The following is a 56,695-nucleotide window of genomic DNA, read 5'->3' on the forward strand; positions in this document are numbered from 1 at the left end:
GGGTCAGCAGCAGCGATACGAACCCGACCACGCAGGCAGCAGCGATCTTGCCGCTGACGATCGCGCTGCGCGAGCCGGGCGTGGCCAGCAGCGGTTCCAGTGACTGCCGCTCGCGCTCGCCGGCGGTGGCATCCATCACCAGATAGGCGCCGCCGATGAACGAGGTCAGCGTGAGCAGCACCGGCAGCAGCATCGACAGGATCATGCCGCGCTTGGCCTCGGCACTGGCCAGGTCCTGGCGCGCCACATCCAGCGGCCGCGCCACCTGTGCGTCGATGCCGCGCGCCATCAATCGCAGTGCCCCCACCTGGCCGTTGTAGGTGGCCAGTGCCGCCTCCAGACGTGCGCTGGGCACTTCGGCGGCACGACGGGTACTGTCCTTGATCACCTCCACCAGCGCCGGCTTGCCATCGGCCCAGTCCTTGCCGAAGTCATCGCTGATGCGCAGCGCCACGTCGATCTCCTGGCTGCGGATGGCCTCGGCCAGGTCCTTCGGTGCAGGTGCGGTGTTCAGCCCCTGCGCGGCGAGGAAACGCACCAGGTTGGGGGCGTTCTCCGCACCGATGGTCGGAATCTGCAGCGGCTGCTCGATCTGGGTGCGTACCCGGCTCTCGGCCAGCTTGCCCATGCCCAGCAGCAGCACCGGGTACAGCAGCGGCCCGAACAGCAGGGTCAGCAGCAGCGTGCGGCGATCACGGGAAAGGTCGCGCAGTTCCTTGCGCATCACCGTCATCAGGGTCGACATCATGCTCATGCGTGCAGGCCCTCTTCGCTGCCGATCAGTTTCACGAACGCGTCTTCCAGGTTGGATTCGCCGGCTTGCGCACGCAGTTCATCGGCGCTGCCGGCAGCCATCACCGTGCCCTTGGCGATGATCACGATGTGATCGCACAGCGCGGCCACCTCCTGCATGATGTGGCTGGACAGGATCACGCAGCGGCCCTCTTCGCGCAGGCCCAGCAGGAAGCGGCGCAGTGCGCGCGTGGTCATCACGTCCAGGCCGTTGGTCGGCTCATCCAGAATGACGTTGCGCGGGTCGTGCACCAGCGCGCGGGCGATCGCGGTCTTGGTGCGCTGGCCCTGCGAGAAGCCATCGGTCTGGCGGTCGAGGATGTCACCCATGTCCAGGGCATGCGACAGCACTTCGATGCGTTCGCGGATGCGCTCGGCCGACAGGCCATGCAGCTCGCCGAAGTAGGCGATGTTCTCGCGCGCGGTCAGGCGCTTGTAGACGCCACGCGCATCGGGCAGCACGCCAAGGTGGCGGCGTACTTCCACCGGATTGCGTGCGGCATCGACACCATCGACGCTGATGCTGCCCTGGTCCGGGGTCATCAGCGTGTACAGCATGCGCATGGTGGTGGTCTTGCCGGCACCATTGGGGCCCAGCAGGCCGGTGATGCGGCCGTCCTCGGCGCGGAAGCCGACATTGGAGACCGCCTGGATGCGGCCGGTGCGGGTGTCGAAAGCCTTGTGCAGGTTGTCGGCGACGATCATGGTTCCCATCCGTTGAACGAGGTGAACGCCGGCACGTAGCTCAGCGTGTCCAGGCAGCCGGCATCCAGCGCCTTGGCATCGGTCTTGTCGATGAACTGGCCGAGCAGGCGCGGCATGCAGCCGGCACTCAGCGTGCCGTGGCCCTGGCCGCGGGCGACCAGCGCGCGGCCATTCGGCAGGCCCTTGAGGACCTGTTCGGCATAGCGTGGTGGCGTCACCGGGTCGAGTTCACCGGACAGCAGCAGCGCCGGTACGTCGCTGCGCAGCGGCACGGCATTGGCCGCTGGCGCCGGCTGGTGCGGCCATACCGGGCAGGCCGCGAAGAAGGCACTGGCCACGTCGTTGCCGAACAGTCGCTCCGGGTCCTCGGCCGGCGCCTTGTAACGCGGCGCATCCTCGCTGCAGATCACCGACCACTGCATGCCTCGGTTGATCTGGAAATCCATGCTGCGGTTCGCACCGCGTGCCAGCGACGCCAGCGGTGCATAGCGGCCATGCGCGGCTTCATCGAGCACCAGCGGCAGCAGCGAGGAATACTGCGGCACATAGGAGAAGGCGAACGCCAGGCCGATCACGCTGTCCGGACTCAGCACATCCTGCCGGGTCTGGTTGGTGCCGGGGTCGCGATACTCCACCGAGACCGGCGCACGGCGCAGGGTCTCGACCACGCTGCGCAGCTGCGCGCGGGTGTCGGTCGGGAAGCGTTTGCTGCAGGCGGCATCCTTGCGGCACTGCGCCGACTGCAGGGCGATCGCATCCTCGAACGTCGTGGCGAAGTCGCCGCCCACCACCAGTTCATTGGGCACTACGCCATCGATGACGATGCTGCGGGTGTGCTGCGGATAGGCACCGGCATAGCGCTGGGCCACGCGGGTACCGTAGGAGCCGCCGACCAGGTTGATCCGGTCCACGCCCAAGGCCTGGCGTACCGCATCCAGGTCGGCGATGGCTTCGGTGGTGGTGTAGAAGCGGGCATCGGCACGCCCCTGCAGCGAGGCCGCGCAGCGCTGCGCGTAGTCGCGCAGCGACGCCTCGGTGGGAGCGGCGTCCTCCTCCATGGCCAGTTCCTTGCCATCCGCGCCAAGGCAGCTGAGCGGGCTGGAGCCGCCGGTGCCGCGCTGGTCGATCAGGAACACATCACGCTGCTTGCGCACCTGGCGCAGCGCGGTATCGACGATGACCGCCACTTCGCTGGCCGCCTGGCCGGGGCCACCGGCCAGGAAGAACACCGGGTCGGGCTGGCTGGAGCCGCTGCTGCCCGATTCCAGCCAGGCAATGCGCAGGCCGATACGTCGGCCATCGGGCTGGGCCCGGTCCTCCGGCACCTGCAGGGTGGCGCACTGCGCTTCCACGTTGGCGCTGGCGCCTTCGGTGGACAACGTGCAGGGCTGGAAGTCGATCGTGCCGAAATGGCGGCTGGGTGCATCGCTGGCGCCTTCGGCGCCGGGTGATGGTGACTGGCTGCAACCGGCAAGTATCAGGCTGGCCAACGCTGCGGCCAACGCGAGGTGGTGTCTGTGCATCGTGCTCGTTTCCCCTGGAGGACGTTCCTGGCAACCACGACGGGCTGCCGCGGAAGATGTGACTCAACTTACACGGGCACGGCGTCGTCGGCGATGGGCAGACGCGAAATCTCCGCCGGCGTGGCGCAGACCAGGCGATCGCGGCCCGCGGCCTTGGCCCGGTACAACGCGGCATCAGCCGCTGCCAGCAACGTCGACAGGTCACCCTGGCCCTCGTCCATGGCCAGGCCGATGCTGGCGGTGACGCTCACCGGCCCACTGGCCAGCAATGCAGGGTACTGCTGCAGAGCGGTACGGATCGCGGCGGCCCACGCCATCGCTTCACCCTGTGTGCTGCCGGCCAGCACCAGCACGAACTCCTCGCCACCGTAGCGGCCCAGCAGCGTGTCGTGGCCCTGCAAACCATGCTGCAGCAGCGCAGCGAAGTGACGCAGTACCTGGTCACCGGCCAGGTGGCCCCAGCGGTCGTTGATCTGCTTGAAGTGATCGACGTCGACCAGCAACAGGGCCAGCGGCCGGCCCTGCCGACGCAGCCGCTGCAACTGCGCCTGGCCATCGGCCAGCACCGCGCTGCGGTTGAGCAGCCCGGTCAGGCCATCGGTGCGTGCCGCACGCCGCAGATCGACCAGCATGCGCTCGACCAGCAGCAGCACCATCGCGAAACATCGCGCCAGCTCCAGCATCACCCCGGCAATGTAGGTGACGAACATCGGCGTGCCGGTGCGCATGATGTCCTCACCGGCATCGGGCGCCACCGGCAGGAACAGGCGCACCGCGTACAGTGCCGCCTCGGCCAGGAACACCGCCGCCGCCAGACGGCAGCTGGTGCGCTGCTGCACGGGGGCATGCCGCAGCAGCAGCCATGCGATCCAGCCATCGACCAGCAGCGTGAACACACTGAACACCTGCAGGCGCACGCCCAGGTCCGGCCAGAGCACCAGGAAGGCGAAGATGCAGGCCATGAACGCGGCTGCCATCAACAACGGCCGCCACAGTGGCAGCGGCTGTTCCAGATGCAGCGCCACGCCGCGCAGCATCAGCACCGCACAGCCGGCCATCGCCGCATTCCCGGCCAGTATGGCCGGCGCCAACGGCAGGTAGGGTCGCAGCGCCAGCAGGGTCACGCCCAGGGTCAGCAGCCACAGGCTGGCGGTCCACTGGCGCAGCACCGGTTGCCCGCGCAGCACCACCAGCAGCAATGAGAACCCCACCGCAATGCCGATGCAGAGCAGGAAGCCAAGCACGGTGATGGTGGGGAAATCCAGGGACATGCGGCGCTCATCGGCCGGGGCGGCGCGCGCATCTTAGCGCCTTGCGGTGCGATCCCCGTGGCACTGCCTGGCCCGATGGCGATGCCGGGTCTGAAAACGGCGAGCATGACGGCCGGTGCGTGCGCAGAATCCGGGGAAAACCAAGGAGACGCCCATGCATGCGTGGTACCTCGGTGGCCTCGACCACCGCCCCTTCCAGCACCTGTTCGAGAAGAGTGACACCGCGCTGGCTGCGCTGGGCATCCAGCGTCGCTGGGCCGGCGAAACAGGAGGACACCCCTGCCGGATCGGCCTGAGCGATCCGCCCAGCGGCAGCGAGCTGCTGCTGTTGTCCCATGTGCACCTGCCGCTGCACTCGCCCTATCACGCCTCGGGCCCGATCTTCGTGCAGCGTGGCGTAACGCGCTGCGTGCTGCCGCCGGGCGAGGTACCCGCCTATGTACAACGCCGTACGATCTCGTTGCGCGCCTATGACCACGCTGCATTGATGCTGGCCGCAGAGATCAGCGCGGGCACTGATGTTGCCGCCCGGCTGGACGCGCTGTTTGCCGACCCTGCCGTGGCCTTCGTGCAACTGCACAACGCGGCCCACGGCTGCTTCTCGTGCCAGGCAGATCGGGTGGGTATGCCGGCGACGTAGCACGATCTCCACGACGTGATCGATGCCACGCCGAAGACGTGATGGTCAACGCATCCGTTCAGTCCCGCGTGAAGCCTGCGGGAAGGGCTTCACACCCCCAGTCACGGATCGGCGCTTCGGTGGTTCCGCCCCTTGCATCGCGACTCGATACTCGCTGTGGTGCCGCCGAAAGTCCGCCGTGCAGCGCAGCTCCTGCGGTCACCGTTCTCTTTCGACGACCACAAGGAAGCGCCATGTCATTCCGATCCACACCGCTGTTGCTGGCCACCTCGTTCGCCGCTGCGGGCCTGTGCCTGGCCGGCAACGCATTCGCCCACGGCACCATGACCACGCCGGTCAGCCGCGTCTATGCCTGTTTCCAGGGCAATCCGGAGAACCCGACCAACCCGGCCTGCGCCGCCGCGAAAGCGGTAGGCGGTTCGCAGGCGTTCTACGACTGGAATGGCATCAACCAGGCCAATGCCAACGGCAACCACCAGGCCGTGGTGCCCGACGGCAAGCTGTGCAGCGGCAACAACCCGACCTTCCGCGGGCTGGATGTTAACCGCAGCGACTGGCAGACCACACCGATCCAGCCAGACGCCAGCGGCAAGTTCACCTTCGTGTTCAAGGCGACCGCGCCGCACGCCACGCGTGACTGGCGCTTCTTCGTCACCCGCGACGGCTGGCAACCGGGCAGCCCGCTGCGCTGGGCCGATCTGCAGGAGTTCTGCACGCTGGGCAACACGCCGCTGTCGGCCGATGGCACCTACAAGCTGCAGTGCACGCTGCCACAGCGCAGCGGCCAGCATGTGATCTACAACACCTGGCAGCGCTCGGATTCGACCGAAGCGTTCTACACCTGCATGGACGTGCGCTTTGAAGGAGGCGGTGGCAGCACCCCGCCCGCAGCGCAGTGGCAGGATGCCGGCCCGGTCACCGCGCGCGGCGAGCTGCCGGTCGGCACCACCCTGGCGTTGCGCGTGTTCAACGCCAACGGCAATGATGTCGAACGCGTGGAAGCGACCCTGGCCAGTGGCCAGACTGCGGCCGCGCAGTGGCCGTTGGCGCTGGCCCGCAAGGTCAATACCAGCGCCCTGCACGCACGCGTGGGCGTGCTCAGCAATGGCGTGATCACACCGACGGCCTCGGCCACCGCCAACCGCGTGTACCTGAAGGATGGCAACCGCTTCCAGCTCGATACCCAGGTGCCCGACCCCGGCACGCCATCACCGGGCGGTGATTTTGACCACGTGTATCCCGCCGGTATCGGCAGCTACGTGCCGGGCCAGACCGTGGTGAAGGGCGGCGACGGCAAGCTTTATGCCTGCCGCCCGTTCCCGGAAGGTGCATGGTGCAACGTCAACGCCGAAGCCTACCGGCCGGGCGTGGGTGCAGCATGGCGCGATGCGTGGATCGCGTACTGAGGCAGTGATGCGGGAGGCGGTGCACAGTGCACCGCCTTTCGCCCGGATGGCGGCACAGTGAGCACCGTGTTGCAGATCGAACACAGCCGCCATCGATTTCAAACTTGTCCGATGTTGCCGACGGCCCTGCATGTGAAGACTGCGCGAGGTTTCCCACACTTCGCAAAGGAGTTCCTGCATGCACCTGTCCCACCGGGCAGTCCTCGCTCTGTCCGTCGTTGCCGGCCTGGCCCTGTCCGGCAGCGCCCTCGCCCACGGCACCATGTCCAAGCCGCTCAGCCGCGTGAAGCAGTGCCACGAAGGCAATCCGGAAAACCCGACCAACCCGGCCTGTGCCGCGGCCAAGGCCATCGGCGGCGCGCAGCCGTTCTATGACTGGAGCGCGATCGCCCACGGCAACGCCAATGGCAACCACCGCGACCTGGTGCGCGATGGCGAGCTGTGCAGCGCCAGCATCCCCAAGTACCGCGGCCTCGATCTGAATCGCAGCGACTGGCCGACCACGCCGATGCGCGCCGATTCGCGTGGCCGCTACACCTTCGAATTCCTGGCGCCGGCGCCGCACGCCACCCGCGAGTGGAAGTTCTACGTCACCCGTGACGGTTGGCAGCCGGGCAGCCCGCTGCGCTGGGCCGACCTGCAGGAATTCTGCACCCTGGGCAACGTGCCGCTGTCCGAAGGCGGTGTCTACAAGCTGGACTGCCCGCTGCCCAAGCGCACTGGCCAGCACATCATCTACAACACCTGGCAGCGCTCGGATTCGCAGGAAGCGTTCTACACCTGCATGGACGTGCGCTTCGAAGGTGGCGGTGGCGTGGTTCCGCCGCCGCAGTGGCAGGATGCCGGCGCGGTGACCGCCAATGGCGCACTGGACGTGGACAGCACCGTGACCCTGCGTGTGTTCAATGCCAACGGCAATGATCTGGAGCGCGTGGAAACCAAACTGGCCGCTGGCCAGACCAGCCCGACGCAGTGGCCGCTGGCCCTGGCCCGCAAGGTCAATGCCAGTGCACAGCATGCGCGCGTGGGCGTGATGAAGAACGGCGTGATCACGCCGGTCGCCTCGGCCACCGACAACCGCGTGTACCTGAAGCAGGGCAACCGCTTCCAGCTGGAAACCCAGGTGCCGGGTCCGGGCCCGATCGATCCAGTCGATCCGCCGGGCGGCGACTTCGACTTCGTGTACCCGGCCGGCCTCGGCAGCTACAAGCCGGGCGAGACCGTGGTGAAGGGCACTGACGGCAAGCTGTATGCCTGCCGCCCGTTCCCGGAAGGCGCCTGGTGCAACATCAATGCCGATGCCTATCGTCCGGGCACCGGCTATGCGTGGCGCGACGCCTGGATCGCGTACTGAGGCAGGACACCGGGGGCGGCGTGATGCCGCCCCTGGTTCATGGGCTGCCGGCCAGCGGCCGGCACTACGCAGGCTTACTTGCTGCTGACGTACTTCTCGCGGCGGATCTGCGGGTTGCCCAGCCCCGCGCCCTTCAGCAGTTCGGCACAGGCGTCGACCATGTCCGGGTTGCCGCACAGGTAGGCAATGTCGGTGGCCGGGTCCGGGGTGAAGCCGGCCAGCGCCTGCTGCACGTAGCCGTGCTGCACGTCCGGGTGCGGATCAGCCGGCAGTTCGCGCGACAGGCATGGAACATAACGGAAGTTCGGGTGCTTTTCGGCGAAGCTGTAGAAATCTTCGCTGTACAGCAGCTCACCCGGGCTGCGCGCGCCCTGCAGCAGCACGATCTGCACGCCGCGCTCGGCCATGGCCTTTTCCAGCAGCGGCAGCATCGAGCGGTACGGGGTAACGCCGGTGCCGGTGGCGATCAGCAGGTAGCGGGCATTGTGGTCACCGGGATTCAGGCAGAACCGGCCATAGGGGCCGGACGCACTGATCTGGCCGCCCTGCTCCAGCGCCTCGAACAGGGCCGTGGCGGCGCCACCGGGGACGAAACTGACCGCGATATCCACCGCCTCGCCCGGGCCCAGCGCGTGGTCGTGGATGGTCGCCAGCGAGTAGCTGCGCTTGGTTTCGGTGCCGTCGGCGTAGCTGAAATGGACCTGGATGAACTGGCCGGGCTGGAAATCCAGCGGCTGTCCATCGTCACGCACGAACTGGTAGTGGCCGACGGTCGGGGCCAGCATGCGGCAGCCGACCAGCTTGAGGGGGAATTGAACAGGCACGACTTTTCGGGACAGTGTGTAGCCGGGGCAAGCCCTCGGGGTCTTCTATAATAGCCCCTCCCCGCCCCTCTCCAGCGCCAGCCCATGGGCGCGAAGGCTTCGAGCTTGGCATCCCAGAACGATACGGCGCCCGCCCTGCGCGTGCGCGACCTGCGCAAGACCTATGACAACGGCACCCAGGCCCTGAAGGGGGTTTCCCTGGAAGTGGCCCCGGGCGACTTCTTCGCCCTGCTCGGCCCCAACGGTGCCGGCAAGTCCACCCTGATCGGCATCATCAGCTCCCTGGTCAACCTCAGCGAGGGCCAGGTGGAAGTGTTCGGCAGCGACCTGGTGCGCAACCGCAGCGCCACCATGCGCCTGATCGGGCTGGTGCCGCAGGAGATCAACTTCAACCTGTTCGAAAAGCCCTTCGACATCCTGGTGAACTACGCCGGTTTCTATGGCGTGCCGCGCGAGGAAGCCGAGCAGCGTGCCGAAGAGGAACTGAAGCGGGCGCACCTGTGGGAAAAGGCACAGGTGATGAGCCGTACGCTGTCCGGTGGCATGAAGCGCCGGCTGATGATCGCCCGCGCGATGATGACCCGCCCGCGCCTGCTGATCCTGGACGAGCCGACCGCCGGCGTGGACATCGAGATCCGCCGCGACATGTGGCGCGTGCTGAAGGAGATCAACGCCGCCGGCACCACGATCATCCTCACCACGCACTACCTGGAAGAAGCCGAGTACCTGTGCCGCCACCTGGCGATCATCAATCATGGCCAGATCGTCGAGCAGGGGCCGATGCGCACCCTGCTGGCCAAGCTGGACGTGGAAGGCTTCCTGCTGGACATCGACGGTGACCTGCCTGCGCAGCTGCCGGTGATCGAGGGCGCGACGCTGACCGCACCGGACCCGCACACGCTGGACATCGACATGCCGCGCGCAATGGACCTCAACCGCGTGTTTGCCACGCTCAACGAGTCCGGTATCCGTGTGCGTTCGATGCGTACCAAGAGCAACCGCCTGGAGGAGCTGTTCGTGCGCCTCACCGGCAACCTGGAGAAGCCTGCATGAGCACCACCGAGCTGACCGACGGCCAGCGCAACCGCGTCGCACTGATGACCATCGTGCGCCGCGAAGTCGCCCGCATCATGCGCATCTGGGGCCAGACCCTGGTGCCGCCGGCGATCACCATGACCCTGTACTTCCTGATCTTCGGCAACCTGATCGGGTCGCGCGTGGGGGACATGGGCGGCTACACCTACATGCAGTTCATCGTGCCGGGCCTGGTGATGATGAGCGTGATCCAGAACAGCTACGGCAACATCAGCTCCTCGTTCTTCGGCGCCAAGTTCGGCCGCCACGTGGAAGAGCTGCTGGTCAGCCCGATGCCGAACTGGGTGATCCTGTGGGGCTACGTGGCCGGTGCGGTGCTGCGCGGCCTGATGGTGGGCGTGATCGTGCTGATCATCGCGATGTTCTTCACCCCGGTGCGCATCCCGCACCCGCTGGTGATGCTGACCACGGTGATCCTGGGTGCGACGATCTTCTCGCTGGCCGGTTTCATCAACGCGGTGTATGCGAAGAAGTTCGATGACGTGGCGATCGTGCCGACCTTCATCCTGACCCCGCTGACCTACCTGGGTGGCGTGTTCTATTCGGTGAAGCTGCTGCCGGGCTGGGCCGAGGCCGCCACGCACGCGAATCCGATCTTCTACATGGTCAATGCATTCCGCTATGGCCTGCTGGGCAGCAGCGATGTGCCGCTGCCGGTGGCCTACGGGCTGATGATCGGATTCGTGGTGGTGCTGACGGCGCTGGCGCTGTGGCTGCTGCGCCGTGGCGTGGGCATGCGCAGCTGAGGGTTGCCTGCAGGGCCTGCGGCCCTGCACCCGCCGAATCAACGTCAACGTCAACTTCTACGGCAACGTCAAAAGCTGGCATTCCGTGGGTTGGCGGGGTGGATCCGGTTGCGGGGGACGCTGCAAGTACGTCCATGTAAGCTCGGTCGCCGCTTGCTCGTGTGCGCTGTCCTGCGCACACGGCAAGACCGGGGTTGGGCGTCCTGCCCAACCCGCCCGAGGCATGCCTCGGGCCCATGCGGCTCACGCCCCCGCAACCGGACCCACCCCGCCTTCGACAGGTTTCTGCGATCTGTCGGGACAGCGTTCTCCGCTGCTGCTGGTAGGTGTCGACCTTGGTCGACACGGTAGATCCACGCCATGCGTGGATGAAGCGTTCCTGTAGAGCCAAGCCGATGCTTGGCTCTTTTCGTTTCGGATTACGGCTAGGCTGTGGCGATGAAGATCACTTCCATTCCGTTGGACAAGGCCGTGTCGGATGGTCCGATCGATGCGTTCAGCCACGTCCTGCTGAGCGATTCGCCTACGCTGGATGAGGTGCTCGGTTGCCTGGCCTCGCTGCAGGCGGCTGATCCCCTTCATCGTTATCTATGCACGCTCGACGATGTCGGCCAGTGCCGCTACACCAGCATGCACGCGTCCGATGACGAACGCATCGCGCTGTACGAGGACGAAGACCCGGCGACGCCGGAAGATGCGTTGGCGGCACGCGGGCGGTTGCTGGCGCACGTCGTCGCGCAGCTTGAGCATTCCACGCATCGGCTGCAGTGGACAGCGCTGGCGGGTACGTTGATGTGCAGCGACGAAGACATCGAGGCGCTGGTCGCCGCCAATGCGAAGCCGGATCTCATCATCGATGACGTGGTCTGCGTGCAGCAGGTACCCGTGGCCCGCGATGACCTGCTGATTGCCGCCCTGCCCAACGGCTACTTCAGCGCGGACTGGGACCTCTTCCAGAACCACGCCCTGATCCGGCACCTTCAGCAGCGATACGGCTACCGCCTGTTCGGACTCGGTGCGTCGTGGCTCGGCTTCCAGCGCGACCGCGCACCGTCGCCTGCAGAGGCGAGCGCGTTGGTCGCGGACCTGCAGCGCGTCTACGCGGCCGGAACGCACGACACCTGGTCACAACTGGCTGCAACGCTGGCCACCCGCACCACACTGCTATTGGGCTACACCGAAGACTTCAGCGAACAACTGCCCTGAGCACCGCTCCACACGAGCGAGCGCAGCGAGCGACCCGCTTTCGCTCCTGATCTGTCTTCCGTGGTGGCCGCACCCGGAAACTGTCAGGGGTCGGGCGGTCCGGGTGCGCGGGGGTGTCCGCCGCATGGATGCGGCTGCCAAGCCTTATCTGATCGGAATCTGGCAGCGTAGGCGTCGAGAGCCGGCGTGGGCCGCCGTGCGAGCCTAGATCTCGACGATCCGTAACCAGGATCGCGACGATCGCCATGTAGCTTGGCGCCCACGCCGGAATCTCCCTTGATCCGCCCGAACAGTTGCTGGAGCGACCACTCGAAGCGATAAGACTGGGCAAGCGGGGGAGCTCTCGACCCTTCCAGACTATACGGAGTCAGGTGATGAACGGGATCGGGATTGATGTCAGCAAGCGTCAGCTGGATATCGGTACGACGGACGGAGAAACCCTGCAGGTCAGCAACAACCGCTCCGGGTTTTCTGAACTGGATGTTTGGCTGAAGAAGCGTCCGACCCGCCAGATCGTGCTTGAAGCCACGGGTGGCTATGAGCAGCCGGTGCTGGATTTCCTGCACAAGGCCGGTCATCCGGTGGCCCGTGCCAATGCCTTGCGCGCCCGGAAACTGGCTCAGGGGTTGGGTCAGACTGCCAAAACCGACCGTTTGGATGCCTACGCGTTGGCGCAGATGGCCGCCCTGGTGAAGCTGCCTCCCTATCAGCCGCTGCAGTCTTGGCAGCAGAAGATGCGGGAGTTCGTTCGGGCACGTCGGCAGGCGATAGACGCCCTGACCATCGCGCGGCAACAGCAGGAAATGGTGCTTGATCGTGAACTGCGCCGACTACTGCAGGGCAACATCACCCGCCTACAAACGTTGGTTGAGCGTCTGGGCAAGCAGATCGTCGAGCAGGTTGGTCAGCAGCCTCAACTGAAGATGCTGAAGTCGATGAAGGGCGTAGGGCCTGTGCTGCAGGCAGTTCTAGCCAGCTATCTGCCAGAGCTTGGCAGGATCACTGGCAAGCGCATCGCCAGCCTGGTCGGGGTAGCCCCGATGTCCCACGACAGCGGCACGATGAGAGGAAAACGAAGCATCCACGGTGGAAGAGCCGAAATCCGGCAAGTGCTCTACATGGCGGCAATGTCGGCCATGCGGCATGAACCTCGGCTGCGCGATTTTTACCAGTCGCTACGAGCCCGCGGCAAGGAAGGCAAGGTGGCCATCGTGGCAGTGATGCGGAAGATGCTGGTCATCCTCAACGCCCGTGTGCGCGACGCTGAAAGCGGGCTAGTCCCCGCCTGAGGCGAGCCAGGGCGAAAGACCAAAGGCTGCCGGCCAGCGGCCGGCACTACCGTGCCCGTTTACCTGACGGGCCTGAGACTCTCCAGCAACACAGTTGCTACACGGACGTACTTGCGGCGCCCCCCGCGCACCGGGACCGCCCGACCAGGCACGGCTTGTGCTTCTTCCACCACGAGGGGCTCCGCCGTTGGCCGCAATCTCCGGCACAATCGCACTCCTGATTCCCCAGAAAACGGTGAACGTGCAATGCGCATCCTGATCCTCGGCGCCGGCGGTACCGGCGGTTACTTCGGCGGTCGCCTGGCTCAGGCCGGCGTAGATGTGACCTTCCTCGTGCGCCCCGCACGCGCCGCCCAGCTGGACCGCGACGGCCTGGTCATCCGCAGCCCACTCGGCGATGCCAGCTTCCCGGTGCAGCACGTCACCGCCGATGCGCTACCCGCATTGGCCGCACAGAAGCCGTTCGACCTGGTCATCCTCAGCTGCAAGGCCTACGACCTGGACAGCTCAATCGATGCCATCGCTCCGGCCGTGGGCGCAAACACCACCGTGCTGCCGATCCTCAACGGCCTGCATCACTACAACGCGCTGGACCTGCGCTTCGGCCGCGACGCTGTGCTCGGTGGCCTATGCTTCATCAGCGCCACCAAGGCCCCCGACGGCGCCGTGCTGCACCTGGGCAAGCCGGCCAAGCTCACCTTCGGCGAGCGCGACGGCGGTGCCATCTCAGAACGCATGCGTGCCTTCGCCGCCGCCTGCGCGCAGGCCAACCTCGATCACCTGGCCAGCGAGCACATCGGCCAGGAACAGTGGATCAAGTACACCTTCCTGACCGCGCTGGCCGCCGCGACCTGCCTGCTGCGCGCGGATATCGGCAGCATCGTCGCCACCGATGATGGCGAGGCGATCGTGCGTGGCCTGTACGACGAGTGCCTGGCCGTGGCCGAGGCTGCCGGTGAACCGATTCCTGATGCCGCGCAGGACACCGCACGCGGCACCCTCACCCAGGCGGGCTCTGCGTTGAAGGCATCGATGCTGCGAGACCTGGAAGCCGGCCAGCAGGTGGAAGCCGAGCAGATCGTCGGCGACATGCTGGCGCGCGCGCGCAAGGCCGACCAGGAAGCTTTGCTGCTGCAGGTCGCCTACAGCAGCCTGCAGGCCTACCAGGCGCTGCGCAGCGCGTGAGCGATACGACGCAGGCCAACGCCCTGCCCGCGCGGGTGTTGATCCTCGGCATGGGCTGGAGCGGGTGCGTGCTGGCCACGCATCTGCGGGCGTTGGGCGTACACGTGGCCGGCACGGTGCGCGACCTGGCATCAGCACCGCACGATGGCCTGCTGCGCCATCAGCTACGTGCCGACGACACGCCATCGCCCGCTCTGCTCGGTGAGATCGCGCAGGCCGAGGCCGTGCTGTGCAGCGTGCCGCCCGATGCCGAGGGTGACCCGGCACTGCGTCTGTTGCTGCCGGCACTGCAGGAAAGTCCAGCACTTCACTGGGTGGGCTATCTGTCATCCACGTCGGTCTATGCCGATCGGGCCGGCGGCTGGATCAACGCAACCAGCGTGGCCGATGCCACTGAAACGACCGGCATGCAACGCAGACGCGCCGAGGACCAGTGGCGTGCGCTGGCGGAGCAGCGCGGTATCGCCTCGGCGGTATTCCGCCTGCCCGGCCTGTACGGGCCGGGACGCAATGCGCTGCTGCAGCTGGCACAGGGACGTGCGCGCCACGTAGTGCGTCCAGGGTTGGTGTTCAACCGCCTGCACGTGGATGACCTGGCAACGGTCGTTATCGCATCGATGCAGCGGCCGTGCGTGGATGGGCTGTATCTGCCAGCCGATGACGAGCCGGCACCATCGCAGGAGGTACTGGCCTTCGCCGCGCAGCTGGGCGGCTTTGCGATGCCACCTGCAGTGGCATGGGACGACCCTGCACTCAGCCCGACGCTGCGGCGCTTCTACGAGAGCAACAAGCGCATCGACAGCACCGGTACGCGCGAGGCGCTGGGCTGGGAGCCGCGCTTCCCCAGCTACCGTGAGGGCCTGCGCGACCTGCTCCGGTAGTGCCGGCCGCTGGCCGGCAACCGCGCGATGTTTGCGGCGTTCATGCTGCTGCCGGCCAGCGGCCGGCACTACCTGATCAACCCGCGTCCGGCAGGCGGAAGAACGTACGCGTCGCGGCAGTTGCATTCGCGGCGGTCACCGCCACGTCTTCACCACGGTCGCGCGCCAGCTCTTCCACGATGTGCGAGAGGAACATCGGTTCGTTGCGGCGGTCCTTCGGCATCGGCTTCAGCGTGCGCGGCAGCAGGTACGGCGCGTCGGTCTCGATCATCAAGCGGTTGGCCGGGATGTTCTTCACCAGTTCGCGCAGGTGCGCGCCACGGCGCTCGTCGCACAGCCAGCCGGTGATGCCGATGTACCAGTCCTGGTCCAGGTAATCGAACAGCTCGTCACGCTCACCGGTGAAGCAATGCACCACCGCCGGGCCGACACGGCCTTCGAAGTTCTTCATCTGTGCCATGAAATCGGCATGCGCGTCGCGCTGGTGCAGGAACAGCGGCTTGCCATTGTCTGCGGCCAGCTGCAGCTGGCGCTCGAACGCGCGGTGCTGGGCCGGGCGCGGCGAGAAGTCACGGAAGTAGTCCAGCCCGCACTCGCCCACCGCCACCACTTCCGGGTGGGCATGCAGCGCGCGCATCTCGGCGTCGCATTCCTCGGTGTATTCCACCGCATGGTGCGGGTGCACGCCGGCGGTCGCATACAGGAAACCAGGATGCTGCTGCGCCAGCTGCACGGCCAGCGGCGAGTGCTCGCGGCTGGCGCCGGTAATGACCATCTGCACCACGCCGGCCTGGCGCGCGCGGTCCAGCACGGCATCGCGGTCGCGGTCGAAGGAGTCGTGGGTCAGGTTGGCGCCGATATCGATCAGGTGCATGGTCATCGCGGGGGAAAAGTGCCCGCGCATTGTACCTGCGGCTGCCATGGCCCTTTATCCTTTGCACATGAACGCCCCGCTCTTCCCGATTTCCCCGCTGCTGCCGCAGATCCAGCAGCACCTCGCCGCGCAGCCACGACTGGTGCTGGAGGCACCGCCCGGCGCCGGCAAGACCACCCAGGTGCCGCTGGCGCTGCTCGATGCACCGTGGCTGCAGGGGCGGAAGATCATCCTGCTGGAACCGCGCCGGGTCGCCGCACGCAGCGCCGCGCTGTTCATGGCGCGGCAGCTGGGCGAAGAGGTGGGCGGCACCGTCGGCTACCGCATCCGCTTCGAGAACAAGGTCTCGTCGCGCACCCGCATCGAGGTGGTTACCGAAGGCATCCTGACCCGCATGCTGCAGGACGACCCGATGCTGGAAGAGGTCGGCGCGATCCTGTTCGACGAATTCCACGAACGCCACCTCAGCGGTGATCTCGGCCTGGCACTGGCGCTGGACGTGCAGGCGCAGCTACGCGACGACCTGCGCCTGGTGGTGATGTCGGCCACGCTGGATGGCGAGCGACTTGCCCGCTTCCTTGATGCGCCGCGGCTGAGCAGCGAAGGCCGCAGCTACCCGGTGACGGTCAGCCATTTCCCGGCGCGCCGCGATGAGGCGCTGGAACTGCAGGTTCGCCGCGCGGTGCAGCAGGCATTGGCCGAGCACCCGGGTGACCTGCTGGTATTCCTGCCCGGCCAGCGCGAGATCGCGCGGGTGCAGGCCGGGCTCCAGGAATCGCTGGATGCGGGTGTTGAAGTGCTGGCCCTGCACGGTGAACTGCCGGTGGAGCAGCAGGCGCGGGTCCTGCAGGCGGCCAGTGATGGTCGTCGGCGCGTGGTGCTGGCCACCAACGTGGCCGAGTCCTCGGTGACGCTGCCGGGCGTGCGCGTGGTGATCGACAGCGGCCAGGCGCGCGAACCGCGCTACGACCCCAACAGTGGCTTCACCCGGCTGGACGTGGTGGCCATCGCGCAGGCGTCGGCCGACCAGCGCGCCGGTCGCGCCGGTCGCGTGGCCGAAGGCGTGGCCTGGCGGCTGTGGCCGCAGTCGCAGCGGCTGGAGCCGCAGCGCCGCGCCGAGATCGATCAGGTCGAGCTGGCCGGACTGGCGCTGGAACTGGCCGCCTGGGGCAGCAGCGACCTGCGCTTCCTCGATCCGCCACCGGCCGGCCCGATGGGTGCCGCCCGCGAACTGCTGCAGCGGCTCGGCGCGCTGTCCAGCAGCGGCGCGATCACCGCACTTGGCCGGCGCGTGCTGGCGCTGGGTACGCATCCGCGGATGGCGGCGATGCTGCTGGCGGCGCCCGGTGCACGTGCGCAAGCCCTGGCCGCCGACCTGGCCGCCCTGCTGGAGGCGCGCGATCCGTTGCGCCAGGGCGGTGATGCGCTGGCCGCGCGTTGGCGTGCGCTGGCGGCATTCCGCAATGGCCGCGCACCGGGCGACGCCAACCGCAGCGGCCTGGCCGCGATCGATGCCGCCGCCAAACAATGGCGTCGCCGCCTGCGCTGCGATGCCGCACCGCCGGCCAGCATCGAAGCCCATGAACTCGGTGACCTGCTCGCACACGCCTTCCCCGACCGCATCGGTGTCCAGCACCCCAGCGACCCACTGCGCTACCTGCTGGCCAATGGCCGCAGCGCACGCCTGCACGAGCTGAGCGACCTGCGTGGCGAGCCGTGGCTGGTAGCCAGTGAACTGCGCTTCGAGGCACGCGACGCGCTGCTGCTGCGTGCCGCACCGGTGGACGAGGGCCAGCTGCGCAAGGCGTGGCCGGAGCGCTTCGTGACCGAGGACGTAGTGCGCTGGGACAGCGAGCGTCGCGCCCTGGTGGCACTGCGCGAGACCCGTTTCGACCGCATCGTGCTGGACAGCCGCTCGGCCGGCCGGGTCGATCCGCAGCACGCCGCACAGGCGCTGACCGACGCGGTGGCCGAACTCGGCCTGCAGGCGCTGCCGTGGACCGAAGGCCTGCGCCAATGGCAGGCACGCGTGGAGTCGCTGCGGCGCTGGATGCCCGAACTCGGCCTGCCCGACTGCAGCGACGACGCCCTGCTGGCCACGCGTGCGCAATGGCTGCAGCCTGCGTTCGCCGGCAAGAGCCGCCTGGATGCGCTGGACGAGTCCAGCTTCGGCGAAGCGCTGAAGTCGCCCCTGGAATGGTCACAGCGTCAGCTGGTCGAGCGTCATGCACCGACCCGCATCACCGTGCCCTCCGGGCTGGAGCGGCCGATCACCTACGCGCTGGACAGCGAGAGCGGCGAACCGCTGCCGCCGGTGCTGGCGGTGAAACTGCAGGAACTGTTCGGCCTGGCTGACACGCCGCGCATCGCCGATGGCCGCGTGCCGCTGACCCTGCACCTGCTCTCGCCCGGTGGCCGCCCACTGCAGGTCACCCAGGACCTGCGCAACTTCTGGGAAAACACCTACGCGGAAGTGAAAAAGGAAATGAAGGGCCGCTACCCGCGCCATCCTTGGCCGGATGACCCGTGGACGGCGACGGCCACCCATCGGGCCAAGCCGCGTGGCACCTGACCGGTAATGGCGGCCGCTGGCCGGCACTACCGGCTGCGGACCCTGCCTGATCCTGAATGGCTGCGGTAAAGTCACGCCACGTGTGACCTCGACTGACATACCGTTTACGGGCAACACGCGACACTGGACTTCGACCCGAGGCAAAGGACCCCCGCATGAGCAAGCTGACCGTAATCACCGACCGCGCTCTGGAGCGCGCCCTGGAGCTGGCCCACACCGCCGGCGATGGCCTGAAGAGCGCCGGTGGCAGCCTGCGCAATGCGGACTGGATCAAGACCGGCGCCGCCATCGGCGCAGTGAAGACCGGCGGCAAGGCCGCAACCAAGTTCGTGCGCCGCAATCCGGCAGTGGCCGTGGCCGCCGCTGCGGTCGGTGTAGGCCTGCTCGGCTACGCGCTGTACCGCAAGCAGCAGAAGAAGAAGGCCGCCAATGGCCACGTGGTGAATGGGCAGGCGCAGCGGATCAACGCACGTGACCGCCGCAACGACACCGTGGTGGACGAGCACAGCGATATCGGCAGCGACGCCTGAGCCTGCCGGGGTCGGATCCTTTCCACAGGAAGGACTCTGACCCCAAGGCACTACATGAGGGCCGGACACCGGAAGGTATCCGGCCCTTTCTGCATCAACCGATCTGCCGCCACTGCCCCGGCTGCAGGTCGTCCAGCCGGTAAGGCCCCATCGACACGCGGACCAGCCGCAGCGTCGGCAGGCTCACCGCCGCGGTCATCCGCCGCACCTGCCGGTTGCGGCCTTCCCGGATCGTGATCGCCAGCCAGGCGTCGGGCACGGTCTTGCGGAAGCGCACCGGCGGATCGCGTGTCCACAGCGACGGCGCCGGATCGAGGCGCTCGATCTTCGCCGGCAGGGTCGGCCCGTCATTGAGCACCACGCCGTCGCGCAGCTGCTGCAGCTGTTCGTCGCTGGGCATGCCTTCCACCTGCACCCAATAGGTCTTGTCAGCCTTGTGCTTCGGGTCGGTCAGCTTGTGCGCCAGTGTGCCGTTGTCGGTCAGCAGCAGCAGGCCTTCGCTGTCATGGTCCAGGCGACCGGCGGCATACACGCGCGGCGGCAGGCCGAACCCGGCCAGGGTCGGCCGCGGCGGCACGCTGCGGTCGGTGAACTGGCAGAGCACGTTGAAGGGCTTGTTGAAGGCAATCAGCATTGCGGGCACGGCAGGCGGCGGGTGGGGCATTGTCCCATTCCCGCGTCGCCGCCGCGATCACGGCGGGCTCAGCCGAAGACCTTCCATTCCAGCAGGAACGAGCCCAGCACCAGTGCGATGCCGCACGCGGCGATGACATTGGCCCGCCGCTGCAGGCCTGCGGCCGGCGGGTCGGCCTTGCGCGAACGTTCCTCCAGAAGGGCACCCGCGAACAGCACGGCAAACCCTACCGTCGCCATCAGATCGTGGGCATGACCACCGTAGAACACAAAATCGATCAACCGCCCCAGCACCAGCACCGCGACAGCGATGTAAAAGACCTTCTTCAACAATTCATGTCCTTGCATACGATCGAATTCCGGCGCATGGCCGGTTGGGACCAGCCATGCGCCGCGCTACGCGCGATGAGCCGAGCAGGGACGATGCCGGCCGTCCTGACCGGCACCCTTCGGGCCGTCGCACGCGACGTTGGCAGCGGCTCCTGCCGCTGCCTTCGGCTCTACAGAGACAACATGCGCCAGCCCGGCACCACCCCTTACGGCTTGATGAAGCGCAGGGTCATGCGGTCACTTTCGCCGATCGCCTGGTACTTCGCATCATCGGCCTTGTCGTGCTGGTTGGTCGGTGGCAGCGTCCACACGCCGTTCGGGTGGTCCTTGGTGTCACGCGGGTTGGCATTGACCTCGCTGCGCGCGTCCAACTTGAAGCCGGCGGCTTCGGCCATCGCAATCACCTGCTGCTGGCCGACATAGCCGGTGTCATCGTCGTCGGCCACGTCGGCCTTGGCGCGATGCTCGACCACGCCCAGCACGCCGCCCGGCTTGAGCACGTTGAAGAAGCCCTGGAACATGCCCTGCGCCTGGCCGGCCTTGCGCCAGTTGTGCACGTTGCGGAAGGTCAGCACCACGTCGGCTGAACTGGCTGGGCCGAACACCGGCTTGGCCGGATCGTAGGCGACCACGGCGGTCTTGCCGAACTGTGCCGGTGCACCGGCGTACTTCTTTTCCAGGCTGTCGCGGCTGCGCTGCTGGTAGTCACGGCCGCGGCCCTCGGGCACCGCCATCGGGTCGACCACGGCGGCAACATAGTGGCCCTTGTCCTGCAGCAGCGGCGCCAGGATCTCCGAGTACCAGCCGTTGCCGGGGGTGATCTCGATGACGGTCTTTTCCGGCGTCACCTTGAAGAACGACAGCGTCTGCGCCGGATGACGGAAGCCATCGCGCTTGACGTTGTTGGCATCACGGGTCGACGCCTTCACCGCCGCATCGATGGCCGGTGACACTTGGATCTTCGCCGGTGCCACCGTGGCCGGTGCGGCGAACGCGGGAACAGCGGCAAGCAGGGCCGAAGCAAGCAGCAGGCGGCAACCACGCAGGGACGAAGCAGGCATCATCGGAGCGACTCCAGCGGAAGATGCGGCGAGACTAGCAGCCGCGGCGTCCCAGGTGTTCACAAAACGTTAGCTGCGTGCGTATCGCGGAACACTGTTTTGTGGTCACCGCCGCAGCACGGTCACACAACGCGTTTTATTCTGGAGCACTTCCCCCAAGGAGTCCGTGCCCATGACGGCAACCCGCGAACTGGGCCGTTCCGGCCTGCATGTACGTCCGCTCGCCTTCGGTGGCAACGTGTTCGGCTGGAGCGCCGATGAGAAGGCCAGCTTCGCCCTGCTCGATGCCTTCGTCGATGCCGGCTTCAACCTGGTCGACACCGCCGATGTGTATTCGGCCTGGGTGCCGGGCAATGCCGGCGGCGAATCGGAAACGCTGATCGGCAAGTGGTTTGCCCGCAGCGGCAAGCGCGACAAGGTGGTGCTGGCGACCAAGGTGGCCAAGTGGGCCGAGCGCCCCGGCCTGACCCCGGACAACATCAACGCCGCGGTGGAAGATTCGCTGCGCCGCCTGCAGACCGACGTGATCGATCTGTACCAGGCCCACGAGGATGACGAGTCAACGCCGCTGGAAGCGACCCTGGCCGCATTCGGCCGGCTGATCGAAGCCGGCAAGGTGCGCGCGATCGGTGCCTCCAACTACAGCGCCACGCGCCTGGCCGATGCGCTGAAGGTATCCACCGACTACAAACTGCCACGCTACGAAACCCTGCAGCCGGAGTACAACCTGTATGACCGCGCCGGCTACGAAAAGGAACTGGAACCGCTGGTGCAGCGCGAACAGATCGGCGTGATCGGCTACTACGCGCTGGCCAGTGGCTTCCTCAGCGGCAAATACCGCACGCCTGCCGATGCGGCCAAGAGCCCGGCGCGTGGCGAGAACGTGGTGAAGCGCTATCTGAATCCGCGTGGCCTGCGCATCCTGCAGGCACTGGATGACGTGGCCAGCAAGCACAACGCCAGTGCCGCGCAGATCGCACTGGCATGGCAGATCGCACGGCCGTCGATCACCGCGCCGATCGTCAGCGCCACCAGCGTCGAGCAGCTGCACGATCTGCTGGCCGCAGCCAACGTGTCGCTGAGCGTGCAGGATGTCGCGCAGCTGGATGCCGCCAGCACGGAAGCTTGAGACCCGGTAGTGCCGGCCGCTGGCCGGCATTGCGCGGTAAAGAAGAAAATAATTGAACAAAATGGTTGCGCGCGAGTAAATCGTGGTTTATCGTGCGCACCTCGTTTCAACAACCACTGGAAACTTCCCTTGAACGCGCATTCCGTCGCCATCGCCAAACTGCTGCCATGCCTGCGCATGGACGTGCTGGCGCGCGCGTTCGGCAAGGAAGACCAGCTGACAACGGCCTGATACCCGCCCTGCGGAGATCGGCCACCCCGATCTCCGAGGCTTGACGACGCCCTCGGAACGCAAGTCCGGGGGCGTTTTCGTTTGCGTCGGCACAAGGACCCGCGATGCCAGAACTGCACCCCGCGCGGCAACCCGCCGCTCACTGACACAGGTTTTTTCCGCTCCGCCGAAGGATTTACTTCGCGCGAGTGGCGACGCCTGGACATTATCTGCATCGCATCAAAACATTATCGCTCGCGATAATGTCGATGGCCTGCACCCTCGATTCTCCAACGGTCCCGTTTCCACCACGGGCTGGTGCGCGCGGCGTTGCCGTGGCGTATGCCGGAGGTCGCGGACATGCCATCGCCTGGATCGCCTGCCGGAAGCAGGCATCGGTTCGCCGGTACGCGGTTCGATTCCGCGCGGTCCCCAACTGGATAGCTCAGCTTGGTCAGAGCAACGGATCCGTAATCCGTCTGTCGTGGGTTCGATTCCCACTCCAAACCACATGACCTGTCACGTCATGACTTGAAGCAACACCCGGGGCGCAAGCCCCAGCGGCCATCGTCGCCGTCCGCAGACAACGCCTTCGGGCAGGAACGTGGAAGGCAACGGACCGCACGCCGGGCCCCGGCCCGCCGCCACTGCCAGCCACGTTCCGCACCGGTGCTGCCTGCCGGGAACGACGATGGCAGCAGTGCCGGTGCACCGAAGGCTCCGCGCGCGGACCGTCCGCCGATGGCCGCCCTCTTCCGCTGCCTGCACGTGGTGTGCAGGCGGCCTCGCCACGACCTGATCGGCCCGGGTCTTGGCGATTCATCCGCAACGGGTCGAACCACCAGAGCCATACAAGGAGAGACTCCCATGTTCTGGACCATCAAGGTCGTGATCGGCGACGGCGAGCGCGGCCTGGTGTATCGCAACCGTCGTTTCCAGCAGATCCTGCTGCCGGGCGTGCACCGCCTGTCGCCGTTCGGCGGCCGCCCGCACGTGGACATCCACACCGCATCGAAGGGCGCGGCCTATACCGGCAGCGACCAGGACAGCCTGATCGAAGCGCTGGGCACCGAGCTGGACACGCACTTCGTGCTGGCCAACGTCGGCGCCAGCGAGGTCGGCCTGTTGCTGCGCAACGGCCGCATCGATGAAGTGCTGCCGCCGGGCAGCCGCCGTCTGTACTGGCGGGGTTCGGTCGACACCCAGGTGCGCGTGATGGCGCTGGGTGACGAGCCGCGCATTCCGGCGGACGTGCAGCAGCGCCTGGGCCAGTTGGGCGTGCTGCCGCGTGTGGCAGTGATCAGCACCGTGCCGAGCGAGTCGGTCGGCCTGCTGTTCATCGATGGCACGCTGCGACAGACGCTGGACGCCGGCCTGCACGCGTTCTGGAACTTCAATGGCAACGTATCGGTGGAGCGTGTGGAGCTGCGTGCGCGTTCGCTGGACGTGTCCGGCCAGGAACTGCTCAGCCGCGACAAGGTGACCCTGCGGGTGAACCTGGCCGCGACCGTGCAGGTGGTCGACCCGGTGCGTGCACACCGTACGCTCAGCAATGCCGACGAGTTCGTCTACCGGCAGCTGCAGTTCGGCCTGCGCCAGGCGATTGCCGCGCGCAGCCTGGACGAGCTGCTGGGTGACAAGGCGGCACTGGACGGCGAGATTGCCGCCCATGTGCAGGCGGCGATCGAGGGCCACGGCGTGCGGTTGCTCGGCGTGGGCATCAAGGACGTGATCCTGCCGGGCGAGATGAAGGAGATCCTCAACGGCGTGGTGCTGGCCGAGAAGCAGGCCCAGGCCAGCGTGATCCGTCGCCGCGAGGAGGCCAATGCCACGCGTTCGCAGCTCAACACCGCAAAGCTGATCGAGGACAACCCGGTGCTGATGCGCTTGAAGGAGCTGGAGGCACTGGAGAAGGTCACCGAGAAGATCGACAAGCTCACCGTGTTCGGCGGCCTGGATGGCGTGCTGAAGCAGCTGGTGACGATCAGGTAGGGGGTCGCGGCGGCGCAGGGACGCGCCGCCGGCCCATCAAGGACAAACACGAAGACATGGACACTCAACACAACTATCAATGGCTGCACGCCGAGGGCACCACGCCGATCAAGGGCTGGGTCAACGGTGTGCCGCTGGAAGCGCAGGCGCATGAGCAGCTGCGCAACATCGCCGCGATCCCGTTCGTCGGGCCGTGGGTGGCCGTGATGCCGGACGTGCACCTGGGCAAGGGCGCGACCGTGGGCTCGGTGATCCCGACCCGCGGTGCGATCATCCCGGCGGCGGTCGGCGTCGACATCGGCTGCGGCATGGCCGCCGTGCGCACCACGCTGCGTGCCAACGACCTGCCCGATGACCTGCGGCAGCTGCGCAACAGCATCGAGCGCAGCATCCCGGTCGGCAACGGACGCGGCGGCGAGCACCACCGCATGCCCGACAGCATCCACACGCGGCTGGTGCAGTCCGGGCTGGCCGCCGGTCTGGAGAACATCAAGGACAAGCACCGCAGGATCCGCACCGACAAGCTCGACCGCCAGCTGGGTACGCTGGGCGGCGGCAACCACTTCATCGAACTGTGCCTGGACGAGACGGACACGGTGTGGGTGATGCTGCACAGCGGATCGCGCGGCACCGGCAACCTGATCGGCACCTACTTCATCGAGAAGGCGCGCGAGGAACTGGCCCGGCGCGTGCTCGGCTTCCACCTGCCGGACAAGGACCTGGCGTTCTTCATGGAAGGCGAGCCGCTGTTCGATGACTACGTCGAAGCAGTGTCGTGGGCGCAGGACTACGCCCGGCAGAACCGCGAGGCAATGATGTCGCGGGTGCTGGCCGAGATGCGCCACCGGCTGCCGAAGTTCCAGCTGGCGGCGATGGCGGTGAACTGCCACCACAACTACGTGCAGAAGGAGACGCACCACGGCCAGGAACTGCTCGTTACGCGCAAGGGTGCAGTGAGTGCCCGCGAGGGCGAGCTGGGCATCATTCCCGGCAGCATGGGCACGCGCAGCTACATCGTGCGTGGCAAGGGCAACGCGGACAGCTTCCACAGCTGCAGCCACGGTGCCGGCCGGGTAATGAGCCGTGGCGCTGCGCGCCAGCAGATCACGCTGGCCCAGCACCGCGAGGCCACCGCGCATGTGGAATGCCGCAAGGACAGCGGCGTGCTGGATGAGTCGCCGGCCGCGTACAAGTCGATCGACGATGTAATGGCCGCACAGCTGGACCTGGTCGACGTGGTGCACACCCTGCGCCAGGTGCTGTGCGTGAAGGGATGATGGAACGGTGCCGGCCTCGGCCGGCACCTGCTCGACGGGCACGGGCGACTGGATGCCCGGGATCCGTAGAGTCGAGCTTGCTCGACTGCTCTTCCACGCCATGCGTGGATGAAACGGCACCGACCAAGGTCGGCATCTACCAGAGCAGCACGTCGCGTCGGGGGTCAGCGCGGCACGCTGTCCTCGGCCACCAGCGCATGATGCACCCCGATCCCCGCACGCACGCCCTCGGCGGTGGCCAGGGTGATGTTGCCGACCGTGGTCGCATCGCCTGCGGCATACACGTTCGGCACCGAGGTCTGCTTCATCATGTCGACCTCGATCAGCACCCCCAGCGGGCTCTCGACCAATGTGCACCCCAGCTGCTGCACCAGCGGCGTGGCCATCGCCTGGGTAGCCGGCACGAACAACGCCCGCTGTGCGATACGGCGGCCATCGGCCAGCTCCACTTCCAGCCAGGTCGGCTGGTCGCCCTGCACACCCAGCACGGGTGACGTCTCGATGTGCACGCCACGCTGCTGCATGGCGGCGCGTTCCTCATCGGTGATCTCCAGACCCATGCTGAAGAACGTGACATTGCCCCAGTCGGCGAACAGCGGCGCCTTGCTGGCGGACATCGGATGGCCGCCGAGCAGGCCGATGGCACCACCACCGACTTCATAGCCGTGGCAGTAGGGGCAGTGCAGCACGGTGCTGCCCCAGCGCTCGGCCAGTCCGGGCAGTTCCGGCAGCTGGTCGGCGATGCCGCTGGCCAGCAGCAGCTTGCGCGCGGCCAGCACCTGGCCATCGGCGGTACGCACTTCCACACCTTCGGCGGTGGTGCGGGCGTGCTCCACTTCGGCATGCACCCAACGCACCGTGGGGTAGTCCAGCAGCTGCTGACGCGCGGTCTTCAGCAGCTCGGCGCCGCTGATGCCATCCAGCCCCAGCACCCCGTGCGAATGACTGGCGAAGCGATTGCGCGGTGAACCGGCATCGATGACGGTGACCGGGCGACGGGCACGGGCCAGGATCAGGCCGGCGGCAATGCCGGCGTAGCTGCCGCCGACGATGAGCACATCAGGATTCATGGTGACCTTCCAGGGAACGGTGATGGGCAAGATGGCGGGCGAAGTCGGCGCCGAGCTGGTCCAGCGTGGTCGCCTGCAGGCGCTGCTCAAGCAGCCGCTGCGCCTCGCGCGCGCCTTCGAGCAGGGCGCTGTTGACCAGCTGCTGGATCGGGCAGCCATCACCGGAATCGCGGGCACCGATCTGCACCAGCGGCGGTGCACCCACGGCCAGGTAGATGTCATGCAGGGTGATCGCCGCGGGGTCGCGGGCCAGCACGCTGCCGCCACCATGGCCGCGCGTGCTGCGCACCAGGCCGGCCCTGTGCAGCTGCGCCAGCAGGCGGCGGATCACTACCGGATGGGTCGGCAGGCACGACGCCAGCTGTTCGGACGTACGCGGTGCGGCATGGCCGACCAGGTGCGCCATCACGTGCAGGGCGTCGGAGAGTGGGTTCGCGGATTTCATGTAACAACATTAGTTACATTTAATTCCTCTGTCGAGGGTCTGCTTTCGTTCCATATGGACACATCTGTCCTATGAAACATCTCCTTCACATCACTAAACGAAACGCGAATGTGATCAACATCCCACTTCAGGGCGTGCGCAGCGGGTCGATACCGCAGTGCCCCTTCCCGAGAGTTCTTCCCCATGAATGCGTCTGTCCGTGCTCCGCGCCTGCAGTCCAAGCTGCTCGGCGCGGTTTCTGTTGGTCTGGCTGTGGTCCTGCTGTGCGCTCTGGCCGGCCTGGCCTCCGCCTGGTTGAAGTTGTCCACCGAGGTTCCACCCGAAGTCGCGCACAGCCGCGATGCCGAACGCCTGCAGCGCGAGTTCCGCGGCCAGGTGCAGGAATGGAAGAACGTGCTGCTGCGCGGCCACGACGACGCGTTGCGCCAACGCCACCTGGACGCCTTCGACAGCGAGGGTCGTCTGGTCGAGCAGCTGGCCAAGGGCCTGGTCAGCAGCCCGGATGCACGCACGCGCGAACTGGCGCAGGCCTTCATCGGCCTGCATGCGCAGCTGCAGCAGGACTATCACGCGGCGCTGCAGGCGTTCGCCGAGGCCAGCTACGATCCCGCCGCCGGCGACAACCTCGTGCGCGGCAAGGACCGCCCGGTGGCAACCGCGCTGGATGCGTTGAGTACGCACGCCACGCAGGTGGCCGAAGCGGCGGTAGCGGCCCGTTCGCAGCAGGCGCGGCAGACGCTGCTGCTGTGCGCGGCGCTGACCGTGCTGGCCGCCGTGCTGCTGCTGATGGGCCTGGGCTGGTGGCTGCGGCGTGCGGTGGTGCAGCCGGTGCTGGCGGTGGAAGCCGCTGCGCGTGCAGTGGCCGCCGGTGATCTGCAGCATGTTGTGCAGGTGCGCAGCCGCGATGAGATCGGTCGGCTCGCGCAGGCCATGCAGGCCGTGCAGTCCACGCTGCGCGGTGTGCTCGATGCACAGGCCACGATGGCACAGGCGCATGAAGCCGGCACCATCAGCCACCGCATGGATGCCAGTGCCTTCCCCGGCGCATTCGGCGAAATGGTCGCCGACAGCAACGCACTGGTTGATGCGCACATCCAGGTAAAGCTGCGTGCGATTGCGATCATGGGTCGTTACGCCATCGGTGACCTCAGCCAGGACATGGAACGCCTGCCCGGCGAGAAGGCGGTGATCACCGACGCACTGGATACCGCCAAGGTCAATCTCGGCATGATCAATGGCGAGATCCGCCGCCTGGCCGAAGCCGCTGCCAGGGGTGACTTCGGCCAGCGTGGCGACAGCGCGCGCTTCGAGCATGACTTCCGCGCGATGGTCGACGGCTTGAACCGATTGATGCAGACCACCGAACTGAACCTCGGCGAGGTCTCCAGCATGCTGCGCGCGATTGCCGATGGCCGCCTCGGCGCGCGCATGCATGGCGATTTCCAGGGCGTGTTCGCGCGCATCGCCGGCGATGCCAACACCACCGCCGCGCAGCTGGCGACCATCGTCACCGACATCAAGCACGCCTCCGGCAACATCCACACTGCGGCTGCAGAGATCGCCGCCGGCAACAATGATCTGTCGCGCCGTACCGAGCAGCAGGCGGCCAATCTGGAAGAAACCGCCGCGTCGATGGAAGAACTGACCTCCACCGTGCGCCAGAACGCCGAGCACGCACGCCAGGCCAACCAGCTGGCGATCGGCGCGCACACGGTCGCCTCGCAGGGCGGCAACGTGGTCGGCCAGGTGGTGACGACGATGAGCGCGATCGAAACCTCGTCGCGGCAGATCGCCGAGATCATCAGCGTGATCGATGGCATCGCGTTCCAGACCAACATCCTGGCGCTGAACGCGGCAGTGGAAGCCGCGCGTGCCGGCGAGCAGGGCCGCGGCTTCGCGGTGGTCGCCAGTGAAGTACGCACGCTGGCGCAGCGCTCGGCCGCGGCCGCGAAGGAGATCAAGGCGTTGATCGAAGCCTCGGTTGAGCAGGTCGGGCACGGTGCACAGCGCGTGCGCGAGGCCGGTGACACCATGGCCGAGATCGTGGCATCGGTGCAACGCGTGACCGACATCATGGCCGAGATTTCCGCGGCCTCGCAGGAGCAGAGCGCGGGTATCGAGCAGGTCAGCCAGACCGTGATCCAGATGGATGGCACCACCCAGCAGAACGCCGCGCTGGTGGAGGAAGCCAGTGCCGCCGCACGCAGCCTGGAACAACAGGCGAACCGGTTGATCGATGCGGTGGATGTGTTCGATCTGTCGACCACGGCGGCAGCGAAGGACGCGTTGGCGCGTGCGGCCTGAGTGATCCGGTTGCCGGCCAGCGGGCGGTACCACCCGTGCGATGTGCCGGCCGCTGGCCGGCAGCGTCCGCCGCCACATGGGTAGCGCCCGACCGTTGGTCGGGCGACGGCAGGATCAGTGCGGACCAACGGTCCGCACCCACCAGAGCAGCCGCGCCCACCGGCGCGTGCGGTAGTGCCGGCCGCTTGCCGGCAACCTCAGCGCACGTAATCGCTCTGCGCCATCGCGTCGGCCAGGTAATCCACGAACGAGCTGATCCGCGACGACACGGCGGTGTTGCGGTAGTACACCGCATGGATCGGCTGGTACACATCCAGCGTCTGCGCCGCCAGCACCTGCACCAGGGTGCCGGCGCTGCGGTCGCGATCGGTGACGAAGTCGGACAGGCAGGTGATGCCCACGCCCTCCACCGCCAGCCGGCGCAGCGTCTCGCCACTGGATACGGCAATATCCGGGCGCACCAGCAGCAGCCCATCCGACTCTCCGGGCAGCGGCCAACGGTTGAGTGATTCCGGCTCGTTGAAGCTGAGCAGCGTGTGCTGGCCCAGTGCGGCGACGCTGGCCGGTTCGCCGTGCCTGGCCAGGTAGGCCGGGCTGGCCACCAGCCGCAGCTGGCAGCGGCCCAGCAGCCGCGCATGCAGGGTGGAGTCGGCCAGCGGGCCGATCCGGATCGCCAGATCGGTGCGCCGTTCGAGCAGGTCGATGTAGCGGTCGGAACTGTTCAACTCCAGCTGTACTTCCGGGTAACGCGCGCGATAGCCGGCCACCAGCGGCGCAATCACGTGCAGCACGAACGGCATCGCCGCATCCACGCGCAGGCGCCCCGCCGGGCGTTCGCGGCGCGCCGCCATCTGTTCCTCGGCCGATTCCACCGCATCGATGATCGCGCGCGCATGGCGCAGGAACGCCTCGCCCTCGGCGGTCAGGTGCAGGCGGCGGGTGGTACGGGTCAGCAGGGTGATCCCCAGCTTGTCCTCCAGCCGCCCCAGCGCGCGGCTCACGCCCGAGGGCGTCTGCCCCAGCTGCTCGGCGGCGGCACTGATCGAACCGCTGTCGATCACCGAAAGGAACGCCTGCATTTCATCGAGAGTGGTCTTCATGCCCCTATTATTGACTGCACGGCAATAGTGATTGGCGTGAAGACCGGTTTTTCAGCAAAGGTCGGCGGCGCAGACTGCGCAGCCTCTTCCTCCTGCTGGACCCTGTCATGACCCGTGGCATTCCCCTCGCCCTGCTGGCGTTGACCCTCGGTGCCTTTGCCATCGGCACCACCGAATTCGTCATCGTCGGCCTGATCCCGACCATCGCCGGCGACCTGCAGGTCAGCCTGCCCTCGGCCGGCCTGCTGGTCTCGCTGTACGCGCTGGGTGTGGCCATCGGTGCGCCGGTGCTGACTGCGCTGACCGGCCGCGTACCGCGCAAGCAACTGCTGGTGGCGCTGATGGTGTTGTTCACGCTCGGCAATGTCGTCGCCTGGATGGCACCCGGGTATACCTCGCTGATCATCGCCCGCATCCTCACCGGCCTGGCGCACGGCGTGTTCTTCTCGATCGGCGCGATCATCGCCACCGCCGTGGTGCCGAAGGAGAAGGCGGCCAGCGCGATCGCCATCATGTTCACCGGCCTGACCGTGGCGCTGGTGACCGGCGTGCCGCTGGGCACCTTCATCGGCCAGCATCTGGGCTGGCGGGCGACCTTCCTGGCGGTGGCCGGCCTCGGCGTGGTCGCCCTGATCGGCGCGCTGTTGTTCGTTCCGCGCAACCTGCCACAGAGTGCGCCGGCCAGCCTCCGCCAACAGCTGGCCGTGCTCGGCCAGCCACGCCTGCTGCTGGTCTATGCGATGACCGCACTGGGCTACGGTGGCACCTTCCTGGCCTTCACCTATCTGGCGCCGATCCTGCAGGACGTCACCGGCCTTCCGGCCAACGCCGTGAGCCTGGTGCTGCTGGTGTACGGCGTGTCGGTGGCGATCGGCAACCTGTGGGGCGGGCGCATGGCCGACCGCTTGGGTCCGGTGCCCGCGCTGAAGCGCATCTTCGGACTGCTGGCATTGGTGCTGTTCGTGCTCACGTTCACTGCCTACAACACCTGGTTGATGCTGCTGACGGTGCTGGCGCTGGGTGCGGTAGCGTTCGGCAACGTGCCCGGCCTGCAGGTCTACGTGGTCAAGCAGGCGCAGCGCTATGCACCGCAGGCCACCGACGTGGCCTCAGGCCTGAACATCGCCGCGTTCAACGTCGGCATCGCCCTGGGCGCCTCGCTGGGCGGCCTGGTGGTGGAGCACATCGGCCTGATGCATACGCCCTGGCTGGGCGCGCTGGTGGTCGTGCTGGCCTACGCGCTGACCGTGCTCAGTGGCCGCCTCGACCGCCGCGATGGCGTCGACCACCGCGCCGACGGCATTGCCGCCACCGCGCATTGATCCATGCAATGCACCGTTGCCGGCATGCATACGGTGCCTGTCCTACCCTCTTCCCTTTGCTACTCCCTTCCCCCCGTTGGAGCTTCCCATGACTGTCCCCGCTTTCGGTCTCGGCACCTTCCGCCTCAAAGACCAGACCGTGATCGACTCGGTGCGCAATGCGCTGGAGGTCGGCTACCGCGCCATCGATACCGCGCAGATCTACGGCAACGAAGCCGAAGTCGGCCAGGCCATCGCCGAGTCCGGCGTGTCGCGTGATGATCTGTACCTGACCACCAAGGTGTGGATCACCGAGTTCAAGCGCGATGCGCTGCTGGCCAGCCTGCGTACCAGTCTGGAGAAGCTGCGCACCGACCGCGTCAACCTGGCGCTGATCCACTGGCCGTCACCGAATGACAAGGTCGATGTGCCGATGGAGGAATACCTGCCGGCACTGGCCGAAGCCAAGGCGCAGGGGCTGACCCGCGAGATCGGCATCTCCAATTTCACCATCGCGCAGACCCGCAAGGCGATCGAGATCCTCGGCGCCGAAGCCATCGCCACCAACCAGATCGAGATCCACCCGTACCTGCAGAACCGCCTGCTGGTGAAGTTCCTGCAGGACAACGGCATCCACATCACCGCCTACATGAGCCTGGCTTATGGCGAAGTGCTGAAGGACCCGGTGATCCAGGCCATTGCCGGCCGCCACCAGGCCACCCCGGCGCAGGTTGCGCTGGCGTGGGCGCTGCAGCAGGGCTTCTCGGTCATTCCGTCGTCGACCAAGCGCGAAAACCTGGCAGCCAACCTGGAAGCAGCGGCCGTACGCCTGACCGACGAAGACATGGCGCAGGTCGCCAAGCTGGATCGCGGCCATCGCCTGGCGAATCCGGAAGGGATTGCCCCGGCCTGGGATTGAGGCCATCCGCGGTTACGGATCGGAATCGGTAGGTGCCGACCTTGGTCGGCACTGACCTCTGGTTGGTCGATGGCACATCGTGCCGACCAGGGTCGACACCTACCAAAGGCAGAGCTATCCCTCGCCTTGCAGCAACCACTCGCGCATCGCTGCACTCACTTCATCTGGTTTCTCCATCGGTGCCAGGTGCCCGCAATCGGGCACCACCACCAGCTGCGAGTGCGGCACCAGGGCGTGCATCTCCTCGCTCACCGCCAGCGGCGTGATGCGGTCGTTTGCGCCGCAGACGATCAGCAGCGGATCGCGGTAGCCGGCCAGCACGTCATGGCCGTCGCGGCGCTCCAGCGCGCTCTGGCGCAGGAACACTTCGGCGCCCAACCGCCCGGTCATGTCGCGCACACGCTGCACCAGCACGTAGTCGTCCAGCCGCGAGGCATCGATGTAGCTGCGCATCAACGCGTCACCGAAGCCGTGGAATTTTCCCGGCAAGCGCACGCTGGCACGTTGGCTGCGGCGCTGCTCGGCACGTTCCGGCGAATCGGCATGGATCGAGGTATCGATCAGCGCCAGCTGCAGCACACGTTCCGGCGCGATGCGCAGGATCTGCTGGGCGACGAAGCCGCCCAGCGAGAAACCTGCCAGCGCAAAGCGCTCCGGCGCCTGAGCCAGCACGTCTTCGGCCACGCCCTGCAGGGTTTCACCGCGGGTCTGGTCGCCCACCGTGCAATCGGCGATGTCGGCCAGGTCAGCCAGCTGTGAGCGCCACAGCTCGGCATCGTTGAGCAGGCCGGGCAGTAGCAACAGGGGGATACGGTTGGTCATGGGGGTATTGTCGCGCCATCACGGTGACGGAGCCATGCCGCAACGGGCGGCTGCGTTGTAGAGTCGAGCCATGCTCGACTGCGCCACAGCCAGTCGAGCATGGCTCGACTCTACAGAAAGCAACGACACGGACGCGACCATGGCAGACCCCTACAACAGCGGCTCCCCTTCCCCGCCCGCGCTGCGCTTCGACGATGCGCTGGTCACCACCGCCTTCGAGCTGCCCGGCCATCGCGTCGTGCGCAATCTGGGTGTGGTCCGCGGCATCACCGTGCGCTCGCGCTCGATCGTCGGCAATTTCCTCGGCGGTATACAGACGATCTTCGGCGGCAACATCACCATCTACACCGAACTGTGCGAACAGGCTCGCGAGGAAACCTACCGCGACATGGTCAAGCACGCGCGGCAGCTGGGCGCCAACGCCATCATCGGCATGCGCTACGACGCCACCGATGTGATGACCGGGCTGACCGAGGTGCTGTGCTATGGCACGGCGGTGGTGGTGGAGCCCCTCCGCTAACCTGGCCGTAGAGTCGAGCTTGCTCGACTGCTTCCCGATGGCGACAGTCGAGCAAGCTCGACTCTACAAGTCCGGTGCCGGCACCTCGACCTGCTGCACCGGCAGGGTCACCATCATCACCGTCGGATCGTCTGGATCCAGCCTGGTCTTGAAGCCCAGGCTCTGGCACATCGCCAGCATGGTGCTGTTCTCGCGCAGCACCTGGCCTTCGACCACGTCCAGGCCCAGCCACTTGGCGTACTCGATCATGATCGCCATCAACCGCCAGCCGATGCCGTGGCCCTTCAGGTCCGAACGGATCAGGATGCCGTACTCGCCACGGTGGTAATCGGCATCGGCGTGCAGGCGTACCGCGCCCAGCATTTCGCCGCTGCGCGGTTCGATCGCCACCAGCGCGATCGAGCGTGCGTAATCGAGCTGGGTCAGGCGCGCGATGAACTCGTGGCTGAAGTGCTTCACCGACTGGAAGAAACGCAGGCGCAGATCCTCGTCACTGACGCGGGCGAAGAACGCACGGAACAGTGCGTCGTCCTCCGGCCGCACCGGGCGCACGAAGGCACGGCCGCCATCGGACAGCTCGATGGTGCGCTCCCACTCCTTCGGGTACGGGAACACAGAGAAACGCGGATGGCCGCGGCCCTTGTGCAGAATGCGCGACGGTGCCACCGCTACGCGGGCATCGAGGGCGAGGATGCCCTTGCCGTCGACCAGCAGCGGGTTGATGTCCAGCGTGCGCACTTCGGGGATATCGGCAGCCAGTTGTGCCAGCTTCACCAGCGCCAGCGCCAGTGCGCGCTCGTCAGCCGCCGGCACGTCACCGTAAGCCTTGAGGATGCGCGAGGCGCGGGTCTGGCCGATCAGCTCATGGGCCAGGCGCAGGTCCAGCGGCGGCAGCGCCAGTGCCTTGTCGTTGATCACTTCGACGGCAGTGCCGCCGCGACCGACCACGATCACCGGACCGAACGTCGCGTCATCGGCGATGCCGACGATCAGTTCGCGCGCCTTCGGGCGGACGATGGTCGGCTGTACCAGCAGGCCATCGATGCGTGCATCCGGCCGCAGCTGGCGTGCGCGCGACAGGATCGCGTTGGCCGCGCTCTGCACCGCCGGCAGCGTGGACAGGTTCAGGCGCACGCCATCCACTTCCGACTTGTGCGGAATATCCGGCGAGAGAACCTTCAGTGCGACCGTGGCACCGCGTTCCAGCAGCGGCTGCGCCAGGTCCATCGCTTCGTGCGCATCGCGCGCATGCATCACCGGCGCGGACGGAATGCCATAGGCCTTGAGCAGTTCATGCGTGGCCAGCGGGTCCAGCCACTGCTGGCCGTTGGCCAGGGCGGCATCGACCAGTGCGCGCGCGGCGGCCGTGTCGACACTGAAATCCTGCGGCAGGCTGGGCGGCGTTTCCATCAACGCGTTCTGCGCTTCGCGGTAGCGCACCAGATGCTGGAAGCCACGTACGGCTTCGGCCTCGGTCGGGTAGGTCGGGACGCGTGCCGCGTTGAGCGTGGCCGTGGCCTGGTCGTCGTTGCCCAGCCACACCGCGAAGACCGGCTTGTCGCGGTGATGGCGCGGCCGCAGGCCGAGCGTGCGGGTGAGCGCTTGCGCGGCGTCCGCCGATGAGGTGAACGCGGTCGGCACGTTCACCACCATCACCGCGTCATTCTCGTTGTCGGCCAGCAGCGCTTCGATGGCCGCGGCATAGCGGTCACCATCGGCGTCAACCACGATGTCCACCGGATTGCTGCGCGACCAGCCCTGCGGCAGCACCGCGTCGAGTTTCTCGATGGTGCTGTCGGACAGGTTGGCCAGCGTGCCACGCAATGCGATCAGCTGGTCCACCGCAAGGCGACCCACGCCACCACCGTTGCTGAGGATGGCCAGGCGGCGACCGGGGAACGTCCCCAACCGACCCAGCGATTCGGCGGCGGTGAACAGCTCGTCCAGCGCCCCCACGCGCAGCAGGCCGGCGCGGTTGAAGGCAGCACCGTACACATCATCGGCGCGGGCCAGGGCCTGCACATGGGTATCGCGGCTGCCCGGCTGCACGCGCTCGGAACGGCCGGACTTCACCACCACCACCGGCTTGGCACGCGCGGCGGCACGCGCGGCCGACATGAACTTGCGCGCATCCTCGATCTGCTCGACGTAGAGCAGGATGGCGCGGGTACGGTAGTCGGTGGCGAAGTAGTCGAGCAGGTCGCCGAAGTCGACGTCCATCGTGTCGCCCAGCGAGACCACGGCGGAGAAGCCGACCGAGCGCGCCACACCCCATTCCACCAGCGCCGCCGCAATCGCCGAGGATTCGGAGATCAGCGCGAGGTCGCCGGCCTGCGGGAAGTGCGCGGCGATGCTGGCATTGAGCCGCGCATGCGGTGCGATCACACCCAGGCAGTGCGGGCCCAGGATGCGCAGGCCATGCTTGCGCGCCACCGTTTCCACCTGTTCCGACAACGAGCCCGGGCCTTCGCCCAGGTGCGCGGTGAGGATGATCGCGGCCTGCACGCCGCGCTCGGCGGCGGTGCGTATCACCTGCGGCACGATCGCCGCCGGTGCGGTGATCACCACCAGCTCGGGCACCCAGTCCAGGTCCTTCAACCGCTTGACCGTGCGGATGCCATCGATCTCGGCGTGTCGCGGGTTGATCCACGCCACCTTGCCGGGGAAGCCGGTGCCGCGCAGGTTGCGCATCACCGCGCGGCCGGCCGAACGCTCACGCGGACTGCCGCCGATCACCGCGACCGACTGCGGACGGAACACAGACTGCAGGTGGTAGGTACTCATGCGCCTACGGTACCCCAAAAAAGGGGACGGAGGGGATTAAGTCGTTCAAGGCACATGAGGCACAAACGACTTAATCCCCTCCGTCCCCTTTTTGTTCTGCGTGCCGACCAAGGTCGGCACCTACCGGAGCACGGTGGTTCCGGCCTACAGCAGCGTGCCGTGCAGGATCATCGCGGCGATGCTGAAGTAGATCACCAGGCCGGTCACGTCCACCAGGGTGGCCACGAACGGGGCCGAAGCGCTGGCCGGGTCGAAGCCGAGCCGTTTCAGGATGAAGGGCAGCATCGAACCGGACAGCGAACCGAAGGTGACGATGCCGACCAATGCCGCGCCGATGGTGATCGCCAGCAGGATCCAGTGTTCGCCGTAGTCGTGCAGGCCGCCCAGCTGCCAGATCACGATGCGCACGATGGCCAGGCAGCCAAGGATCGCGCCCAGCACCATGCCGGTGGGCACTTCGCGCAGGGCCACCTTCCACCAGTCACGCAGGCGCAGTTCGCGCAGTGCCAGGCTGCGGATCAGCAGCGAGGTAGCCTGCGAGCCGGAGTTGCCGCCCGAACTCATGATCAGCGGAATGAACAGGGTCAGCACCACGGCGCGCGCCAGTTCATCCTCGTAGTGCTGCATCGCGCTCGCGGTCAGCATCTCACCCAGGAACAGCACGCTCAGCCAGCCGGCGCGTTTGCGCAGCATCTCGAAGAAGCCGATCTGCATGTACGGCTTGTCCAGCGCTTCCATGCCGCCGAACTTGTGCGCGTCTTCGGTGGACTCCTCGATCAGCGCATCGAGCACGTCGTCCACGGTGACGATGCCAAGCATCTGCTGCTGGTCGTCGACCACCGGGATCGCCAGCAGGTCGTGGCGGCGGATCAGCCGCGCCACTTCCTCCTGGTCCATCAGCGCATCCACGGTCACCGGCGGATTGACCTGGGCCACATCCAGGATCGATTCCTCGGGCAGGCCGGTGATCAGCCGGCGCATGGTCACTACCTGCTGCAGCTGCTGGCTGGCTGGGTCCAGCACGTAGATCGCGTACACCGTCTCGCGGGTGCGCTCGACCTGGCGGATGTGCTGCAGGGTCTGCGCCACCGTCCAGCTGGCAGGCACCGCCACGTACTCGGTGGTCATCAGCGCACCGGCAGTGTTCGGTGGGTAGCTGAGCAGCTTCTGGATGGCCTGGCGGGCATCGGTGCCGAGCAGCGGGATCAGCCGCGCGCGTTCTTCTTCGTCCAGCTCGTGGACGATGTCGGTGGCACGGTCGTCGGCCATCAGGCCCAGCAGCGCCGCAGCCCGCGCCGGCGGCAGCGCGGCCACCAGTTCGCCACTGCGGTGCAGCTCCGGCGCTTCGAGCATCTTCACCGCACGCGGCAACGGCAGCGCCGCCAGCGTTTCCGCGGCGCGGGTCAGTTCCAGCGTATTGAGGAATTCCACCGCGTCGGCGGTGTTGTAGTTCGCCAGCGGTGCGGCCAGTGCGGCGGCATCGGCCACCGGGCGCAGCAATTGCTTCTGGTTCATCGGTTTTGCCTTGTGGGGGTGCGACCTCGCGCAACGCCAACGCAGGCAAACCGTCCCGATGTCAGGCGGTGGCCATCGCTGGCGTCGAACAAGGTCGACTTCTACTGTCGCTGGACATGGGTTGGGGACTCCGGGATGCGTATGCCGACGGACGCGCCGCCAGCGGCGGGCAGTCTGGACCCGTGGGCCATGCAGGTCAACCCGGCAGCCTTGCGCAGGGCGCCTGCCCGGCAGGTTGTGCTCGTGCATACACAGGCCGGCGCGCATAATGACGCGGTGGCACTCGCCTCCCCTTCCCCCACCCGAACGGACGCACCGCGGGCTTCTCCGATGACCAGGTATTCCCATGCATAGCGGTGGTCTGGAACTGGCCCTGGTGCTGCTGCTGGCGGCGGTCATCGCCGTGCCGGTGTTCAAGAAGTTCGGCTTCGGCGCGGTGCTGGGCTATCTGGCGGCCGGTGTGGTGCTGGGCCCGGACGGGCTGGGCTTTGTGCAGGACGCCGACCGCATCCTCGGCGCCGCCGAGATCGGCGTGGTGATGCTGCTGTTCGTGATCGGTCTGGAACTGTCGCCGGCCCGCCTGAAGGTGATGCGGCGCTCGGTGTTTGGTGCCGGTGCGGCACAGGTGGCGCTGTCCGGGCTGGTGCTGGGCGGCCTGCTGCTGCTCGACCATTTCCAATGGAAGAGCGCACTGGTGGTGGGCGTGGCACTGGCGCTGTCGTCCACCGCGGTCGGCCTGCAGCTGCTGTCAGAACACAAGGCGATCAACAGCGACCATGGCCGGCTCGGGTTCGCCATCCTGCTGTTCCAGGACCTGATCGCGATTCCGCTGCTGGCGGCCATCCCGCTGCTGGGCGGGGTAAAGAACGAGACCCTGCGCTGGGAAGACGCCGCCGTGGCCCTCGGCGCGCTGGCGGTGGTGATCCTGTGCGGGCGACCGGTGCTGCGCAAGGTGTTCGGCATCATCGCGCGTACCCGCAGCCCGGAAGTATTCACCGCGACCGCACTGCTGGTGGTGCTGGGCACCGCCTGGTTCATGCAGGAGGCCGGCCTCAGCCCCAGCCTGGGCGCGTTCCTGGCCGGCGTGCTGCTGTCCGATTCGGAGTTCCGGCACGAACTGGAAGCGCAGATCGAGCCGTTCAAGGGGCTGCTGCTGGGCCTGTTCTTCATTGCGGTGGGCATGGGCATCGACCTCGACCGCATCGTTGCCGAGCCGTGGCTGATCGCCGCCGGCGTGGCGATCCTGCTGGTGGTCAAATTCAGCCTGCTGTACGTGATCGGGCGCATCGCAAAGCTCAGTTCACGGCACTCGCTGCTACTGGGCAGCGTGCTGTGGCTGGGCGGCGAGTTCGCCTTCGTGGTGTTCAACGAAGCGCAGCGCGCGCACCTGCTGGGCAACGCCAACCATGACCGCCTGGTGGCGATCGTCGGCCTGTCGATGGCGATCACGCCACTGCTGATGATCGCGCTGCTCAAGCTGCTCGGCCAGGAGAAGGCAACGCCGCGCGAGGCAGCCGAGGCCGACAAGGTGGCGCCGGACAACCGGCCGAAGGTGCTGATTGCCGGCATGGGCCGCTTCGGCCAGGTCATCGCGCGCCTGCTGACCGCGCAGAAGGTGCCGTTCGTGGCACTGGAAGCGAACCCCGATACCGTGGCCGACCTGCGCCGCTTCGGCAACCAGCTGTACTACGGCGACCCGACCCGGCCGGAGATGCTGCGCGCGGCCGGCGGCGAGCACATCGATGTGTTCGTGATCACCGTGGACGACCCGGAGACCAACCTGCGCGCGGTGCGCATGGTGCGCCGGTTGTACCCGGACGCGAAGGTGCTGGCGCGCGCACGCAACCGCCAGCATGCGTGGCGCCTGATGGACATGTCGGCTGAGCCGTTCCGCGAAGTGTTCGGCACCAGCCTGGAAATGAGCGGGCGCGTGCTGACTGCATTGGGTGTTGCACCTGAAGTGGCTGAACGCCACGTGCAGCGCTTCCGTGAGCACGACGAGCAGCTGCTGCGCGACCAGTACCTGGTGTACGACGACGAGGCTGCGGTGATCCAGACCTCGCGCGATGCACGCAACGACCTGATGCACCTGTTCGAGGCCGACGCGGAAAGCGACGGCAAGTAGGCGTGCCGACCAACGGTCGGCACCCACCACAGATTGCGGTAGTGCCGGCCGCTGGCCGGCAGCCTCGAAATTCCGGTGGTTTCATGAGGTTGCCGGCCAGCGGCCGGCACTACCCACTGCGGATTCCGGCAGTAGATCCACGCCATGCGTGGATGCTTTGGATTCCGGACACGATCATCCACGCATGGCGTGGATCTACTGGGTCCCGATCAGCCGTTGTCGCGCAGGAACCGCGCCATCGACGAGACGCCAGGCACGCGCGGCTCGAACTCGCCGGCCACGTCGATGAAGCCCCGCATCACCGCGATCTCGCGCGGGCTGCGGTTGAGGCTGTCGCGCACTTCCGGATCGGCACCGGCGCGCAGCAGGCGCTGCACCAGCAGCGGCAGACCATGCAGCGCGGCCAGGTGCAGCGGGCCGAAACCGCGCGGATCACGCACGTCCAGGCTCACGTCCTCATCCAGCAGGCGTTCCACCGCCGCCATCACCACCTGCTCGTCGCAGGCGGTACCCGGCTCGGCACGCGCACCCAGCAGCAGCAGCAGCGGCGTGACCGAACCGGCAGCGGCCTGGTCCGGTTCGGCACCGGCCAGCAGCAGGGTGTCGAGCAGGGCCAGCAGGCGCGAGCGGTCGCGGGCACTGAAACCGTACAGCGCGGCACAGTGCAGCGGGCCCAGCTGCTGCGCGTCACCGGCATGCACGTCGGCACCGGCGGTGAGCAGGCGCGCGACGATGTCCGGCAGGCCCAGCGCCGAGGCCAGCATCAGCACGGTCACGCCGCCCGGCAGGCGGTGTTCCAGCTTGGCACCGGCGTCGAGCAGGGCCGAAACGATGTCCACCTGGCGCATGCTGACCGCCGCCGACAGCGGCGTCGCGCCACTGGCAGCGGCGTGCTGCGGATCGGCGCCGCGTGCCAGCAGCAGGTCGGTTACTGCCAGATGGCCACCACCGGCCGCACGCAGCAGCGCGGTGCAGCCCTGTGCGTCGACTGCGTCGACGGCAAATCCCAGATCGATCAGGCGGCGCACCGCATCGACGTCACCGGCCATCGCAGCGGCCGGCAGATCGGCCTCGCGCAGGGTGCGGCGCGGCAACGGCCACACCCGCCAGTCGAGCCAGTCGGCCAGGTCACGGCGACCGATCGACAGCGCCACGCCCAGCGGCGTCTGCCCATCGGCGGCACGTGCTTCCGGCGAGGCACCGTGCTGCACCAGCAGCTTCAGCGCGCCTTCGCGGGCCAATGCGGTGGCCAGATGCAATGCGGTCATGCCATGGCTGTCACGCGCTTCACGATCGACACCGGCCTTGAGCAGGGCCTGCTGCAGGCGCAGCCAGCCCAGGCGCACTGCCAGCGACAACGGCGGGTCACCCGCCGGCGAGGCCGCGAACGGATCGGCACCACGTTCCAGCAGTTCCAGCGCCAGCTGCTCCAGGCCACGGGCCGCCTGATCGTGCTGTGCGCAGGCGGCAAGGAAGCGCGCCAGGCCACCGCGTCCGGCCGGCGACAGGCCGCGCTGCAGCATGACCTGCAGCGCCGGCACCGCATCGATGCCGCGCGACAGCAGCGCGAACATCGGCGTGTCGGAGCAGGCGTCACGCACGTAGGGATCGGCGCCGTGGCCCAGCAGCCAATCGACCGCACGCGGCTCCAGTGCCAGTTCCGGATCGAGCAGCAGGCCACCCAGTTCTTCCGGCTGGCACAGCTTGGCCAGCGCGGCCATGCCATCGGTGTTGCCGAAGCCCAGCGCTTCGCGCAGCAGGGTCAGCGGCGGACGGTCCGGCAGCAGGCCACTGGCGCTGGCGGCTTCGCCGCGCTCGGCCAGGCCATCACTGACGGCGGCCGGCAACGGATAGGACGGGTCCAGCAGGGCCACAATCGCCCAGCGACCGGCTTCGGCGGCGTAGTCCACCGCACGGCGGCCAACCGGATCGGTGGCATCGGCGGCGATGCCCAGCTCGACCAGGCGCTTGATCAGCAATGGCGAGACATCCTCGGCCATCGCCGCCAGCTGCACCGCATTGCGGCCTTCGCCGTCCACCGCAACCAGATCCGGCTTGTGCGGCAGCAGATGCTCGACCACGGCAGCGCGGCCGGCACGGGCCGCTTCCAGCCACGGCGTACGGCCAAGCGCATCGCGCGCTTCCAGATTGGCACCGGCACCCAGCAGCACGCCGATGATCTCGACGTGGCCAGCCAGTGCGGCCTCATGCAGCGCGCTGCGGCGCTGGCGATCACGCGCGTCAGCCCGCGCCTTGTGCTTGAGCAGCAGCTGCACGCCGGCCGGATCGTCGTCTTCGGTGGCGGCCGCAGCCAGCAGCACCGGCGTACCCTCGGCCGGTTCGCTGCGCGCACCGCGTTCGAGCAGGAAGCGGGCCAGGCGCCAGTTGCCGACCTGGCAGGCCACGGCCAGCGGCGACCAGCCCTCGTTGTTCAGCGCGTCGACTTCGGCGGCGGCATCGCGCAGCAGCGCGGCCACGCCCGGGTCGGAACTGCGTGCGGCATGGTGCAGCGGGGTGTTGCCATCGCTGTCGATGGCACGCGAATCGGCACCGTTGGCGAGCAGGGTCATCACCGCTTCGGGACGGCCGTGCCAGCTGTCGCGGGTGGCGGCCAGCAGTGGGGTCATGCCCCGGTGCGGCGCATTCACATCGACGCCGCGGGCGATCAGTTCGCGCAGCAGGCGCAGGTCCGGCAGCACCGCCGCCAGCACCGCCAGGCTGCGCTGGTCGCGCCAGTTCGGGTCCGGCAGCGCATACGGATCGGCACCGGCCTGCAGCAGCTGCAGGCCCCGGTCGATGCGGCCATGGCGGGCGGCTTCATACAGGGCCGGGGTCAGCTCCTGCGGCGCCATCGCCTCCAGCGGCGCGGTTTCGGCCGCAGCGGCGAACATCGGTTCGTGCTCGTTGCCGGCGCTGGCCAACGGGCTCGCGCGCAGCGACACCAAGGGTGCCGGCGCCACCCGCTGCAGCAGCAGGTGCAGCACGGGAGACAGCAGCACCACCGCCAGCGCGGCGGGCCAGCGCGCGCCTTCCGGCAACAGGCCCGGCCAGGCCGGCAGCACCACCAGCGCAGCCAGCGCGATCACCAGCGCGGCGACACCGAGACCGCGCCAGGCGGTCAGGTCGCGTCCGGCCAGCGCCTGCCAATGCTGGGCGAGATTGCCGTCCAGGCGTTCAACATCGTTCCACAACGGCCAGGTACGCCATGCCGCCAGCAGGCCGGCACTGACCAGCACGCTCAGGCCCAGCACCGCGGCCAGGCTGCCGCTGTCGCGCAGCGCCGCCAGCGGCCAGGCCAGCAGCAGCGCCAGCAGCAGCGGTGCGGCCGCCCACAACGCCAGCAGCGCCGGCAGGTCCTGGCGCGCGACGACCTTCAGCGGCAGCAGCGCTCGGCTGCGACGCCACCACGACACACCCAGCGCGAACGCCGGCTGCGCCAGTGCCGCAAGGATGGCGCCTGGAACGCCGCCCACAGCGGCGCCCAGCGCCAGCACGGCACCGACGGCGAAGGCGATCGACAGGGCGCGCGGACGGGACGTGTCAGTCATAGTGGCGCGGCATCAGGCTGGCCACCGATGGCGGCACCTGCAGGTAGAACCCGCGCTCGCTCATTTCGCTGCGGACCTTTTCCGGATCGGCCTGGGCCAGGCGGCGCTGGGCATCCAGGGCCACGTCCAGGACGAAGGCGAGCGTCCCCAGCGAGGTGAGCAGCGGCGCAGGCAGCGCGCTGAAATCATCGCGACGGGGAACGTAGACGTAGGTGTCCGGCTTGAGTTGGCTTTTATAGACGTAGGCGTGCATGTCCGCGGGACGATAACCCGGGAAGAGCCATGATTGTGTCGGAAAGCCGACACCGGGGAAAGCCGTCAGCCGACGATGGCGGCGTGATCGGCGGCGTTTCCCCGGCGGGATTCAGCAATGTGGCGGCGGCGTTCAGCCAACGCCGCCGCCACACGGGCGCTTACTTGACCTTGGCGTAGGTGCCCTTCAGCGCGACACCGGCGAGGATCGCACCGGCATAGCATTCGTAGTTGGTGCTGCTCTTGAACTCGTTCTTCTTGTAGTAGCTGACGATGTCGACCACGGCGTTGGCGCCGCGCGACTTGGCACCGTCCTGCAGCGCGCGCAGCGCCGACAGCGCGACCCAGCGGCAGGCCTCGGCATCGCTCTTGTTGGCGGCGTTGGTCTTCTTGTTGGTCACGTCTTCGCCCAGGCGCTGCTGCACGCTGACCGGCTGGCCGGCCAGGTAAAGCGGACGCTGCCGTCGATGCCGGCGTCCTTGGCAGCCTGCGAACTGACCAGTTCCTGCAGGGACTGCTCCACGCGGGTATCGCGGGCAGAAGCGGTGGAGGCCAGGGCCAGCAGCGTGGTGGCGGTGGCGATCATGAGAGTGCGGCGCATCGGAACATCTCCTTGTCGAGGGTGCGGGTAGGTTGCGGGAACAGCGGCGGTGGGGCGGTGGATCACTCGCGCCAGCGGCGGAACACCAGCGAGGTGTTGATGCCACCGAAGGCGAAGTTGTTGCTCATCACGTACTCGGCCTGCAGTTCACGGCCCTGCCCGGTGATGAAGTCGAGCTGGCCGCAGCGTGGATCGACCTCGGCCAGGTTCAGCGTGGGCGCGAACCAGCCGGCGCGCATCATCTCGATGCTCATCCAGGCCTCGAACGCACCACAGGCGCCCAGCATGTGGCCGACGTAGCTCTTCAGCGAGCTGATCGGCATGCGGCTGCCGAACACCTGCGCGGTGGCCTGGGTCTCGGCGATGTCACCGTGGTCGGTGGCGGTGCCGTGGGCGTTGACGTAGTCGATCTGCGCCGCGTCCAGCCCGGCATCCTCCAGCGCCAGGCGCATGGCCTGGGCCATGGTGTCGGCGCTGGGCTGGGTGACGTGCTGGCCATCGCTGTTGGTGCCGTAGCCGACCACTTCGGCAAGGATGGTGGCACCACGTGCCTGCGCGTGCTCCAGGTCTTCCAGGATCAGCGTACAGGCACCCTCGCCCAGCACCAGGCCATCGCGGCCGGCATCGAACGGGCGCGGCGTGGTCTGCGGCGCATCATTGCGCACGCTGGTGGCGAACAGGGTGTCGAACACTGCCGCGGCAGTGGCATCGAGCTGCTCGGCACCGCCAGCCACCATCACCGTCTGCTTGCCGCTGCGGATCGCTTCGTAGGCCGCGCCCACGCCCTGGCTGCCCGAGGTGCAGGCACTGGAGGTGGTGTAGACGCGCCCGGACAAACCAAAGAACACACCGATGTTGACCGGCGCGGTGTGGCTCATCATCTTCAGGTAGGTGGTGGCACTGATGCCGTCGGTGGTGAACTCGTTGAGCATGCGGCCGAATTCACCGGTGGCCTCGTGGCTGCCCGAGGACGAACCGTAGGCCACGCCGGTACGGCCACTGCGCAGCACCGGGTGCTCGTGCAGGCCAGCCTCGCGCAGTGCCACCTCGGTGGCGCGCACCGACATGATCGCGACCTTGCCCATCGAGCGGGTGGTCTTGCGGTTGTAGTTCGGCGGCAGCTCGAAGTCCTGCGCCGGCGCGGCCAGCTTGGTGTTCAGGCCAGCGTAGACATCCCATTCGGGCATCGTGCGCACGGCATTGCGGCAGCTGCGCAGGTGCGCTTCGATGGTCGGCCAGTCGTGGCCGAGCGGACTGATGGCAGCGGCACCGGTGACCACCACGCGACGATCGGCAGCCATCAGAGCATGCCTCCGTTCACCGAGATCACCTGGCGGGTGATGTAGCCGGCCGGCTCCGACAGCAGGAACGCCACCGTGGCCGCCACTTCGTCGGGACGACCGACGCGGCCGGCGGGAATCAGCTTGAGCGCGTGTTCGATCACTTCATCGTTGAGCATTTCGGTCTCGATCAGGCCCGGGGCCACGCAGTTGACGGTGATCTGGCGGCTGGCCAGTTCCAGCGCCAGCGCCTTGGTGGCACCGATGATGCCGGCCTTGGCGGCACTGTAATTGACCTGGCCGCGGTTGCCGGCCAGCCCGGACACCGACGACAGGGTGACGATGCGGCCCGGCTTGCGCCGCCGCACCATCGGCATGATCAGCGGATGCAGCACGTTGTAGAAGCCATCCAGGTTGGTGTGGATGACCTGGTCCCAATCCTCCGCCGACAGCGCCGGGAAGGCGCCATCACGGGCAATACCGGCATTGCAGACCACGCCGTAGTACGCGCCGTGCGCTTCGACATCAGCCTCCAGCGCGGCGCGTGCGGCCTCGCGGTCGGCTACGTCGAACGCCAGCACGCGGGCCTGCTGGCCCAAGGCCTGGATCTCGGCCATCACGGCCTGTGCCTCTTCCAGGCGGCTGCGGCAATGCACCACCACGTCGAAGCCATCGCGCGCGATGCGCAGCGCGATGGCCCGGCCGATGCCCCGGCTGGCGCCGGTCACCAGCACGCTTCGATTCCCTGTCATGCCTGTCCACTCTCCAGATAGGCCATCGCGTCGGCCGGTTCGAACACCGACACGTTGGCTGTCGCCCATTCGTCCTCGCCCGCCAGGATGCGGCAGGCGAACATCCCCAATCCATTGTCACCCAACAGCTCGCAGCGCGCCTGTACGCGCAGCCGCGAACCGCTGGGGAAGCTGCTGCGCGCACTGCTGTAGCGGCGGCTGCCGAGCAGGAAGCCCAGCTGCGGCGGCTTGCCGGCCGCACGCGCGCGGCAGCCGGCCCAGGCCGCGATGGCCTGCGCCATGTATTCGATGCCGACCCACGCCGGCACTTCGCCGTTCTCCACGAACAGGCCGGATTCGGGCACCACCAGTTCAGCCTCGAGGGTGTCCTGGTCCCACTGCGTGATGCGCTCCAGCAGGCACATGTCCTGGCGGTGCGGCACCACGTCCTCGATCGCGTACAGCGTGTTCATCGACGCTCCAGTGCCAGCACGGCATTGCTGCCGCCGAAGGCGAACGAATTGCTCAGCACCCGCCGCGGCGCCTGCGCCAGGCAGGAGCCCGGCGCGACCAGCGGCAGCACCGGCAGTGCGGGGTCGGGCACGCCGTCCCACCAGTGCGGCGGCAGCTGCTGCTGTGGGTTCTCGGCCAGCAGGATCCAGCACAGCGCCGCCTCGATCGCGCCCGAGGCACCCAGCGTATGGCCGGTCAGCGGCTTGGTCGAACTGGCCGGCACGCCATTGCCCAGCACCTGCGAGACCGCCAGGCTTTCCATCGCATCGTTGTGCCCGGTGGCGGTGCCATGCAGGTTCACGTAATCCACTTCGTCGGCGCCCCAGCCGGCGCGCAGCAGCGCCTGCTGCAGGGCGTCGATGGCCCCCATCCCCTGCGGATCGGGGGCGGACATGTGATGGGCATCGGCCGATTCGCCCCACCCGGCCAGGCACACCGGACCCGGCTCGCGGGTAAGCAGGAACAGCGCGGCGCCCTCGCCGATGTTGATGCCGGAGCGGTGCTGCGAGAACGGATTGCAGCGCAGTGCCGACACCGATTCCAACGCGCTGAAGCCGGCCACGGTGAAGCGGCACAGCGAATCGGCACCGCCGGCAATCACCGCATCGACGATGCCGGCGCGCAGCATCCGGGCGGCCGACATCAGCGCCTTGGCGCTGGACGAGCAGGCGGTGGACAGGGTCCATGCCGGCCCGTGTGCACCACTGCGCTGGCGCACGAACTGCGCGGCGGTGCCCATTTCCTGCTGGGCGTAATCGAAGCCCTGCGGCCACTGGCCCTGTTCGGCGTGGGTGCGCAGGGCCTGCTCGGATTCACCAATGCCCGAGGTGCTGGTGCCCAGCACCACCGCCACACGCTCGGCACCATGGCGGGCGATCGCGGCGGCCACCGCTGGTGCGATCTGCGCCAGTGCCACGTCCAGCAGGGCGTTGTTGCGCCCGCGCAGGGCCACCGGCAGGTCCTCCAGCGCCGGCAGTGGCGTGCGCACCTCTCCCAGCGCCAGGGTGCGCCCCGGCAGCAGGCTGTCGTTGTCGCTGAGCCCGCCCGGCACATCGGCGAACATCGCCGACGCGACCGCGGCGCGGCCATCGCCGAGCGCGCAGACCACGCCCAGGTCGTTCAGGTAGATCGGTGCACTCATCGGTCCTGCCCGGCCATGTCGATCGATTCGATGCGCAGCGCATAGCCTTCGGCGCGGTTGTCCAACTGCACGCTGCCATCGTCCAGGCGCTGCAGCTGCAGCCACACCGTGCCGTCGCGCGACAGGCTGCGCTGCCGGCCGTCATCGCTGACCTGCCAACCTGCCGGCAACGCGGCGGCAATGGCCGCGGTCGGCCACAGCGCGAACTGCAGGTCATCCAGCACACGCTCGGCACGTACCTGCGGCGGCAGCCACGGCGCGCGCTGCTGGGTCAGCTGCTGGCCGTCCCACTGCAGGCGCACGCCGGTCTGGCCCATCGCCTGCACCGCCAGCTGCACCTGCTGCGCATCGGCTTCCAGCAGAGCATCCAGGTCGCGCTCATGCGTACCGAACCGGAAATGCAGCTGCTGCTGCAATGCCAGCGGCGCCGGCAGGCTGGCCGGCGACAGGCGCAGCGGCGGCAGTTCCACCAATGGCTTGGGCATGCGGCCGGCACAGGCGGCCAGCAGCAGGCACAGCAGCACGGCCGCGGTACGGGCGATCAGGCGCTGCACAGCTGCTCCAGCACGCGCATGCGGCGGCCGCTTTCGTCGGCCACATACGGGTTGTTGGTGTCCCAGGCGTAGCCGGCCAGGATGGAACTGATCATGTCGCGTACTTCGGGCTGCTGCTGCGGGTGGTAGATGATCTTCTGGAAGCCGCCCTCGTACCAGCTTTCAACGAAGCGGCGGAAGGTCTTCACGCCGGCACGCAGCGGGATCGAGAATTCAGCTTCCCAGTCGACGGTTTCGCCGGCATAGCGGCGCGCCAGGCATTCGCTGGCCAGCTGCGCGGACTTGAAGGCGATGGTGACGCCGGAGGAGAACACCGGGTCAAGGAACTCGCCGGCATTGCCCAGCAGGGCGTAGCCCGGGCCCCACAACGAGCTGACATTGGCCGAGTAACCGGTGATGCGACGCACCGGCAGCACCGCCCATTCGGCGTTGGCCAGCAGCCGGGTCAGGTTGGGGTCCTCGCCAACGATGGCCTGCAGCTTCTGCAGGTCGTCGCCCTCGTAGCGCTCGAAGAACGACGGCTCGGCGACCACGCCCAGCGAGCAGCAGCCGTTGGAGAACGGGATCGTCCAGTACCAGACGTCGATGTGCTCGGGATGGGTGGTGATCAGGATCTTGTTGCGGTCGAAGTCCGCTTCGGCCGGAATGTTGTCGCGCACGTGGCAGAAGATCGCCCCGCGCACCGGGAAGTTGGACGGCGATTCCAGCTGCAGCAGGCGCGGCAGCAGGCGCGCGAAACCGGATGCATCGAGGATGAAATCGGCCTCGATGCGGTACTCGCTGCCGTCCGGGCGGCGCACGGTCACCGCCGGCTGCTCGCCCGGCTCGACCGCAAGCACTTCATCGCCGAAGCGCAGCGTGGTGCCCATGCGTTCGGCGCCGCGCGCCAGCACGTTGTCGAAGTCGGCGCGCTGCACCTGGTAGGTGGTGCCCCAACCTGGCGAGAACTTCTTCCTGAAGTCGAACGCGGTGCGCGCCTCGCCATGCACGAAGGCGGCGCCGTTCTTGTGCTGGAAGCCCGCTTCGACCACGTCCTGCAGCAGGCCTGCCGCTTCGATGTACTCCATGCTCTGCGGCAGCAGGCTTTCACCGATCGAGAAGCGCGGGAACTGCTGGCGCTCCAGCATCAGCACCTGGCGGCCCTGCTGGCGCAGCATCGCCGCGGCCACCGAGCCGGCCGGGCCCGCGCCGATGATCAGGATTTCAGTACGTTCGACAGCATCCACAGCAGTATTCATCGGTGCGTCCTTGTTGCTCGATCAGGTGGAAAGAAGGAAGTCGGAAGACAGGTTCAAGCTGGCGGCAGGTCATGTGGCGGCGGCCGGAACAGCGGCGAGATCAACCAGACCAGGCCGATGCCGAACAGCAGGGTCAGGCCGAACGCGCGCAGCGCCGGGGTCTGCGACAGGCCCAGCAGGCCGAACGACAGCCAGGTGCTGGCCGCGCCCACGCACACTGCCAGCCAGGCGCTGGCATCGCCACGGTGCTCGATCAGGAAGATGCCGTAGTCGATGCCCATGCCCAGCAGCAGCATCAGTGCCAGCACGTTGAACAGCTGCAGCGGCTGGCCGAACAGACCCAGCAGGCCCAGGGTCAAGGCACCGGCAATCAGGGTCGGTGCGAACACGCGCCAGGCCTGGCGGCGGTAGCGCAGCCACAGCGCGCCGAACACCAGCGCGATGCCGACCAGCAGCAGCCCACCCATCAGCTTGCGGTAGTGGCCCAGCAGCGTGGAGAAGTCGGCAGTACGGTCCACCCAGCGCACGCCCGGCAGGCCTTCGGCCGCACCCTGCAGGGTGGCCAGCGCATCGGCGCGCGACAGGTCATCGACCATCACCACGCTGATCATCTGTCCACCGACCTCACCCACCCACAGGTGACGGAACGGCTGCGAGGCCGGCGAGGCCAGGAAGGCTTCGGCGCTGAGTGGTGCGGCCGCGAACTGCGGTCGCTGCAGCGGCTCGCCGACGGCCTCGGACACGGCCGACAGCACGCCGGGTTCCACCCTCGCGGTCAGCGCGGCATCGGCCTGCTGCCGCGACGGCGACGGCAGCCAATCGCTGATCGCGCGATAGCCACCAATGCGCTTGTCGTTGGCCAATACACGCAGGCGTTCGGTCAGCGCTTCTTCGCGCTGCAGCAGCTGCGCGGCATCGGCACCCTGCACCAGGTAGAACTGCGCCGGGCTGGGCATGCCCAGCAACTGGCTTAGGCGGATCTGCTGCGCCATCAATGCCGGCGGCGACGACTGCAGGCTGCGCAGGTCGTCGTTGCTCTGCAGGCGCGCGATGCCGATGGCAGACAGTGCCAGCGTGATCACCACGAACATCGTCACCGCGCGGCGGCCATGCAGGCGCGGGAAACGCTCCAGCGTGTTGCCCAGCCACTGCGAGAAGCGGGTCTGGCGGATCTCGCCACCATCCAGCCACGGGAACCAGAAGATCACCGTGAGGAAGGCGGCAGCCAGGCCGACCACCGAGAACAGCGCCATCTGGCGCAGGCCCGGGAACGGGGCCAAGCCCAGGGCCAGGTAGGCCAGTGCGCTGGTCAGCAACGCCAGCCACAGGCCCGGCAACAGGTGCCGCAGCAGCTTCCAGCGACGATCGGCCGGCTCGGCCTGGCGCGAAGCGAACCAGTGGATGCCGTAATCCTCGGCCACGCCCACCAGCGATGCACCGAACACCAGGGTCAGCACGTGCACCTTGCCGAACACCAGCACGGTCACTGCCAGCGCCACGCCACAGCCGATCAGCAGTGAGGCGGCGACCAGCAGGATCGGCCGCAGCGAGCGGAATGCCAGCCACACCAGCAGCAGCACCGCCGCCAGCGACCCCCAACCGATGGTGTTGATCTCCTGGTTGGCCTGCACCGCGGCCGCTTCGGCGTGCAGTGGCACGCCGGCATGCAGGATCTCCAGATCCGGAGCGGCCGCTTTTGCTGCCTGCCCGGCACGTTCCAGCAGGCCATCGAGATGGCGTTCGCCGTCGAGCTGGAACGCCGAACCCGGCGTGTCGAACTGCAGCGCGGCCCAATGCTTGTCCTCGGCTTCGAGCAGGCCGTCATCGCCCAGCCGCAGTCCCGAACCCTGCGCCTGCTGCTGCCACCATTGCGGCCACAGCGACAACGGGTCCTGTCGCCAGTCGGTCAGGCGCGGCGCGCCCATCGGGCCGTACAGCGCAGCCAACGCTTGTTCTGCCAGCGCGCCCGGCTCGCTGCCCTGCAACTGCTCGCGCTGGGCCGGGGTCAGCAGGCGGTCACGGTACGGCGCGTAGAACGCGCGCGCCTCATCGAACCAGCCTTCGATCGAGCCGCTGGGTACCAGCAGGGCGTGATCGGCGTCCTTGGCCATGGCCGCGGCAAAAGCCGCCTGCGCACGCTTGGCGGCGGCGCCGTCCTTGCTGCCCAGCAGCACCACCACCTGCCGCGAACTGCCATCGGCAATGCGCCGGGTGACATCGCTCAACAGGCGGTCGTGTGCATCCTGCGGCAGCAGGGCGAGGATGTCGGTGTCGATCCGCGATTGCTGGCTCCACAGGTGCCACTGCTGCGCGCCCAGTACCACCAGCACCAGCAGCCAGGCGATGCCCAGCCAGTGCCACCAGCGCCGCAACCGGTCCGGTGCGTTCGATGCCGCGGCCTCACTCAAAGCGGCGGGCCTCGTCGGCATTGAGCGTGGCCGGCGTCTCGCTCAACGCGCTGAACTGGATCTGCGTGCGGTCCTTGTTGGCCTCGACGATCTCGACCTGGCGCACGTAGCGGTCGCCCTGCAGGGTCAGCGATTCGAAAGCCTTGGCCAGCATCGCCGACTTCGGCGTCAGGCGCAGCCGCCAGCCCTGTCCTTCACGGCTGGCCGCCACGTTGAACTGGCTGGACAGCGCCTGCACGTCGCCACTCATCAGCGCGAACATGATCGCGTTCACCGAACGCATCGCCGGTTGCTGCCGTGCATCGAGTTCGACGCGGGTGCTGCCATCGCGCTGGCGGCTGAGGATGCGGTCGGCGGTGACCACCACCTCGGAGGGGAACGGCTTGAGCGTGGTCCAGATCACGCCGTGCTGGCGCGCGACCACGAACCGGCCCTGAGAACGCAGCGGGTTCTTGAAGCCGCTTACCTGCTTTTCCTGGCTGAACTGGCCACGCAGCACATCCGGCCGCGCCACCGCCTGGGTGATCGCATCGATGGCGGGGTCGGCCGCCTGCACCAGCGGTGCGACCAGCAGCAGCAACGCGCACAGCAGTGCGCGCGCAAAACGGTTCGCTCGGTTCATGGCGCGGGCACTCCCAGGCGTTCCCACAGTACCGGCGGGCACTGGTACAACATTTCCTTGCTGGCCGCGTCCACCGCGACCTGGATGGTCATCGCACGGGTCAGCACCTGGCCGCTCTGCGCATCGATAATTTCGTACTCGATCTTCAGCCGGTTCTCCCATTCCACGATGCGCGCGATCACGCGCAGGGCCTGGTTGAACAGCAACGGACGCACGTACTTCACCCGCGCATCGACCACCGGCCACAGGTAGCCCGATTCGAGCATCTGCGGGTAGTCGTAGTCGTAGCGCCCGAGCAGCGCGCAGCGCGCGATCTCGAAGTACTTGAAGTAGTTGCCATGCCAGACCACGTTCATCGGATCGCAGTCATGGAAGGCGGGGGTCAGCGCAATCTCGCCGACCCGTTCGATGGCCTCATTCACCGGCATACAGCTCCCAACGTTGCGCGCGGATCTCCACCAGCAGTTCCCGCAGTTCGCGATCCAGCGCGCGGTCTTCTTCAACCAGGGCGATGCGCTGCCCCAGGTCGGCGTACATGTCGGCCAGACTGCCATGCAGCTGCGCGTTCAGGCCAACCCGTTCGCGCAGCGCCAGGCCCTGGCGGGCAGCGATCAGCATCGCGGCCACCACCTGTTCAGTCAGCTCGATCACGCGCAGGCAATCGCGCGCGGCAATGGTGCCCATGCTGACCTTGTCCTGGTTGTGGCATTCGGTGGAACGCGAGAACACGCTGGCCGGCATGGTCTGCTTCAGCGCTTCGGCGGTCCAGGCCGAAACGCTGATCTGCAGCGCCTTCAGGCCATGGTTGATGGCTGCGCGCGGGCCGGTGGCCGCCGACAGGTTGGCCGGCAGGCCATGGTTGTAGCGGGCGTCGACCACCAGCGCCAGCTGCCGGTCGAGCAGATCGGCGACGTTGGCCACGGTGTTCTTCAGGGTGTCCATCGCCAGCGCGATGTGGCCGCCGTAGAAGTGGCCGCCGTGCAGGATGCGCTCGCCATCGGCGTCGATCAGCGGGTTGTCGTTGGCGCTGTTCAGCTCGGTTTCGATCAGCTGGCGCAGGAACGGCAGGCTGTCTTCCAGCACGCCGATCACATGCGGCGCGCAGCGCAGCGAGTAGCGGTCCTGCAGGCGCTGTTCATTGCGCGGCGGACGCTCGCTGTGCAGGTCGCTGCGCAGGCGCGCGGCGATGCGGCCCTGGCCCGGGTGCGGCTTGGCGGCGAACAGGGTTTCGTCGAAGTGATGCGCGTTGCCGTCGCTGGCCAGCACGTTGAACGCAGTCAGCCGCGTGGCCATGCGCGCAAGGTAATCGGCGCGCTGCCAGGCCAGGCATGCCAGGCCGGTCATCACGGCGGTGCCGTTCATGATCGCCAGGCCTTCCTTCGGTCGCAGCTTCAGCGGGGTCATGCCGATCTTGGCCAGCACATCCGCCGCCGGCTGCACGCGGCCGTCGTGCAGCACCTCGCGCTCGCCGCACAGCACAGCGGCCACGTACGACAGCGGGGTCAGGTCGCCACTGGCACCGACCGAGCCTTCGGCCGGAATCATCGGCAGTACATCGTGCTGCAGCAGCGTGGCCAGGCCTTCCAGCAGCGGCACACTGACACCGGACATGCCGCGCACCAGCGACGCCAGGCGCGCGGCCAGTACCGCACGGGTCTCGACCGGGTCCAGGTAACGGCCCAGGCCACAGCCGTGGTAGGTGTACAGGTGGTGCGGCAGCTCAGCCACCAGCGCCGGCGGGATGTTCACCGTGCACGAGTCACCGTAGCCGGTGGTCACGCCATAGATCACGCCGTCCTCGCGCAGCAGGCGGTCGAGGAAGTCGGCACCGCGCTGGATGTGTGCGCGGAACGCCGGCGCCTCGCTCAGTGCGGCCTCGCACTGGCGCTGGGCCAGAGCAACCACGTCTTCAATGGTCAACGGTGCATCGCCAAAGCGGCACACGGGTACGGCGTCAGTCATCATGCGGAGCCTGATCCCAGAAGGGGAAGAAGTTGAACCAGTCCAACGGGGACTGGATGACCTGGAGTTCCAGCCAGCGCGCGAAGCGCTGTGCCTGTTCGGCCAGCGCGGCATCGCGCGAGCCACGCGGCAGCACGATGCGTTCGACGAACTGTTCAAACGCCACGCGATAGCCCTCGCCCTGGTGCAGGCAGGCCATGGTGTAGACCGGGCAGCCCAGCGCGGCGGCGAGCACGTAGGCACCGATCGGGAACGGGGCGCGGTGGCCAAGGAAATCGGCAGTGACGCTGCGGCCGCCCTGCACCGGCGTGCGGTCGCCGACGATGGCGACGAAGCCACCGGCCGCCACGCGCTCTGCCAGCATCACCGCCGTGGCCGGGCCCATTTCGGTTACCTGCACCAGCTCCACCGCCGCCAGCGGGTCCAGCCGCTGCAGCAGGCGGTTGAAGCGCTGCGCATGCGCGGTGTGCACCAGCACGGTGATGCGGAACCCCGGCACCTGTTCGGCCAGTACCTGGCACAGCTCCAGGCAGCCGATGTGCGCGGTCAGGATCAGCCCGCCCTCGCGGCGCGCGATCTTTTCCAGCACCAGGTCGCGATGCAGGTGGATGCGTTCGGCCGGATAGCGTCCGCCCAGGCCGAGGATCTTGTCCAGCATCGTGTCGGCAAACGCGAAGAAGTGGCGCAGGCTGTCACGCCGGGTCGGCGCGCGACCCAGCGCACCGCTGTGCGCCTGCAGGCGCTGCAGGTACTGCATCGAGGCCTGGCGGCCAACGCGGTTGCCCAGCCAGTGGCAGGCCACCACCGGCCACACGCACAGGCGGAACGGCCAGCGCCCGAACCAGCGGTGCACCCAGCACAGGAACAGCACGCCGGCCACCGAGGTGGATTCGCCGATGTCGGCCCAGTGCGGGGCCCCCTGCGCGGCCGCCATCTCAGCGCTGCCCCCGCAGGCGGCGCCACAGCAGGCGCGGTGCGCGCCAGAGCATGCCGAAGAACAAGCGGGTGTGCATGCGGCTGATGCGCACGTTGTCGCGCCACACATCGAAGTGCGAGACGCCATCGGATGGATAGGTCACGCGCGTGGCCAGGTGCTCGACCGGCAGGTGCCGCCAGTACAGGCGCACCATCACTTCGGTATCGAAATCCATGCGCCGGCCGATGGTTTCTTCACCGATCAGGCGCAGCACCGGCGGCAGCGGATACACGCGGAAGCCGCACATGGTGTCGCGCAGATGCAGCGACAGCGTGTTGATCCAGACCCAGATGTGGGTCGCGTAGCGGCCATACAGGCGCGCCTTGGGAACGCTGGCGTCGTAGGCCGGAATGCCACAGATCACCGCCTCGGGATGGGCGCGCGCCGCTTCGATGAAGCGTGGCAGATCGCGGGTATCGTGCTGGCCGTCGGCATCGAT

General features: G+C 67.7%; 50 protein-coding genes and 1 tRNA gene (2 of these 51 cut by a window edge). 20 read left to right on the forward strand and 31 right to left on the reverse strand.

Annotation, left to right across the window (positions count from 1 at the left end; all coding sequences use genetic code 11):
* The 4 genes from ACZK3W_RS21030 to ACZK3W_RS21045 all read right to left on the reverse strand — a co-directional run.
* Positions 1–754, reverse strand: the 5' portion of a protein-coding gene (locus ACZK3W_RS21030; protein WP_125895402.1) for an ABC transporter permease. It extends 431 nt beyond the left edge of the window; only the first 754 of its 1,185 coding nucleotides appear in the window; its start codon is at positions 752–754; the stop codon falls past the left edge of the window.
* Positions 751–1,497, reverse strand: coding sequence for an ABC transporter ATP-binding protein (locus tag ACZK3W_RS21035; protein WP_012512433.1), 747 nt, complete (start codon positions 1,495–1,497; stop codon positions 751–753). The genes ACZK3W_RS21030 and ACZK3W_RS21035 overlap by 4 nt, the downstream gene beginning before the upstream one ends.
* The gene (locus ACZK3W_RS21040; protein WP_180838687.1) at positions 1,494–3,020 is read right to left on the reverse strand and encodes an alpha/beta hydrolase; all 1,527 of its coding nucleotides are present in this window, start codon (positions 3,018–3,020) and stop codon (positions 1,494–1,496) included. Before ACZK3W_RS21040 ends, ACZK3W_RS21035 begins: the two co-directional genes overlap by 4 nt.
* Positions 3,021–3,088: 68 nt before the next feature.
* Positions 3,089–4,291, reverse strand: coding sequence for a GGDEF domain-containing protein (locus ACZK3W_RS21045; RefSeq protein ID WP_180838688.1), 1,203 nt, complete (start codon positions 4,289–4,291; stop codon positions 3,089–3,091).
* A 154-nt stretch (positions 4,292–4,445) separates the two neighbouring features.
* Between ACZK3W_RS21045 and ACZK3W_RS21050 the strand changes: the two genes are divergently transcribed.
* From ACZK3W_RS21050 to ACZK3W_RS21060, 3 genes are all read left to right on the forward strand, one after another.
* On the forward strand, positions 4,446–4,931 hold the full coding sequence (locus ACZK3W_RS21050) for a DUF1203 domain-containing protein (protein WP_180838689.1): 486 nt from the start codon (positions 4,446–4,448) through the stop codon (positions 4,929–4,931).
* Positions 4,932–5,164: 233 nt separating this feature from the next.
* Positions 5,165–6,337, forward strand: a complete 1,173-nt coding sequence (locus ACZK3W_RS21055; protein ID WP_180838690.1) for a lytic polysaccharide monooxygenase — start codon at positions 5,165–5,167, stop codon at positions 6,335–6,337.
* A 178-nt stretch (positions 6,338–6,515) separates the two neighbouring features.
* Positions 6,516–7,691 (forward strand): lytic polysaccharide monooxygenase, encoded by a 1,176-nt coding sequence (locus ACZK3W_RS21060; RefSeq protein WP_125895399.1) that lies wholly within the window; start codon positions 6,516–6,518, stop codon positions 7,689–7,691.
* Between the two features lie 74 nt (positions 7,692–7,765).
* Here the strand turns inward: ACZK3W_RS21060 and ACZK3W_RS21065 are convergent, their stop codons facing one another.
* The gene (locus ACZK3W_RS21065; RefSeq protein WP_080356485.1) at positions 7,766–8,515 is read right to left on the reverse strand and encodes a ferredoxin--NADP reductase; all 750 of its coding nucleotides are present in this window, start codon (positions 8,513–8,515) and stop codon (positions 7,766–7,768) included.
* An 84-nt stretch (positions 8,516–8,599) separates the two neighbouring features.
* Here ACZK3W_RS21065 and ACZK3W_RS21070 point away from each other — a divergent pair, with 84 nt between their 5' ends.
* The 6 genes from ACZK3W_RS21070 (at position 8,600) to ACZK3W_RS21095 (ending at position 14,917) form a co-directional block, all read left to right on the forward strand.
* A complete protein-coding gene (locus ACZK3W_RS21070) occupies positions 8,600–9,568 on the forward strand; it encodes an ABC transporter ATP-binding protein (protein WP_049400895.1) in 969 nt (322 codons plus the stop codon).
* The gene (locus ACZK3W_RS21075) at positions 9,565–10,356 is read left to right on the forward strand and encodes an ABC transporter permease (RefSeq protein WP_010482250.1); all 792 of its coding nucleotides are present in this window, start codon (positions 9,565–9,567) and stop codon (positions 10,354–10,356) included. The genes ACZK3W_RS21070 and ACZK3W_RS21075 overlap by 4 nt, the downstream gene beginning before the upstream one ends.
* A 438-nt stretch (positions 10,357–10,794) precedes the next feature.
* Positions 10,795–11,562, forward strand: coding sequence for a hypothetical protein (locus tag ACZK3W_RS21080; protein ID WP_125896005.1), 768 nt, complete (start codon positions 10,795–10,797; stop codon positions 11,560–11,562).
* 374 nt (positions 11,563–11,936) lie between these two features.
* Positions 11,937–12,851 carry an IS110 family RNA-guided transposase gene (locus ACZK3W_RS21085; protein ID WP_197631883.1) on the forward strand — a complete coding sequence of 305 codons (915 nt, stop codon included), beginning with the start codon at positions 11,937–11,939 and terminating at the stop codon, positions 12,849–12,851.
* Between the two features lie 246 nt (positions 12,852–13,097).
* Complete coding sequence (gene panE / locus ACZK3W_RS21090; protein WP_125895743.1) at positions 13,098–14,036, forward strand: 2-dehydropantoate 2-reductase; 939 nt, start codon at positions 13,098–13,100, stop codon at positions 14,034–14,036.
* Positions 14,037–14,086: 50 nt separating this feature from the next.
* Positions 14,087–14,917 (forward strand): Rossmann-fold NAD(P)-binding domain-containing protein, encoded by an 831-nt coding sequence (locus ACZK3W_RS21095; RefSeq protein ID WP_180838694.1) that lies wholly within the window; start codon positions 14,087–14,089, stop codon positions 14,915–14,917.
* 76 nt (positions 14,918–14,993) lie between these two features.
* Here the strand turns inward: ACZK3W_RS21095 and ACZK3W_RS21100 are convergent, their stop codons facing one another.
* Positions 14,994–15,791: a TatD family hydrolase gene (locus ACZK3W_RS21100; RefSeq protein ID WP_125895754.1), complete on the reverse strand. Its 798-nt coding sequence runs from the start codon at positions 15,789–15,791 to the stop codon at positions 14,994–14,996.
* 67 nt (positions 15,792–15,858) lie between these two features.
* Between ACZK3W_RS21100 and hrpB the strand changes: the two genes are divergently transcribed.
* Complete coding sequence (gene hrpB / locus ACZK3W_RS21105; RefSeq protein ID WP_478450247.1) at positions 15,859–18,363, forward strand: ATP-dependent helicase HrpB; 2,505 nt, start codon at positions 15,859–15,861, stop codon at positions 18,361–18,363.
* A 155-nt stretch (positions 18,364–18,518) separates the two neighbouring features.
* A complete protein-coding gene (locus tag ACZK3W_RS21110) occupies positions 18,519–18,893 on the forward strand; it encodes a hypothetical protein (RefSeq protein WP_019336760.1) in 375 nt (124 codons plus the stop codon).
* A 94-nt stretch (positions 18,894–18,987) separates the two neighbouring features.
* On the opposite strand, the gene ACZK3W_RS21115 is transcribed toward ACZK3W_RS21110, so the two are convergent.
* The 3 genes from ACZK3W_RS21115 to ACZK3W_RS21125 form a co-directional block, all read right to left on the reverse strand.
* Entirely contained in the window at positions 18,988–19,527 is a 540-nt protein-coding gene (locus ACZK3W_RS21115; RefSeq protein ID WP_032129146.1) for a pseudouridine synthase, read from the reverse strand.
* 68 nt (positions 19,528–19,595) lie between these two features.
* The gene (locus ACZK3W_RS21120) at positions 19,596–19,859 is read right to left on the reverse strand and encodes a hypothetical protein (RefSeq protein WP_478450248.1); all 264 of its coding nucleotides are present in this window, start codon (positions 19,857–19,859) and stop codon (positions 19,596–19,598) included.
* A gap of 203 nt (positions 19,860–20,062) precedes the next feature.
* On the reverse strand, positions 20,063–20,920 hold the full coding sequence (locus ACZK3W_RS21125) for a class I SAM-dependent methyltransferase (protein WP_049398658.1): 858 nt from the start codon (positions 20,918–20,920) through the stop codon (positions 20,063–20,065).
* A 169-nt stretch (positions 20,921–21,089) separates the two neighbouring features.
* Between ACZK3W_RS21125 and ACZK3W_RS21130 the strand changes: the two genes are divergently transcribed.
* The 4 genes from ACZK3W_RS21130 (at position 21,090) to ACZK3W_RS21145 (ending at position 25,525) form a co-directional block, all read left to right on the forward strand.
* Positions 21,090–22,046, forward strand: coding sequence for an aldo/keto reductase (locus ACZK3W_RS21130; protein WP_049424161.1), 957 nt, complete (start codon positions 21,090–21,092; stop codon positions 22,044–22,046).
* A gap of 646 nt (positions 22,047–22,692) precedes the next feature.
* Positions 22,693–22,766, forward strand: a tRNA-Thr gene (locus tag ACZK3W_RS21135).
* A 357-nt stretch (positions 22,767–23,123) separates the two neighbouring features.
* Entirely contained in the window at positions 23,124–24,248 is a 1,125-nt protein-coding gene (locus ACZK3W_RS21140) for a slipin family protein (protein ID WP_049398660.1), read from the forward strand.
* 56 nt (positions 24,249–24,304) lie between these two features.
* Positions 24,305–25,525: an RtcB family protein gene (locus ACZK3W_RS21145; protein WP_107431505.1), complete on the forward strand. Its 1,221-nt coding sequence runs from the start codon at positions 24,305–24,307 to the stop codon at positions 25,523–25,525.
* A gap of 164 nt (positions 25,526–25,689) precedes the next feature.
* On the opposite strand, the gene ACZK3W_RS21150 is transcribed toward ACZK3W_RS21145, so the two are convergent.
* Both ACZK3W_RS21150 and ACZK3W_RS21155 read right to left on the reverse strand, forming a co-directional pair.
* Entirely contained in the window at positions 25,690–26,595 is a 906-nt protein-coding gene (locus tag ACZK3W_RS21150; protein WP_049398662.1) for an NAD(P)/FAD-dependent oxidoreductase, read from the reverse strand.
* The gene (locus tag ACZK3W_RS21155) at positions 26,585–27,040 is read right to left on the reverse strand and encodes an Rrf2 family transcriptional regulator (RefSeq protein WP_478450249.1); all 456 of its coding nucleotides are present in this window, start codon (positions 27,038–27,040) and stop codon (positions 26,585–26,587) included. Before ACZK3W_RS21155 ends, ACZK3W_RS21150 begins: the two co-directional genes overlap by 11 nt.
* Before the next feature lie 183 nt (positions 27,041–27,223).
* On the opposite strand from ACZK3W_RS21155, the gene ACZK3W_RS21160 reads away from it, so the two are divergent.
* Positions 27,224–29,344: a methyl-accepting chemotaxis protein gene (locus tag ACZK3W_RS21160; RefSeq protein ID WP_478450250.1), complete on the forward strand. Its 2,121-nt coding sequence runs from the start codon at positions 27,224–27,226 to the stop codon at positions 29,342–29,344.
* 197 nt (positions 29,345–29,541) lie between these two features.
* On the opposite strand, the gene ACZK3W_RS21165 is transcribed toward ACZK3W_RS21160, so the two are convergent.
* Positions 29,542–30,444, reverse strand: coding sequence for a LysR family transcriptional regulator (locus ACZK3W_RS21165; protein WP_006401534.1), 903 nt, complete (start codon positions 30,442–30,444; stop codon positions 29,542–29,544).
* A 107-nt stretch (positions 30,445–30,551) separates the two neighbouring features.
* On the opposite strand from ACZK3W_RS21165, the gene ACZK3W_RS21170 reads away from it, so the two are divergent.
* Positions 30,552–31,766 (forward strand): MFS transporter, encoded by a 1,215-nt coding sequence (locus tag ACZK3W_RS21170; RefSeq protein ID WP_478450251.1) that lies wholly within the window; start codon positions 30,552–30,554, stop codon positions 31,764–31,766.
* Between the two features lie 88 nt (positions 31,767–31,854).
* Positions 31,855–32,664: a 2,5-didehydrogluconate reductase DkgB gene (gene dkgB, locus ACZK3W_RS21175; protein ID WP_478450252.1), complete on the forward strand. Its 810-nt coding sequence runs from the start codon at positions 31,855–31,857 to the stop codon at positions 32,662–32,664.
* A 114-nt stretch (positions 32,665–32,778) separates the two neighbouring features.
* On the opposite strand, the gene ACZK3W_RS21180 is transcribed toward dkgB, so the two are convergent.
* On the reverse strand, positions 32,779–33,486 hold the full coding sequence (locus tag ACZK3W_RS21180) for an alpha/beta fold hydrolase (protein WP_478450253.1): 708 nt from the start codon (positions 33,484–33,486) through the stop codon (positions 32,779–32,781).
* 139 nt (positions 33,487–33,625) lie between these two features.
* Between ACZK3W_RS21180 and ACZK3W_RS21185 the strand changes: the two genes are divergently transcribed.
* The gene (locus ACZK3W_RS21185) at positions 33,626–34,006 is read left to right on the forward strand and encodes a YbjQ family protein (RefSeq protein ID WP_071228577.1); all 381 of its coding nucleotides are present in this window, start codon (positions 33,626–33,628) and stop codon (positions 34,004–34,006) included.
* Positions 34,007–34,069: 63 nt separating this feature from the next.
* Here the strand turns inward: ACZK3W_RS21185 and ACZK3W_RS21190 are convergent, their stop codons facing one another.
* Both ACZK3W_RS21190 and mgtE read right to left on the reverse strand, forming a co-directional pair.
* Complete coding sequence (locus ACZK3W_RS21190; RefSeq protein WP_478450254.1) at positions 34,070–36,790, reverse strand: bifunctional acetate--CoA ligase family protein/GNAT family N-acetyltransferase; 2,721 nt, start codon at positions 36,788–36,790, stop codon at positions 34,070–34,072.
* 144 nt (positions 36,791–36,934) lie between these two features.
* Positions 36,935–38,305, reverse strand: a complete 1,371-nt coding sequence (gene mgtE, locus ACZK3W_RS21195) for a magnesium transporter (protein ID WP_032129164.1) — start codon at positions 38,303–38,305, stop codon at positions 36,935–36,937.
* Positions 38,306–38,651: 346 nt separating this feature from the next.
* On the opposite strand from mgtE, the gene ACZK3W_RS21200 reads away from it, so the two are divergent.
* Positions 38,652–40,430, forward strand: coding sequence for a monovalent cation:proton antiporter-2 (CPA2) family protein (locus tag ACZK3W_RS21200; protein ID WP_049398672.1), 1,779 nt, complete (start codon positions 38,652–38,654; stop codon positions 40,428–40,430).
* A 209-nt stretch (positions 40,431–40,639) separates the two neighbouring features.
* Here ACZK3W_RS21200 and ACZK3W_RS21205 read toward each other — a convergent pair whose 3' ends face one another.
* The 16 genes from ACZK3W_RS21205 to ACZK3W_RS21280 all read right to left on the reverse strand — a co-directional run.
* Positions 40,640–43,978, reverse strand: a complete 3,339-nt coding sequence (locus ACZK3W_RS21205; RefSeq protein ID WP_478450255.1) for an ankyrin repeat domain-containing protein — start codon at positions 43,976–43,978, stop codon at positions 40,640–40,642.
* Positions 43,971–44,231: a YcgL domain-containing protein gene (locus tag ACZK3W_RS21210; RefSeq protein ID WP_010482302.1), complete on the reverse strand. Its 261-nt coding sequence runs from the start codon at positions 44,229–44,231 to the stop codon at positions 43,971–43,973. The genes ACZK3W_RS21205 and ACZK3W_RS21210 overlap by 8 nt, the downstream gene beginning before the upstream one ends.
* Positions 44,232–44,391: 160 nt before the next feature.
* Entirely contained in the window at positions 44,392–44,655 is a 264-nt protein-coding gene (locus ACZK3W_RS21215) for a hypothetical protein (RefSeq protein WP_478450256.1), read from the reverse strand.
* A complete protein-coding gene (locus ACZK3W_RS21220) occupies positions 44,628–44,831 on the reverse strand; it encodes a hypothetical protein (protein WP_478450257.1) in 204 nt (67 codons plus the stop codon). Before ACZK3W_RS21220 ends, ACZK3W_RS21215 begins: the two co-directional genes overlap by 28 nt.
* A 62-nt stretch (positions 44,832–44,893) precedes the next feature.
* The gene (locus tag ACZK3W_RS21225; RefSeq protein ID WP_032129167.1) at positions 44,894–46,132 is read right to left on the reverse strand and encodes a beta-ketoacyl-ACP synthase; all 1,239 of its coding nucleotides are present in this window, start codon (positions 46,130–46,132) and stop codon (positions 44,894–44,896) included.
* The gene (locus ACZK3W_RS21230) at positions 46,132–46,863 is read right to left on the reverse strand and encodes a 3-ketoacyl-ACP reductase FabG2 (protein WP_049398676.1); all 732 of its coding nucleotides are present in this window, start codon (positions 46,861–46,863) and stop codon (positions 46,132–46,134) included. Before ACZK3W_RS21230 ends, ACZK3W_RS21225 begins: the two co-directional genes overlap by 1 nt.
* Positions 46,860–47,315: a hotdog family protein gene (locus ACZK3W_RS21235; RefSeq protein WP_032129169.1), complete on the reverse strand. Its 456-nt coding sequence runs from the start codon at positions 47,313–47,315 to the stop codon at positions 46,860–46,862. Before ACZK3W_RS21235 ends, ACZK3W_RS21230 begins: the two co-directional genes overlap by 4 nt.
* Positions 47,312–48,496 carry a beta-ketoacyl-ACP synthase gene (locus ACZK3W_RS21240; protein ID WP_478450258.1) on the reverse strand — a complete coding sequence of 395 codons (1,185 nt, stop codon included), beginning with the start codon at positions 48,494–48,496 and terminating at the stop codon, positions 47,312–47,314. The genes ACZK3W_RS21235 and ACZK3W_RS21240 overlap by 4 nt, the downstream gene beginning before the upstream one ends.
* Positions 48,493–49,050 (reverse strand): DUF3261 domain-containing protein, encoded by a 558-nt coding sequence (locus ACZK3W_RS21245; RefSeq protein ID WP_107433485.1) that lies wholly within the window; start codon positions 49,048–49,050, stop codon positions 48,493–48,495. Before ACZK3W_RS21245 ends, ACZK3W_RS21240 begins: the two co-directional genes overlap by 4 nt.
* On the reverse strand, positions 49,038–50,288 hold the full coding sequence (locus tag ACZK3W_RS21250) for an NAD(P)/FAD-dependent oxidoreductase (RefSeq protein ID WP_032129172.1): 1,251 nt from the start codon (positions 50,286–50,288) through the stop codon (positions 49,038–49,040). The genes ACZK3W_RS21245 and ACZK3W_RS21250 overlap by 13 nt, the downstream gene beginning before the upstream one ends.
* Positions 50,289–50,341: 53 nt before the next feature.
* Positions 50,342–52,717, reverse strand: a complete 2,376-nt coding sequence (locus ACZK3W_RS21255; protein ID WP_293793784.1) for an MMPL family transporter — start codon at positions 52,715–52,717, stop codon at positions 50,342–50,344.
* A complete protein-coding gene (locus ACZK3W_RS21260; RefSeq protein ID WP_006402016.1) occupies positions 52,689–53,318 on the reverse strand; it encodes an outer membrane lipoprotein carrier protein LolA in 630 nt (209 codons plus the stop codon). The genes ACZK3W_RS21255 and ACZK3W_RS21260 overlap by 29 nt, the downstream gene beginning before the upstream one ends.
* A complete protein-coding gene (locus ACZK3W_RS21265; RefSeq protein ID WP_012512468.1) occupies positions 53,315–53,746 on the reverse strand; it encodes an acyl-CoA thioesterase in 432 nt (143 codons plus the stop codon). The genes ACZK3W_RS21260 and ACZK3W_RS21265 overlap by 4 nt, the downstream gene beginning before the upstream one ends.
* Positions 53,733–55,283 (reverse strand): HAL/PAL/TAL family ammonia-lyase, encoded by a 1,551-nt coding sequence (locus tag ACZK3W_RS21270; protein WP_125893361.1) that lies wholly within the window; start codon positions 55,281–55,283, stop codon positions 53,733–53,735. Before ACZK3W_RS21270 ends, ACZK3W_RS21265 begins: the two co-directional genes overlap by 14 nt.
* A complete protein-coding gene (locus ACZK3W_RS21275) occupies positions 55,273–56,214 on the reverse strand; it encodes an LpxL/LpxP family acyltransferase (protein WP_293793775.1) in 942 nt (313 codons plus the stop codon). Before ACZK3W_RS21275 ends, ACZK3W_RS21270 begins: the two co-directional genes overlap by 11 nt.
* 1 nt (position 56,215) lies before the next feature.
* On the reverse strand, positions 56,216–56,695 hold the 3' portion of the coding sequence (locus ACZK3W_RS21280) for a glycosyltransferase family 2 protein (RefSeq protein WP_071228592.1). Its footprint extends 291 nt past the window's final position; 480 of the gene's 771 nt are visible here — the last part of the coding sequence; the start codon falls outside the window, past its right edge — the gene reads right to left on this strand; its stop codon occupies positions 56,216–56,218.

The organism is Stenotrophomonas sp. 80084_Sma (assembly GCF_056481995.1).

Coding starts and splice junctions, on each gene's coding strand:
- ACZK3W_RS21110 (WP_019336760.1), top strand. CDS start 18,519: ATGAGCAAGCTGACCGTAATCACCGACCGCGCTCTGGAGCGCGCCCTG.
- ACZK3W_RS21115 (WP_032129146.1), bottom strand. CDS start 19,527: ATGCTGATTGCCTTCAACAAGCCCTTCAACGTGCTCTGCCAGTTCACC.
- dkgB (WP_478450252.1), top strand. CDS start 31,855: ATGACTGTCCCCGCTTTCGGTCTCGGCACCTTCCGCCTCAAAGACCAG.
- ACZK3W_RS21070 (WP_049400895.1), top strand. CDS start 8,600: ATGGGCGCGAAGGCTTCGAGCTTGGCATCCCAGAACGATACGGCGCCC.
- ACZK3W_RS21185 (WP_071228577.1), top strand. CDS start 33,626: ATGGCAGACCCCTACAACAGCGGCTCCCCTTCCCCGCCCGCGCTGCGC.
- ACZK3W_RS21240 (WP_478450258.1), bottom strand. CDS start 48,496: ATGAGTGCACCGATCTACCTGAACGACCTGGGCGTGGTCTGCGCGCTC.
- ACZK3W_RS21145 (WP_107431505.1), top strand. CDS start 24,305: ATGGACACTCAACACAACTATCAATGGCTGCACGCCGAGGGCACCACG.
- ACZK3W_RS21035 (WP_012512433.1), bottom strand. CDS start 1,497: ATGATCGTCGCCGACAACCTGCACAAGGCTTTCGACACCCGCACCGGC.
- ACZK3W_RS21270 (WP_125893361.1), bottom strand. CDS start 55,283: ATGATGACTGACGCCGTACCCGTGTGCCGCTTTGGCGATGCACCGTTG.
- mgtE (WP_032129164.1), bottom strand. CDS start 38,305: ATGAACCAGAAGCAATTGCTGCGCCCGGTGGCCGATGCCGCCGCACTG.
- ACZK3W_RS21210 (WP_010482302.1), bottom strand. CDS start 44,231: ATGCACGCCTACGTCTATAAAAGCCAACTCAAGCCGGACACCTACGTC.
- ACZK3W_RS21275 (WP_293793775.1), bottom strand. CDS start 56,214: ATGGCGGCCGCGCAGGGGGCCCCGCACTGGGCCGACATCGGCGAATCC.
- ACZK3W_RS21220 (WP_478450257.1), bottom strand. CDS start 44,831: ATGCGCCGCACTCTCATGATCGCCACCGCCACCACGCTGCTGGCCCTG.
- ACZK3W_RS21165 (WP_006401534.1), bottom strand. CDS start 30,444: ATGAAGACCACTCTCGATGAAATGCAGGCGTTCCTTTCGGTGATCGAC.
- ACZK3W_RS21080 (WP_125896005.1), top strand. CDS start 10,795: ATGAAGATCACTTCCATTCCGTTGGACAAGGCCGTGTCGGATGGTCCG.
- ACZK3W_RS21075 (WP_010482250.1), top strand. CDS start 9,565: ATGAGCACCACCGAGCTGACCGACGGCCAGCGCAACCGCGTCGCACTG.
- ACZK3W_RS21095 (WP_180838694.1), top strand. CDS start 14,087: ATGGGCTGGAGCGGGTGCGTGCTGGCCACGCATCTGCGGGCGTTGGGC.
- ACZK3W_RS21200 (WP_049398672.1), top strand. CDS start 38,652: ATGCATAGCGGTGGTCTGGAACTGGCCCTGGTGCTGCTGCTGGCGGCG.
- ACZK3W_RS21100 (WP_125895754.1), bottom strand. CDS start 15,791: ATGCACCTGATCGATATCGGCGCCAACCTGACCCACGACTCCTTCGAC.
- ACZK3W_RS21260 (WP_006402016.1), bottom strand. CDS start 53,318: ATGAACCGAGCGAACCGTTTTGCGCGCGCACTGCTGTGCGCGTTGCTG.
- ACZK3W_RS21040 (WP_180838687.1), bottom strand. CDS start 3,020: ATGCACAGACACCACCTCGCGTTGGCCGCAGCGTTGGCCAGCCTGATA.
- ACZK3W_RS21170 (WP_478450251.1), top strand. CDS start 30,552: ATGACCCGTGGCATTCCCCTCGCCCTGCTGGCGTTGACCCTCGGTGCC.
- ACZK3W_RS21230 (WP_049398676.1), bottom strand. CDS start 46,863: ATGACAGGGAATCGAAGCGTGCTGGTGACCGGCGCCAGCCGGGGCATC.
- ACZK3W_RS21235 (WP_032129169.1), bottom strand. CDS start 47,315: ATGAACACGCTGTACGCGATCGAGGACGTGGTGCCGCACCGCCAGGAC.
- ACZK3W_RS21125 (WP_049398658.1), bottom strand. CDS start 20,920: ATGATGCCTGCTTCGTCCCTGCGTGGTTGCCGCCTGCTGCTTGCTTCG.
- ACZK3W_RS21155 (WP_478450249.1), bottom strand. CDS start 27,040: ATGAAATCCGCGAACCCACTCTCCGACGCCCTGCACGTGATGGCGCAC.
- ACZK3W_RS21250 (WP_032129172.1), bottom strand. CDS start 50,288: ATGAATACTGCTGTGGATGCTGTCGAACGTACTGAAATCCTGATCATC.
- ACZK3W_RS21180 (WP_478450253.1), bottom strand. CDS start 33,486: ATGACCAACCGTATCCCCCTGTTGCTACTGCCCGGCCTGCTCAACGAT.
- ACZK3W_RS21085 (WP_197631883.1), top strand. CDS start 11,937: ATGAACGGGATCGGGATTGATGTCAGCAAGCGTCAGCTGGATATCGGT.
- ACZK3W_RS21190 (WP_478450254.1), bottom strand. CDS start 36,790: ATGAGTACCTACCACCTGCAGTCTGTGTTCCGTCCGCAGTCGGTCGCG.
- hrpB (WP_478450247.1), top strand. CDS start 15,859: ATGAACGCCCCGCTCTTCCCGATTTCCCCGCTGCTGCCGCAGATCCAG.
- ACZK3W_RS21205 (WP_478450255.1), bottom strand. CDS start 43,978: ATGACTGACACGTCCCGTCCGCGCGCCCTGTCGATCGCCTTCGCCGTC.
- ACZK3W_RS21140 (WP_049398660.1), top strand. CDS start 23,124: ATGTTCTGGACCATCAAGGTCGTGATCGGCGACGGCGAGCGCGGCCTG.
- ACZK3W_RS21130 (WP_049424161.1), top strand. CDS start 21,090: ATGACGGCAACCCGCGAACTGGGCCGTTCCGGCCTGCATGTACGTCCG.
- ACZK3W_RS21160 (WP_478450250.1), top strand. CDS start 27,224: ATGAATGCGTCTGTCCGTGCTCCGCGCCTGCAGTCCAAGCTGCTCGGC.
- ACZK3W_RS21225 (WP_032129167.1), bottom strand. CDS start 46,132: ATGGCTGCCGATCGTCGCGTGGTGGTCACCGGTGCCGCTGCCATCAGT.
- ACZK3W_RS21045 (WP_180838688.1), bottom strand. CDS start 4,291: ATGTCCCTGGATTTCCCCACCATCACCGTGCTTGGCTTCCTGCTCTGC.
- panE (WP_125895743.1), top strand. CDS start 13,098: ATGCGCATCCTGATCCTCGGCGCCGGCGGTACCGGCGGTTACTTCGGC.
- ACZK3W_RS21265 (WP_012512468.1), bottom strand. CDS start 53,746: ATGCCGGTGAATGAGGCCATCGAACGGGTCGGCGAGATTGCGCTGACC.
- ACZK3W_RS21060 (WP_125895399.1), top strand. CDS start 6,516: ATGCACCTGTCCCACCGGGCAGTCCTCGCTCTGTCCGTCGTTGCCGGC.
- ACZK3W_RS21050 (WP_180838689.1), top strand. CDS start 4,446: ATGCATGCGTGGTACCTCGGTGGCCTCGACCACCGCCCCTTCCAGCAC.
- ACZK3W_RS21255 (WP_293793784.1), bottom strand. CDS start 52,717: ATGCCGACGAGGCCCGCCGCTTTGAGTGAGGCCGCGGCATCGAACGCA.
- ACZK3W_RS21055 (WP_180838690.1), top strand. CDS start 5,165: ATGTCATTCCGATCCACACCGCTGTTGCTGGCCACCTCGTTCGCCGCT.
- ACZK3W_RS21150 (WP_049398662.1), bottom strand. CDS start 26,595: ATGAATCCTGATGTGCTCATCGTCGGCGGCAGCTACGCCGGCATTGCC.